48 protein-coding genes, 1 pseudogene and 1 riboswitch (1 of these 50 running past the window's edge) are annotated in these 57,671 nt (G+C 51.1%); of the genes and pseudogenes, 9 read left to right on the top strand and 40 right to left on the bottom strand.

Going from position 1 to position 57,671, the window contains the following annotated elements; all coding sequences use genetic code 11:
• The 6 genes from HPY52_00245 to HPY52_00220 form a co-directional block, all read right to left on the bottom strand.
• A protein-coding gene (locus tag HPY52_00245) for an ABC transporter substrate-binding protein (GenBank protein NPV78695.1) crosses the window boundary here: on the bottom strand, window positions 1–1,760 show its 5' portion. Its footprint begins 178 nt before the window's first position; only the first 1,760 of its 1,938 coding nucleotides appear in the window; it begins with the start codon at window positions 1,758–1,760; the stop codon falls past the left edge of the window.
• A 92-nt stretch (window positions 1,761–1,852) separates the two neighbouring features.
• Window positions 1,853–2,887, bottom strand: a complete 1,035-nt coding sequence (locus HPY52_00240; GenBank protein NPV78694.1) for a dipeptide ABC transporter ATP-binding protein — start codon at window positions 2,885–2,887, stop codon at window positions 1,853–1,855.
• Window positions 2,877–3,911: an ABC transporter ATP-binding protein gene (locus HPY52_00235; GenBank protein NPV78693.1), complete on the bottom strand. Its 1,035-nt coding sequence runs from the start codon at window positions 3,909–3,911 to the stop codon at window positions 2,877–2,879. Before HPY52_00235 ends, HPY52_00240 begins: the two co-directional genes overlap by 11 nt.
• 39 nt (window positions 3,912–3,950) lie before the next feature.
• Window positions 3,951–5,102 carry an ABC transporter permease gene (locus HPY52_00230; protein ID NPV78692.1) on the bottom strand — a complete coding sequence of 384 codons (1,152 nt, stop codon included), beginning with the start codon at window positions 5,100–5,102 and terminating at the stop codon, window positions 3,951–3,953.
• A 14-nt stretch (window positions 5,103–5,116) separates the two neighbouring features.
• Window positions 5,117–6,100, bottom strand: coding sequence for an ABC transporter permease (locus HPY52_00225; GenBank protein ID NPV78691.1), 984 nt, complete (start codon window positions 6,098–6,100; stop codon window positions 5,117–5,119).
• Between the two features lie 68 nt (window positions 6,101–6,168).
• Window positions 6,169–8,088: an ABC transporter substrate-binding protein gene (locus HPY52_00220; GenBank protein ID NPV78690.1), complete on the bottom strand. Its 1,920-nt coding sequence runs from the start codon at window positions 8,086–8,088 to the stop codon at window positions 6,169–6,171.
• 767 nt (window positions 8,089–8,855) lie between these two features.
• Here HPY52_00220 and HPY52_00215 point away from each other — a divergent pair.
• The 7 genes from HPY52_00215 (at window position 8,856) to HPY52_00185 (ending at window position 16,374) form a co-directional block, all read left to right on the top strand.
• Window positions 8,856–9,281 carry a helix-turn-helix transcriptional regulator gene (locus HPY52_00215; protein ID NPV78689.1) on the top strand — a complete coding sequence of 142 codons (426 nt, stop codon included), beginning with the start codon at window positions 8,856–8,858 and terminating at the stop codon, window positions 9,279–9,281.
• A 220-nt stretch (window positions 9,282–9,501) separates the two neighbouring features.
• Window positions 9,502–9,658: riboswitch (TPP riboswitch) on the top strand.
• A 191-nt stretch (window positions 9,659–9,849) separates the two neighbouring features.
• On the top strand, window positions 9,850–10,509 hold the full coding sequence (thiT, locus tag HPY52_00210; GenBank protein ID NPV78688.1) for an energy-coupled thiamine transporter ThiT: 660 nt from the start codon (window positions 9,850–9,852) through the stop codon (window positions 10,507–10,509).
• Window positions 10,475–11,176, top strand: coding sequence for a thiamine diphosphokinase (locus HPY52_00205; protein ID NPV78687.1), 702 nt, complete (start codon window positions 10,475–10,477; stop codon window positions 11,174–11,176). The genes thiT and HPY52_00205 overlap by 35 nt, the downstream gene beginning before the upstream one ends.
• Before the next feature lie 393 nt (window positions 11,177–11,569).
• Window positions 11,570–12,664 carry a methyltransferase domain-containing protein gene (locus HPY52_00200; protein ID NPV78686.1) on the top strand — a complete coding sequence of 365 codons (1,095 nt, stop codon included), beginning with the start codon at window positions 11,570–11,572 and terminating at the stop codon, window positions 12,662–12,664.
• Between the two features lie 7 nt (window positions 12,665–12,671).
• A complete protein-coding gene (locus tag HPY52_00195; protein NPV78685.1) occupies window positions 12,672–13,097 on the top strand; it encodes an EamA family transporter in 426 nt (141 codons plus the stop codon).
• A 114-nt stretch (window positions 13,098–13,211) separates the two neighbouring features.
• Window positions 13,212–15,146 (top strand): glycoside hydrolase family 127 protein, encoded by a 1,935-nt coding sequence (locus tag HPY52_00190; protein ID NPV78684.1) that lies wholly within the window; start codon window positions 13,212–13,214, stop codon window positions 15,144–15,146.
• Between the two features lie 25 nt (window positions 15,147–15,171).
• Window positions 15,172–16,374, top strand: a complete 1,203-nt coding sequence (locus HPY52_00185; protein NPV78683.1) for a hypothetical protein — start codon at window positions 15,172–15,174, stop codon at window positions 16,372–16,374.
• 83 nt (window positions 16,375–16,457) lie between these two features.
• On the opposite strand, the gene HPY52_00180 is transcribed toward HPY52_00185, so the two are convergent.
• Window positions 16,458–17,141, bottom strand: coding sequence for a Uma2 family endonuclease (locus HPY52_00180; protein NPV78682.1), 684 nt, complete (start codon window positions 17,139–17,141; stop codon window positions 16,458–16,460).
• A 172-nt stretch (window positions 17,142–17,313) separates the two neighbouring features.
• Here HPY52_00180 and HPY52_00175 point away from each other — a divergent pair, with 172 nt between their 5' ends.
• On the top strand, window positions 17,314–19,023 hold the full coding sequence (locus HPY52_00175) for a glutamine--tRNA ligase/YqeY domain fusion protein (protein ID NPV78681.1): 1,710 nt from the start codon (window positions 17,314–17,316) through the stop codon (window positions 19,021–19,023).
• A gap of 49 nt (window positions 19,024–19,072) precedes the next feature.
• On the opposite strand, the gene HPY52_00170 is transcribed toward HPY52_00175, so the two are convergent.
• From HPY52_00170 to ltrA, 22 genes and pseudogenes are all read right to left on the bottom strand, one after another.
• The gene (locus HPY52_00170; protein ID NPV78680.1) at window positions 19,073–19,639 is read right to left on the bottom strand and encodes a glycerol-3-phosphate responsive antiterminator; all 567 of its coding nucleotides are present in this window, start codon (window positions 19,637–19,639) and stop codon (window positions 19,073–19,075) included.
• Between the two features lie 83 nt (window positions 19,640–19,722).
• Window positions 19,723–20,160: a DUF1667 domain-containing protein gene (locus HPY52_00165; GenBank protein NPV78679.1), complete on the bottom strand. Its 438-nt coding sequence runs from the start codon at window positions 20,158–20,160 to the stop codon at window positions 19,723–19,725.
• A gap of 5 nt (window positions 20,161–20,165) precedes the next feature.
• On the bottom strand, window positions 20,166–21,464 hold the full coding sequence (locus HPY52_00160; GenBank protein NPV78678.1) for an FAD-dependent oxidoreductase: 1,299 nt from the start codon (window positions 21,462–21,464) through the stop codon (window positions 20,166–20,168).
• 53 nt (window positions 21,465–21,517) lie between these two features.
• Window positions 21,518–22,984, bottom strand: a complete 1,467-nt coding sequence (locus HPY52_00155) for an NAD(P)/FAD-dependent oxidoreductase (protein ID NPV78677.1) — start codon at window positions 22,982–22,984, stop codon at window positions 21,518–21,520.
• Between the two features lie 108 nt (window positions 22,985–23,092).
• Window positions 23,093–24,571: a glycerol kinase GlpK gene (gene glpK, locus HPY52_00150; GenBank protein NPV78676.1), complete on the bottom strand. Its 1,479-nt coding sequence runs from the start codon at window positions 24,569–24,571 to the stop codon at window positions 23,093–23,095.
• Between the two features lie 235 nt (window positions 24,572–24,806).
• A complete protein-coding gene (locus HPY52_00145; GenBank protein NPV78675.1) occupies window positions 24,807–25,430 on the bottom strand; it encodes a YigZ family protein in 624 nt (207 codons plus the stop codon).
• A 166-nt stretch (window positions 25,431–25,596) separates the two neighbouring features.
• The gene (locus HPY52_00140) at window positions 25,597–26,961 is read right to left on the bottom strand and encodes a carbohydrate ABC transporter permease (protein NPV78674.1); all 1,365 of its coding nucleotides are present in this window, start codon (window positions 26,959–26,961) and stop codon (window positions 25,597–25,599) included.
• Window positions 26,962–26,974: 13 nt separating this feature from the next.
• Window positions 26,975–27,892: a sugar ABC transporter permease gene (locus tag HPY52_00135; protein ID NPV78673.1), complete on the bottom strand. Its 918-nt coding sequence runs from the start codon at window positions 27,890–27,892 to the stop codon at window positions 26,975–26,977.
• 84 nt (window positions 27,893–27,976) lie between these two features.
• On the bottom strand, window positions 27,977–29,290 hold the full coding sequence (locus HPY52_00130) for a sugar ABC transporter substrate-binding protein (GenBank protein NPV78672.1): 1,314 nt from the start codon (window positions 29,288–29,290) through the stop codon (window positions 27,977–27,979).
• Window positions 29,291–29,525: 235 nt separating this feature from the next.
• The gene (locus HPY52_00125) at window positions 29,526–30,605 is read right to left on the bottom strand and encodes a LacI family DNA-binding transcriptional regulator (protein ID NPV78671.1); all 1,080 of its coding nucleotides are present in this window, start codon (window positions 30,603–30,605) and stop codon (window positions 29,526–29,528) included.
• A 381-nt stretch (window positions 30,606–30,986) separates the two neighbouring features.
• Window positions 30,987–31,238 (bottom strand): annotated as a pseudogene (locus tag HPY52_00120) (HNH endonuclease).
• 297 nt (window positions 31,239–31,535) lie between these two features.
• Window positions 31,536–32,414, bottom strand: coding sequence for a lipoate--protein ligase family protein (locus tag HPY52_00115; GenBank protein ID NPV78670.1), 879 nt, complete (start codon window positions 32,412–32,414; stop codon window positions 31,536–31,538).
• A gap of 274 nt (window positions 32,415–32,688) precedes the next feature.
• A complete protein-coding gene (locus tag HPY52_00110; protein NPV78669.1) occupies window positions 32,689–33,591 on the bottom strand; it encodes an IS1634 family transposase in 903 nt (300 codons plus the stop codon).
• A 762-nt stretch (window positions 33,592–34,353) separates the two neighbouring features.
• Complete coding sequence (locus tag HPY52_00105; GenBank protein NPV78668.1) at window positions 34,354–35,277, bottom strand: IS1634 family transposase; 924 nt, start codon at window positions 35,275–35,277, stop codon at window positions 34,354–34,356.
• A 112-nt stretch (window positions 35,278–35,389) separates the two neighbouring features.
• Window positions 35,390–35,668 carry a hypothetical protein gene (locus tag HPY52_00100; protein ID NPV78667.1) on the bottom strand — a complete coding sequence of 93 codons (279 nt, stop codon included), beginning with the start codon at window positions 35,666–35,668 and terminating at the stop codon, window positions 35,390–35,392.
• Window positions 35,669–35,682: 14 nt separating this feature from the next.
• Window positions 35,683–36,036: a hypothetical protein gene (locus HPY52_00095; GenBank protein NPV78666.1), complete on the bottom strand. Its 354-nt coding sequence runs from the start codon at window positions 36,034–36,036 to the stop codon at window positions 35,683–35,685.
• A gap of 131 nt (window positions 36,037–36,167) precedes the next feature.
• Window positions 36,168–37,160 carry a tyrosine-type recombinase/integrase gene (locus HPY52_00090; GenBank protein NPV78665.1) on the bottom strand — a complete coding sequence of 331 codons (993 nt, stop codon included), beginning with the start codon at window positions 37,158–37,160 and terminating at the stop codon, window positions 36,168–36,170.
• Window positions 37,160–38,083, bottom strand: a complete 924-nt coding sequence (locus HPY52_00085; GenBank protein NPV78664.1) for a tyrosine-type recombinase/integrase — start codon at window positions 38,081–38,083, stop codon at window positions 37,160–37,162. Before HPY52_00085 ends, HPY52_00090 begins: the two co-directional genes overlap by 1 nt.
• Window positions 38,080–39,294: a tyrosine-type recombinase/integrase gene (locus tag HPY52_00080; GenBank protein NPV78663.1), complete on the bottom strand. Its 1,215-nt coding sequence runs from the start codon at window positions 39,292–39,294 to the stop codon at window positions 38,080–38,082. The genes HPY52_00085 and HPY52_00080 overlap by 4 nt, the downstream gene beginning before the upstream one ends.
• A 61-nt stretch (window positions 39,295–39,355) precedes the next feature.
• Window positions 39,356–39,886 carry an ATP-binding protein gene (locus HPY52_00075; GenBank protein NPV78662.1) on the bottom strand — a complete coding sequence of 177 codons (531 nt, stop codon included), beginning with the start codon at window positions 39,884–39,886 and terminating at the stop codon, window positions 39,356–39,358.
• Between the two features lie 7 nt (window positions 39,887–39,893).
• Window positions 39,894–41,006: a DDE-type integrase/transposase/recombinase gene (locus tag HPY52_00070; protein NPV78661.1), complete on the bottom strand. Its 1,113-nt coding sequence runs from the start codon at window positions 41,004–41,006 to the stop codon at window positions 39,894–39,896.
• A 162-nt stretch (window positions 41,007–41,168) separates the two neighbouring features.
• The gene (ltrA, locus tag HPY52_00065) at window positions 41,169–42,659 is read right to left on the bottom strand and encodes a group II intron reverse transcriptase/maturase (GenBank protein NPV78660.1); all 1,491 of its coding nucleotides are present in this window, start codon (window positions 42,657–42,659) and stop codon (window positions 41,169–41,171) included.
• A gap of 759 nt (window positions 42,660–43,418) precedes the next feature.
• Here ltrA and HPY52_00060 point away from each other — a divergent pair.
• Window positions 43,419–44,972, top strand: coding sequence for an IS1182 family transposase (locus HPY52_00060; GenBank protein ID NPV78659.1), 1,554 nt, complete (start codon window positions 43,419–43,421; stop codon window positions 44,970–44,972).
• Window positions 44,973–45,148: 176 nt separating this feature from the next.
• Here HPY52_00060 and HPY52_00055 read toward each other — a convergent pair whose 3' ends face one another.
• The 11 genes from HPY52_00055 to HPY52_00005 form a co-directional block, all read right to left on the bottom strand.
• Window positions 45,149–45,424 (bottom strand): hypothetical protein, encoded by a 276-nt coding sequence (locus HPY52_00055; protein ID NPV78658.1) that lies wholly within the window; start codon window positions 45,422–45,424, stop codon window positions 45,149–45,151.
• 274 nt (window positions 45,425–45,698) lie between these two features.
• Window positions 45,699–46,262, bottom strand: coding sequence for a helix-turn-helix domain-containing protein (locus HPY52_00050; GenBank protein NPV78657.1), 564 nt, complete (start codon window positions 46,260–46,262; stop codon window positions 45,699–45,701).
• Between the two features lie 398 nt (window positions 46,263–46,660).
• Window positions 46,661–47,674 carry an amidohydrolase family protein gene (locus HPY52_00045; GenBank protein NPV78656.1) on the bottom strand — a complete coding sequence of 338 codons (1,014 nt, stop codon included), beginning with the start codon at window positions 47,672–47,674 and terminating at the stop codon, window positions 46,661–46,663.
• 13 nt (window positions 47,675–47,687) lie between these two features.
• Window positions 47,688–49,184 (bottom strand): hypothetical protein, encoded by a 1,497-nt coding sequence (locus HPY52_00040; GenBank protein ID NPV78655.1) that lies wholly within the window; start codon window positions 49,182–49,184, stop codon window positions 47,688–47,690.
• 50 nt (window positions 49,185–49,234) lie between these two features.
• Entirely contained in the window at window positions 49,235–50,629 is a 1,395-nt protein-coding gene (locus HPY52_00035) for an L-fucose/L-arabinose isomerase family protein (protein NPV78654.1), read from the bottom strand.
• Window positions 50,630–50,637: 8 nt separating this feature from the next.
• Entirely contained in the window at window positions 50,638–51,834 is a 1,197-nt protein-coding gene (locus tag HPY52_00030; GenBank protein NPV78653.1) for a Gfo/Idh/MocA family oxidoreductase, read from the bottom strand.
• 25 nt (window positions 51,835–51,859) lie between these two features.
• The gene (locus HPY52_00025) at window positions 51,860–52,786 is read right to left on the bottom strand and encodes a carbohydrate ABC transporter permease (GenBank protein NPV78652.1); all 927 of its coding nucleotides are present in this window, start codon (window positions 52,784–52,786) and stop codon (window positions 51,860–51,862) included.
• Window positions 52,759–53,655 carry a sugar ABC transporter permease gene (locus HPY52_00020; protein NPV78651.1) on the bottom strand — a complete coding sequence of 299 codons (897 nt, stop codon included), beginning with the start codon at window positions 53,653–53,655 and terminating at the stop codon, window positions 52,759–52,761. The genes HPY52_00025 and HPY52_00020 overlap by 28 nt, the downstream gene beginning before the upstream one ends.
• An 80-nt stretch (window positions 53,656–53,735) precedes the next feature.
• Window positions 53,736–55,049, bottom strand: a complete 1,314-nt coding sequence (locus HPY52_00015) for an extracellular solute-binding protein (GenBank protein NPV78650.1) — start codon at window positions 55,047–55,049, stop codon at window positions 53,736–53,738.
• A 136-nt stretch (window positions 55,050–55,185) separates the two neighbouring features.
• The gene (locus HPY52_00010; protein ID NPV78649.1) at window positions 55,186–56,010 is read right to left on the bottom strand and encodes a fructose-bisphosphate aldolase; all 825 of its coding nucleotides are present in this window, start codon (window positions 56,008–56,010) and stop codon (window positions 55,186–55,188) included.
• A 112-nt stretch (window positions 56,011–56,122) separates the two neighbouring features.
• Window positions 56,123–56,890 (bottom strand): DeoR/GlpR transcriptional regulator, encoded by a 768-nt coding sequence (locus HPY52_00005; protein ID NPV78648.1) that lies wholly within the window; start codon window positions 56,888–56,890, stop codon window positions 56,123–56,125.
• Window positions 56,891–57,671: the final 781 nt, after the last annotated feature.

Here is a 57,671-nt window from a genome sequence, read left to right as displayed (position 1 = left end):
AACGGCCCTTCCTCGATGTGGATCTTTATGGCTTCCAACACCAGGCCGTTCCGTTCGATCTCATCCTTGGTCCCTATTGCCTTTTCGTAAAGATCCAGGAGCTTCCTCATGACCCCGGTCGGCTCCTCGCCCTCTTTACCTCCCGTCTGCTGCCAGAGTCCTGTAAGCGGGTGGAATCTGGTGTTACCGACGGGGAATACATTATCAGGGTATGTGGTGAGGTCCACCTCAGAGCCGTAGCCGAACACCTGGAGATGGAATTTACCCGTCATGCTCCGGGAGGCCCAGAGTTCTCCCGATACTGCGTTCACAGATGCCTTGATGCCGACGGCCTTCCAGTCCTCAGCTATAAGCTGACAGGCGTCTATGGACTGGAGGTCTGTAGCGCCCACATCGAATAGCAGGTGCAGGGGCTCACCGTTGGGAAGCTCCCGGTAGCCGTCGTTATTTACATCTTTAAGGCCTGCCTCGTCCAGAAGCTTCTTCGCCCTCTCCGGGTCATAATCCGCATACGCTTTCATCCACTCCTGATGGAGCTTTGGGCCGTCGGGGTGGTTGTAGTGTATTAGGTACTTGGACATGGTGGCGTTCTGGATGTTACCAAATCCCTGGAAAACGATCTGGTTTATGCGCTTGCGGTTGATGGCCAGCGACAGGGCGATCCGGAACTTCTGGTTGCGGAATACGGGCCTGAGGTTCTTGTCCGTAACATCCCAGTTTATAAAGATCATGGGGGCTCCGCCATCCCCATACTCCCACCGGATGACCCTGTAATCGCCCTTAGTCTGGTTTTGAGTTAAGAGGGAGATATCCCTGAATTCGAATCCCCTCACCTGGCAATCAAGCTCCCCGGATATAGCCTTCAGGGGTATCAACTTGGGGTCCTGGACTATGGTCACCGTGACCTTATCGATGTAAGGAAGCTGGTTCCCCTTCGTATCCACCTTCCAGTAATAAGGGTTCCGCTCGGCTACCAGTATCCCCTTTGCTGCGTCCCAGGAAACGGTCCTCCAGGGATAAAGGCAGGGGTAGGCAGGATTCAGGTGGGGGTTGGTCCTTATCTCCCGAAGCTTCTGGTAATCTTTAACCTTGGAATTGTATTTGGGGTGGAACTGCTTCAGATAGTGCTTTGGGGCAAGGTAGCCTACGTTTTCCCAATAACCCTGAGCCAGGGCGGCATGGAAGGTGTAGTACGGTTGGGCGAATTTGAACCGGACAGTATAGTCATCCACCTTCTCAACCGTCATCAGCTTCCCGCCCTTCCAGGCCCACCTCGGGGGGTCCTCGGGATAATCCTTGTTCAGTATAAGGTCCTCCCACCAGAACATTATATCATCCGCTGTAAACGGCTGGCCGTCGGACCATTTGACTCCCTTGCGGAGGTGGATGGTGCAGGTCTTACCATCGTCGCTATATTCCCAGGACTTGGCCAAACCTGCCTGGTAACCCTTGAGGTCCGGCCTCCAGCGGATCAGCGGTTCCACGGCGTTGGCCATCAACCACTGGCCCATTCCCGGCCCCGTATCCACCATCCTCCAGGTGCCGCCATACTGGCCGATCTCCTCCACCGGCTTCACGACGTATATGTCTGAAGGAACGGGGAGGCGCTTCTCCACTGATGGGAGTTTTCCTGCCTTAACCAATTCATCAAACATGGGCGCCTGCCTATAAGTGGCAGCGGCGGCCACGCCGACTCCAAGCGAGATGGTTACAATAAGCACTAATACGATCGTTAGAACCGGTCTGATAAATACTCTCATTTTCTAGTTCCCTCCTTTTAACCTAACATGAGGTGTGAATTCGGATCCTAATTTACTTTATGGGAACAGGGTTCAGATCCCTTTCTTGGATCTCACCCCCTATGCAAGAGAATCCCCTTGAGCTCAAGCTCGGCTGCCCTGTGGCAGGCGACCCAGTGGCCAGCCTCAAGCTCCTTGAATTCCGGCTCTTCCCTGGCGCATACCTCCCTGCTATACATGCACCGGGTATGGAAATTACAACCCGAAGGAGGGTTTAGAGGGGAAGGGACGTTCCCCGCAAGGAGAATCCTCTCCCTCTTATAGTCCGGCTCGGGTATTGGAATGGCGGAAAGCAGCGCTTCTGTATAAGGGTGAAGCGGGTTCTTATACAGGCTCTCGGGGACGGTTAACTCCACTATCTTACCCAGGTACATCACGGCTATCCTGTCGCTTATGTGCTCCACAACCGCTAGGTTGTGAGAGATAAAGAGATAAGTAAGCCCAAACTTCACCTGCAGGTCCTCAAGGAGATTCAGTATCTGCGCCTGGATGGATACATCAAGCGCTGATACGGGTTCATCTGCTATCACGAACCTGGGGTTCAGGGCGAGGGCCCTTGCGATGCTTATCCTCTGCCTCTGTCCTCCGCTGAATTCGTGGGGGTAGCGGTTCATATGAACCGCCCGCAACCCAACGGTCTCGAGGAGTTCGGCTATCCTCTCCCGCCTTTCCGATTTCCTCACCCCGTGAATCTTGAGCGGCTCACCTATGATGTCGGCCACGGTCATCCTGGGGTTTAGGGAGGAGTAGGGATCCTGGAATATAATAGAGATCTCCCTCCTGATCCCCTTAAGCTCCCTGGCGTCAAGCTTCAGAATATCTACCAGCCTTTCACAACCTATCGGGGCTTCCGTCGAGTATAGTATCTCGCTATCCAGCGGTTCTACCAGTCTCAGGATGGACCGGCCGAGCGTGGACTTACCGCACCCACTTTCCCCTACAAGCCCCAATGTCTCCCCCCGGTGTATGACCAGGTTTACCCCGTCCACCGCCTTTATGTAACCCATAACCCTTTTAAAAATGCCCCTTGTAACAGGGAAATAGACCTTCAAGCCCTTAAGCTCCAGTATGACGTCATTACCCCGCATTCTCCGCCCCTCCATACAGATGGCATCGGACCAGGTGGCCCTTTTCACATTCGACCAGAGCCGGCAATTCAAGGCACATCCTATCCCGATGACGGCACCGGGGCCTGAATCTGCACCCCTTTGGCAGAGAATAGGGGTCTGGCACAGAGCCTTCAATGGGTACCAGCCTCTCCCTTCCTCCCCTGCCCAGGACCGGCACGGACTTGAGGAGCCCCTGGGTGTAGGGGTGAAGTGGGTTATGGAAGACCTCTCTTACGCCTGCATACTCAACTATCTGGCCCATATACATTACAGCCACTTCATGGGCCATCTCAGCCACTACACCCAGGTCGTGGGTGATGATCAGGATCGAGGACTCGAATTCTTCCTGTAACTCCTTCATGAGCTCCAGTATCTGGGCCTGTATGGTAACATCCAGGGCTGTCGTGGGTTCATCTGCTATCAAAAGGGCCGGGTTACAGGAAAGCGCCATGGCGATCATAACCCTCTGCCGCATACCGCCGCTAAGTTGATGCGGATAATCGTCTATTCTCCGCTCCGGGGATGGAATCCCCACCCTTTCCAGCATCTCTATAGCTTTCCTCCGTGCTTCCCTCTTATCTATTTTCTGGTGAAGGACTATGGCCTCTGTGATCTGCTCCCCTATGGTATATACCGGATTAAGGGAGGTCATAGGTTCCTGAAATATCATGGAGATCTCTTTTCCCCTTATACCCCGGATCGTGTCCCCCTTCGGATAGAGGTTAATGAGGTCCAAGGGTTCACCGGGCGTGCCGAAAAACAGAATCCTGCCCTTCGCTTTGGCAGGGGGACGCGGGATCAGGTTCAGGATGGACAGGGCCGTGACGCTCTTCCCGCAGCCGCTCTCCCCGACCAGGCCCAGGACACGCCTCCTTGATATTGTAAGGTCTATCCCGTCAACAGCCCTTACTACCCCTTCTTCATAATAGAAATGCACGCTCAGGTCCTGGATTTCGATGAGCCTGTCGGCCAAAGATGGATTTCCCTCACACACTTCGCTCATACTCTCCCATCCGTTTCCTTTTTCATCGCCTTTTCGTAGCTAGATACGTACAAAGGGGTCGGCGGCATCCCGCAACCCGTCCCCAAGGAAATTGAAGCAGAGGACCGTCAGGATCACAAACCCGACAGGGATCAAGAGCCAGGGGGTCTGCACAACGGTCCTTACATTCTGGGCCTCCTGCAGGAGAACCCCCCAGCTAGTCATAGGGGGCTTGATCCCGAGCCCCAGAAAGCTCAGGGAGGTCTCACCCAGTATCATGCCGGGTATGGAAAGGGTTGCTATCACGATTATGTGACTAAAGCAGTTGGGGAGAAGATGGGTGAAGATTATGCTCCCCTCCCCGGCCCCCATGGCCTTTGCAGCCAGTATGTACTCCTCCTCCCTGAGCGAAAGCACCTTGCCACGGATCTGCCTTGCGAGGCTTCCCCAACCTATTACCGAGAGGATGATGGTAATACCAAAGTAAACCTTTATCGAAGACCAGTCAGGCGGGAGAGCAGCCGCAAGCCCCATCCATAGAGGTATAGCAGGGAATGACATAAGGAACTCTATGGACCTCTGGACTATGTTATCTACGGTCCCCCCATAATACCCGGATGCTATCCCGATAACCGTCCCGAAGAATATGCTCAGGAAAACCCCCACCAGGCCCACCGTAAGGGAGATCCTGCCTCCGTAGAATATGCGCGAGAACAGGTCCCTGCCCTGTCTATCCGTACCGAACAGAAAGATAGTGCCCTGGCCCTCAACCCCGAACAGATGTATGTTCCCAGGGAATAACCCCATAAGCCGGTAGGAATCACCCCGCACGAAGAACCTTACCGGGTAGACCCTGCTTCTATCCTCCTTGAACACCTTGGTGAAACTCTCGAAATCCACCTCCTGTTTGAGGCCGTAAACAAAGGGGCGAAGGTGAAACCTCCCATTGGTATCGATGAAATGAAACCGCTGTGGCGGCGCGTTTATATGCTCTATAAACCTGGTTTCCAGGTGGTAAGGCGCAAAGAACTCCGCAAAGAACACCATTGTAATATAGAACAGGATAAGTATACCCCCACCCAAAAGCGCAGCCTTATCGCGCCGGAACTTCCTCCAAACAAGCTGCCAGTAAGAGAGCCCGTAATCCTTATCCTCTTCTTCCTCCAAAAGCCGTTCTTCAAGATCTTTGAATTCCTCAACCTGTTTTCCCATCTTCTTTCCCCTCATCATTCGTATCTGATTCTTGGATCCGCCCACGCAAGGGCCAGGTCCGCTAGGAAGTTTCCGATCACCAGGAACACCACAAGGAACATAAGGAAACTCCCCGCCAGGAACATATCCTGTACTTGAAGCGCCCTATAAAACAGCGGACCGGTAGTGGGGAGGTTTAGGACTATTGATGTAAGCATCTCCCCGCCTATAATTCCCGGGAGGCTCATGCCAGCGATGCTGATAAGGGGATTTATTGCTATCCTCATAGCATGCTTGTATATCACCATAGCCTCCTTGAGACCCTTAGCCCTAGCTGTGAGGATATACTGTTGTCCCAGCACATCCAATAGGTTCCCTCGAGTGATTCTTATGAGCCCCGCAGTCCCAGAGAAACCAATGAGAACTACCGGCAACCAGAGATGTTTCAGCATATCTATGAATTTGGCAAGGTCCCAGGGGGCATTCACATATTGGGGGGAGAATAACCCTATAAGGGATTGGTTGAACCTCATCAGGACCAGAACCATTATCACCAGAGCTAAAAGGAAACCCGGGGTGGCCATGCCCGCAAAGCTTACAAATGTGAAGAACCTATCCAGGAATGAGTGCTGGTGGGTGGCTGAGTAGATCCCTATGGGCACTGCAACCACCCAGGTGAAGACCATGGTCGAAAGCGAAAGAAGGATGGTTAAGGCTAACCTCTCCTTGATCAGGTCTTTGACCGGCTTGTTATACTCAAACGATATGCCAAAATCCCCCCTGACGAACCGGGTAACCCATTTTATGTATTGAACATACACAGGCCTATCCAGGCCATAGTAGGTCTTCAACTGCTCCAGGTACTGGCGGGATGTGGTATCACCCGCCATCTCAAGCTCCGCAATGCGAGCTGTGAGATAGTCACCCGGAGGCAGGTTTATGATGATGAAGCTGACGATGCTGATTAGAATTAATGTGGGTATCAGGTAAAGGAACCTTCGAATCATAAATTCCCGCATCTTGAAGTCTCCTCATAGAGGAGCAAGTGGCAGAGAAAAGGGCCACTTGCTCCAATAACTTAACACTTTTACCTCTTGAAGAAGAACTGGCTTGGTTCGGAAGTTCCTGGCTCACCTATAGCCCAAGGTCCCGTGATCCCAAACTCGGGGATGTTCCTAAAATTATTCTTCACGACCACTATAGCCGGAAGATCATAGCATGCCCCGATCGCAAAGGGACCCTCAGTAATATGTATCTTGCAGGCCTCCAATACTACCTTATTCCGCTCCACTTCATCTCGTGTTCCCAGTGCCTTTTCATAGAGATCCAGTAACCTCTTCATCGGACCTTCTGGAGGTTCGCCCTGTTTCCCTCCTGTTTGATGCCATAGGCCGGTCAATGGGTGGAAACGTGAATTTCCTATAGGGAAGATGTTATCCGGATAGTTTATCAAATCTATATCTCCAGCAGTACCCCATCCCTGGAAGTGGAACTCACCATTCTGGGCACGAACTCCCCAAAGCTCAGGGCTTATCGTATTCAACGAGACATTGAGACCTATAGCTTTCAGATCTTTGGCAACTAGCTCAAGGCCATCTATAGCTGTGAGGTCGGAAGCACCGACATCAATTAACAGCTTTAGCGGGGATCCATCGGGGAGTTCTCGCCACCCATCTTTGTTTACATCTTTGAGTCCTACTCTATCCAGAAGACCTTTAGCCTTCTCAGGGTTATATTCGGAATATGTTGTGGTCCATTCCTTATGGAAATCCTGCGCCCAGGTGACCCCTTGATAATGGATCAGATATTTCCCCATAGTAGCCTGAGCCGGGGTAGCAAGACCGTTCCAGACAATCTGGTTGATACGGTTTCGATCTATGGCTAGGGAGAGTGCTATACGGAAGTCCTGATTGCGGAAGATCGGACGCAGCTTAGGGTCCTTGACGTCCCAGTTCACGTAAAACACCGTAGCTCCTCCATCGCCTACGGCCCACCTGAGGACTCTATAGTTTCCCTTCGAACGGTTTTCCATCAAGAGCGAGGCGTCCTTGAGTTCAAAAGGCCGAAATTGGGCATCAAGTTCACCTGCTATAGCCTTCAAAGGTATTAATTTGGGATCCTGCACGATAGTAACTTCCACTCTATCGATGTATGGGAGCTGATTCCCTTTAGTATCTATCTTCCAGTAATACGGATTGCGTTCTGCAACTAAGACCCCTTTTGAAGCATCCCAGGAAACCGTCTTCCAGGCGTATAGTACAGGGTATTCGGGGTTCAAATGAGGATTAGTTCTTTTCTCTCTCAATGCTTGATAGTCCTTAAGTTTAGGGTTATATGCTGGATGAAACTGCTTTAGGTAATGCTTGGGCGTAAGATAGCCGACGTTTTCCCAAAAACCTTGGGCAATTGCGGTATGGAAAGTATAGTAGGGGGCGGCGAATTTGAACTTTATTGTGTAATCATCAACCTTTTCCACCTCCATCAGTTTGCCCGCTCTCCAGGCCCACCGTGGGGGCATCTCAAAACCATAATCCTTATTTGTAATCAGATCCTTCCACCAGAACATAATATCATCGGTGGTAAAAGGCTGCCCATCCGACCACCTTACGCCTCGGCGCAGATAGATGGTACATGCTTTGCCATCGTTACTGTAGGTCCATGCCTTTGCAAGACCCGGTTTAAACCCTTCATACCCATCTTTCACCCTATTCCAGCGGACTAAAGGCTCTACCTCATTCACCATGTTCCAGAAGCCCATTCCTGGACTGGTATCCACCATTCTCCATGTTCCGCCGTAGACTCCAACCTCCTCTACCGGCTTTACCACATAAATATCCTCCGATACAGGAAGACGCTTTTCTACCGGCGGGAGCTTCCCTGCTTTCACCAGTGCACTAAGCATCGGGGCTTCGTTATACTTCTGGGCACAAAAGCCGCTCGTTGCTAGCAAAGTAATCATGATGCACGCAAATGCTACTACCAAAGATGGCTTGGAGAACCTGCTCATCGGTATCTCTCCCTTACATAGGATGAACTCCTCCGCAAAATCACAATTGCTCCATATACCTTAACCCTGTCATTCCCTTTCCTGGCTTATCTATACTATTTCATCCATAAATTTCCTTTGAATTTACTCTGAAAACATCCCGACGGCATTCCCATCCTTTCGACGGTGCCGGCCGAAAGCCGGCATGGAGGACTGTCATGAAACGGGCAAGTTACTGGACATTTCCCATGCGAGACCGGTAAGCCCCTTGTTGCCTTCTCACAGGATTCGTAGCTTCCTAATCTCCTTTATTTCGTCACTGTCGCAGCCAATATTCAATGTGGCGTGACGCATAAGATGGTCTTGATTCTATTCAGGTCATCAGAACTCCCCCCTTCAGACCCGAGTTAGCATATGGAAAAGAACTCTCCTGAGCCGCTATAGTCCCTGCTCCCTGTAACTGTTGGAACGGTCGCTCCCAACGATATTTGAGCAGGAGTAATACCAGCGGAGGTTTCCCCAGATGATAACCTCCGAGAGAGGAAAGACCCGAAAGATCGCATCTAGGCTGATATAGGCCCGCCTATCCTTTCATTCGCCGGGGGAAAAGTGGACATTTTCCCTTCAGTCTACCATACTTTATGCTTATGCAGTTTCTTTGAAATTATATTACTGGTCAGCTTTAGATAGATTTTCTGATATCCATATTAATTCACAATCTGAGAATTGTCAACCTTTGCTTTATCGATTTGTGAACATTTCTATCTATTTTCCATTTCCCTTGTATTATGGAAATGGTGATCATTGTGGAATTTGAACGCAGGCTAAGAGGCTTGCTTGAGGAGAAGAACATGTCGCAACAGGAGTTCGCACGCCATCTCCATGTAGCGGAATCTACACTATCTCAATACCTATCAGGCAGGCGCAAACCGAGCATAGAGATCATGATGCAGATCGCCGATTTCTTTGATGTATCGGTAGATTATCTTGTCGGCAGGACAAATCTTAGAAACTATGCAATGTGGAGGGCGCAACAGGGATTGGGGAAGTCCCTGGCCAAAGCTATAGATGAAGCAAGCCCTGAATACCGCGAGAAGGTTCCTGATTATTTCCCTATTATTGAAAGGGCTCTGAGCAACAAGATAACCCCTGACATATTGCAGATTCTCCTCAAGGCCTACATTGACGCTAGAAATCTTGATGCCCGAGCCTGACCGAATGCTAAGTCAGGCATTATAAATTGCTGCTCCCCTGTCCAGCTCACTGTACCCAGCACGAGGGCCAGGGGGCAAGGGCTTTTGGGTTCCGATATATGGAGTGGCAACTATATCGCAGGACTTTGACGTACCCTTGGTCGCTGGGTAGCTGGGCAAGCTGGGCAGATACTATTGCACTTTGAGAAAGAATGTGATATGAATTTTATAAAAGAATAGAGGATACCGCTAGGGGTGCTCGCGAGGCTGAGAAGGCGGGGCTATTTCAAGAGAGGTAGCTGCGCCAACCCTTAGAACCTGATGCTTGCCGATTCGAAGGGCCTGAAGGGCGATCGGCACTGGGTAATACCAGCGTAGGGAAGCGGGAGAATTGATTTTCGGATCCTTCCGCCTACTCTTTCTGGTAGGCGCTTTTTATTGCCGATTCAGACTCATTAAAAACTACATACACCAGGTTCACCCGCCTGCGCCTCTCTGCGTTATCTTCTATGAAGGTAGCCGGATGCCATTTGACGTTGTCCCGGCAACACGGGTATCCTTCAAGGGATGTGGAGAGGAGATAGAGAGCATGATAGAAAAAGCGGGGAAGGTTAACGAAAAGGGAAATAGGTCCACAACAACAGAAAAGGCGGGAAAGGGCAACGAAAAGGGAAACGGACTCTCAACAGATGTAAGGAGGGCGTCCGGAGCCGGCGCTGTGGCTATAAGGGCCAGTGACATAGCGGAAATCGGGGTCGCGGTAGCTCTTGCGATAGTCCTGCAATTTATAAAAGTGCTCAGGATGCCGCAAGGTGGCTCAGTATCTCTAGAGATGGTGCCTATATTTTACCTGGCCTTCAGGAAGGGGCCGAAGGCAGGGGTACTCGGCGGAGCGCTCTTTGGGTTTGGGAAGCTCTTTGTTGAACCATATATCATTCACCCCATTCAACTGATAATGGACTATCCATTGCCCTTTGCAGCCATTGGTCTGGCGGGATTCTTCAGGGAGCGCCCGTTAGCGGGCGTTTCACTGGGATGTATAGCCCGTTTCTTTGTGCACTTTCTATCTGGAATAATATTCTTTGCCTCATACGCTCCAAAGGGGCAAAGCCCGGTGGTTTACTCCGCGATATACAATGCCAGTTACATCATTCCGGAATTGATCATATCAGCCATAATCATAGAAGCATTATTGCGTTCCGGGAGGGTTTTCGGTGGAAGAAAAGGTAGAGCAGGCCGAAATCAATAGAGAATTCGGCCGTGCCGTCATTTTCGCAAATGGAACCTATGAGAATGAGGATCGAGATGGGTTTTACCGGGGCCTTCTGGCCCCGGATGATTTCATCATCTGCGCGGACGGAGGAAGCGAGATCGCAGAAGTGCTTGGTTTAGTCCCCCAAATTATAATAGGAGATTTCGATTCTACAGGGCCGGAGATCCTTGAATCCTGGCGGCAGAAGGGAGTCAAGATCCTTACATATCCGGCAGAAAAGGACAAAACAGATACCGAACTCGCAGCGGATTATGCGCTCGACCTTGGATTCAAAAGAATTATATTCCTTGGCGCCCTTGGGGGCAGAATTGATCACGCCCTGGCTAATATTACCCTTCTCATGTCACTTGCCATAAGGCAGATTGATGTCACTATCATCGATAAGCATAGTCGGATCCGGGCCATCGCCCCTGACTACGGCGGACCGGATACGCTCGTCCTGGAAGGAAAACCAGGCGATCTTTTATCCCTTATCCCGATGACTCCCCAGGTGAAAGGCGTGACCACAGACGGGCTGGCCTATCCCCTTCACGATGCTGTACTTTCATTTGGAAGCTCTCTTGGTGTAAGCAATGTATTCACTTCACAGTCTGCTACAATAAGGGTCACATCGGGTTTGATGCTCGCAATCGCCTCTTTTTAGAGATCCGTGTTTTACATAAGCATACAACAAAAGCCCTCCCGGGCAAGTCAGCGTCATGGCGCATGTCCCGCCTTCGCCCTCCCCTTCCCTCGCCTCCAGCATCATCAAGGCTCTCAGTCAGCCAAGTACGAAAACACATTTTCTTCTTGCAGGGTGCATTTCTGAAGCAAATCATACCACCGGCTCGAGCGCCAATTCACCAGCCCAGGAGCTAATCCACATGATTCAAGGTATTTTCACAGAAAATATGTGGAATTCCTTTCGTCTTGCCTGTATAATGAAGAGGCTAAATCGGGCATGTGGCAGAGAACGCCGCCCGCTTTGCGTGAAACCAGCATATGCCGCCCGAGCCGTTGGCCGGACTAGTCATATGGTAGAGAGAGGCGATCTAAGGTGCACGAATTCCTGCTTGAATTGCTCCAATGTCCCTCTTGCCGGGGGGACCTGTCGTGGACTATTATCATGAGAGATAGCTACAGAATTCTTGAAGGCCTGGCGTGCTGCGATAGTTGCGGAGCCACATATCCGGTGAGAGATGGCATAGCCGTATTTCTCACGCCGGACCTTCCGAGAGAAGACCTCTGGGAATCACAGGGGAGCTACATATCGCGTTATTTGGCAGACCATCCCGAAGTCGAGGAGAGATTATTGGATTCTCCACTTGAATCTCTCGCTCCTGCAGATAAATTCTTTAGAGCCATGATTCTCGAAGAAAGAGGCAAATTCCACGAGGCAGAGGAAGCCTATTGCGTGGCTGACCTGGAGATATACACCGCGGAATATCGGGAAGGCCGCGAATTAGAATTCCAATTTGTTCTGGATAGGGTATCCCGGCTTGATGGTATCATCCTGGACCTGGCATCAGGCAGGGGCGCTCTCGCCCAGGCAATGTTGCAGGAGCTGGCCGGACGGGATGTCGTCGTGACGGACTTCAGCCCGCAGGTACTGCGTCGAGACCAGCGTCGTTTCAAATGGCTCGGCCTGGATGATCATGCCAATTTCATTGCTTTTGACGCAAGAAAGATGCCTTTCAAAGGGAATTCGCTACCAATAGTAACGACCAATGTCGGATTGCAGAATATCCGCGATGGAATCGCTGCCTTGCAGGAGCTTGCCCGGGTCATCTCCGGCAGACTTATGGCGATATCCCTGTTTGACCAGGAGGATGACCTTGCAACTATAGAATTTCTCTACAAGAATGGCCTTTCCGATTTTGGGACCCGGAGCAAAGCTCTAAATAGTTTCAAGAAACTGGGATGGAATTTCTCAGTGCAGAATGCTATCAGGGTTAGGGCCTTACCGACGCCGAAGAGCGCCCTCATAGAAGGCACCGGGATAGATGCCATACCTCTAACGGAGACAGTGCTTGAATGGTGCACAATGGTGGCAGAGCCGGCCGCAAAAGGCCAGAATGATTCTGGAAGGCGGACCGTTGTGGCGCCGCCCGCGGTAAGGCAACTGGATCTGAAAATGGTATCAGGGGGATGAGGGTCAATTGGCTGGTTGGGTTTACTTCGCGATAGGTTCGGCGTTTTTCGCCGGCCTGACCGCGCTATTCGGGAAAATCGGGGTAACAGGGATCAATTCGAATCTTGCCACCTTTCTCAGGACTATCGTCGTGCTGATATTCTCCGGGGGAATCGTCATTGGGACGAGGCAATGGGAAAACCCTTTGCGCCTTCCGCAAAAGACACTTTTCTTTCTCTTTCTATCCGCCCTGGCCACAGGAGCTTCCTGGCTATGCTATTATCGGGCGCTACAATTAGGGCCTGCCTCCCGCGTCGCTCCCATAGACAAGCTCGGAGTAGTATTTGCGATGGCTTTTGCGTTCATATTCCTGAAGGAGAAGGTAAATGCCGGGGCGCTGATCGGCGGTCTTCTGATCGTCGCCGGAGCGCTTATTATTGCCATAAAGAGCTGACGAATTAAATATCTTGCGGGCACCCTGCCGCCGAGGCGGTATTTCCCCGTCATTGATGTCATTGATAATGCTTGAGCGGCCGGGGAGGATGTTCAAAAGGAGAGTGAGTGAGGAATGTTTGATGTCTACAAGGAGCGCAAGAAGACAGGAATCTTAGCCAATCATGACAGTCCGTTTGCCAGATTACACTCTGTTCCGGTTGCTGCCGTGAAGATGCAAGACGGATTCTGGAAAAAGAGGATGCTGAAGAACCAGAAGGTGGCTATACCCGCGGTTCTGCAGCGTTTGGAAGAGCATGGCGTCGTCGATAATTTTCTCCGCCTTGCAGGTAAGAAAAATGTCCCGCGAAGGGGTCCACTGTTTACTGATTCCGACCTCTATAAATGGGTCGAAGCAGCCGCCTTTGCCCTTCAATCCGAAATGGACCGCGAGCTACAGAGCGCCCTCAACCGGGTCATCGAAGCTATTGCGGGCGCCCAGGGTGAGGATGGTTATTTGAATACATGGCATGTGGATGAAAGGAAAGGCGAACGGTTTCAGAACCTCGAGAAGGGATCGCATGAGCTCTATTGCGCAGGTCATCTTTTCCAGGCGGCCTTAGCCCTCTACAGAGGCATCGGGGACACTAGACTCCTGGATGTATCAACTAGATTCGCCGACTACTTGTGCAATGTATTCGGACCAGACAAGCGAAAAGGCTTTGATGGACACCCGGAGGTTGAAATGGCACTGGTGGAGCTCTACCGGGAAACCGGAAAGGAGCGATATTTGAGGCTTTCGGAGTTCTTCCTGGAACAACAGGGCTACCAGGATATGGAGGAGTTCCAAGGCCACGCAGTCCGCGCAGCCTATTTCGCGTCAGGGCTAGCGGATTATTATGCCGAAACGGGAAATCCCATCGCTCTCTCGGTCCTCGAGAAGCTGTGGAACAGCATGACGAAGACCAGGATGTATATAACCGGCGGCCTTGGTGGCAGGCACGTTGGCGAATCAGTCGGCAGGCCCTATGAACTGCCGAATGAAAGGGCTTATGCCGAAACCTGTGCGGCAATCGCCAATTCCATGTGGAATTACCGGATGCTTTCTTTGAAGGGTGAGGCGAGATTCGCAGATATCATGGAACTCGCCCTATACAACGGCTTCTTGGCGGGAGTATCTCTGGAAGGAGACTCTTTCTTCTACGTGAACCCATTGCGATACAATGGAAAAGGGGAAGGCGACCCATGGTACGAATGGGCGCGGGTTGGGCCATACCGCAGGCAAGAGTGGTTTGATTGCACCTGCTGTCCAACCAACGTAATTAGACAAATCGCCTCTATCCCAGGCTACCTCTTTAGCACCAGCAAGGAAGGAGTCTGGGTGCACCTCTACGATAATGCTATGCTGGATTGGTGCCTGGAAGACGGGACCCCATTTACATTGATGCAATCCACGAAGTATCCATGGGATGGCGGGATTGAACTCGAGGTCTCGCCTGAGCATCCTGCAGAATTCTCGGTTTTCCTGCGAGTTCCCGGATGGTGTAAAAAATATACAATAGCGATCAACGGAGACATAGTCGGCGGAAAGTTAGCTAACGCGGGTGAGTCTCGTAGTCACGCCAGCGCTATTGAATCCAATGGTTACCTAGAGCTAAGGCGATGCTGGAATAAGGGAGATAGAATCTCATTGCAGATGACAATGGAACCTGTTTTTATGGTTAGCCACCCCAGGGTAGTGGAAAATCGAAATAGCGTCGCGCTATTGCGGGGGCCCATTGTCTATTGCTTTGAGGGGGTCGACAATCCAGAGGTGCCGGTGCTAGATGCCAGGGTCACTATAGATCATCCGGACGATATCAAAGTCCAATATGAAGAAGATCTCCTGGGCGGGGTGGCCACAATTAAATGCCCAGGAGAAGTGCCCTTGGAATTACCCGCCGCTCTATACATGCCCATTGAAGATGTTGTTGAGAGTGACACCAAGAAAGTCGCGCTTAAAGCGATACCCTACTTCGCCTGGGCAAACAGGGAGGTCGCGCCGATGACCGTATGGATCGAGCGAGCGTAGCTGATAATGAAGGTGGTGAGGCCCTTTGATCTCGGATAATGAGTGCCATGCGCCCATGTTCATCATTGCCCGCAATCCTAAGCCCAACGCCAGACTACCATATCTGGCATGCTTACCTGTGGCCGGGGAAGCGCCGCTCGTTTTAGCTACATCGGACACCTGGCCTACTGGCCGGGATCTCTTCTGCTATCAATTGGAGAGCTGGCCAGAGAAATTGGAAGTCCTTGAGGCAGTGCCCGTTCAATCATGCCGGCGGGCCGGCAAAGCCGTGCATTTGGTGCTGAAACGACGCCAGCGACGCCGCTCCATGTTTATCTGGACAGAAAGCAAGGGACGCACATTGATCTTTTGGCGGACCCAACAGACCATGCAGGCAGCCAGACCCGGCATCCGGGTGCCGACGGCCAGGGGCCTCGAGCGACGCACAGTCTCGATTGCCATAGATCATAGAGAACGTTATCCATGGAAATTCCCGCACCAGCATGCATATACGGAGCGCAGGGAACTCCCCACAGGCGACTATGGTATCTTTTTCGGGAACAGGCTCATAGCGGCAGTAGAGCGCAAAACAGTAGCGGATTTGGCCGGCGCTCTCTCATCGGGCACCCTGCGAATGCAGCTAGTAGAGTTGAGCAGCCTGCCTCGAGGATGCCTTGTAATAGAGGGACGACTCAGCGACCTTGTAAAGGCTGAAAAGAAGGGTGGCGTCTCTACGGGATGGTTGCTGAACCTGGTGGCCGCGTTGCAAGCAGAGTACCCAAACGTCCAGTGGATTTTTGCTGAAACCCGAGGTATGGCCCAGGATATGGCCTATCGCTGGTTGTCGGCTGCAGCGGTTGTCTTGCGGGGGCAGATTGAAACCCAAAAGGAAACCCAGGAAGGTCTGGATCCCGACAGTTGGCGGCAGACTGACCCCGAGGAGACGGCCCACGCGTCCTACTCCCCGTCCGGCATTGTTCCGACGACTTCCCAAACAAGCATTGTGGCTGAAGATCCTGTAGAAGGGAATGCCGCCGCTCCTGTCTATGTCAAAGATCGTCTGGGCCGTCACCGCGAGGCGCTTCTCCTTGCCCAGCAGGGATGTATTTGGACCATCAGTAGCTACCAGGAGCATTTTCAGGTAAGCGCGGCGACCGCCTACAATGACATCAAAGACCTTATAGAACAGGGACACCTCACTTCGACGGGCTCTAAGCATCCTAAGCAATATGTTTACAGAAAAGAATAAATCTTTGGCCGCGCGATAGCATCAGACGCCCGAATATGATGTATATCGGCCAGGGGATGGCTGGATATGCAGGCATCTCCTTCCTATGGGCGGAAGACATCATCTATCTCTAACGCGAAACCGCATAGCAGAGGGCTCGACAATGTCATCCCCGAGGAGTAAATCTGCACTGTAGCGAGCTCTTTGCTGTTATGCGCGGTAACCTCGATGCTGCGACCCTCGGGATCTACGATCCAGTATTCACGCACACCATAACGACCATAGATTTGACGCTTGATAATCCGGTCCCATTCCTCCGTGGAAGGCGAGAGGATCTCGATTACCAGATCGGGGGCGCCTCGGATACATGCCTCCTTGATTATCCCGAGTCTTTCACGCGAGATGAACAATATATCAGGCTGGACAACATTATGCCTGCTCAAGACCACATCAATGGGGGAGTAATATACCTTACCTAATTTACGGTCCCCGACCCATTGCCTCAACGCCATCTCGATCCTGCCGGAGATTTCCTGATGAAACACTGATGGAGCTGGTGTCATCTTCCTCAGGTCCCCTTCCACGAGCTCATATCTTTCTCCGAACGGTATCTTGCAATAGTCTTCATATGTGAGGCGTAATTCCAGAGAGGTATATTGGGGGACTGTCTCTTCAAGCATCTCAGGGTTTTCCGGCACATCTAAGTTATCCGGCGCTCCACGGCTGTCTTGTGTGCCCATGCACTTCCCCATGTAATGGTCTTTCATCATGACCACCTCGCTCGTCAATATACATTGAATTGCCATGCTGCCATCCTTATTATACCAGTAGAGGCGAGCCCTGTCAATTTTTCATACCCCATCTCGGCGCATATTTGCCTCCGCGCTCTATAGACCAATGAAAGGGGGTATGCTAAGATAAAGGTGTTCACGCTTTTTCAAATAGAAGGAGAGAAATTGTATGTCTACCCGACCGGCCAATTTCACTACTTCCACGAATTTCATCGATGACATCATCCAGGAGGATCTGAGGCAGAATAGGAACGACGGCCGGGTTCATACGCGTTTTCCGCCTGAGCCCAATGGCTATCTGCATATAGGCCATGCCAAGTCCATCTGCCTGAATTTCGGTCTTGCCGCCAAGTATGGGGGCCTATGCAACCTGCGGTTCGACGACACCAACCCGAGTAAAGAAGATGTTGAATATGTCGAATCCATCAAAGAGGACATCCGCTGGCTCGGTTTTGACTGGGACGACCGACTTTTCTATGCGTCTGATTATTTTGAGCAGCTCTATGAATACGCGGTCCAGCTCATCAAGGCAGGCAAGGCTTATGTTTGTGACCTAAGTCCGGATGAGATAAAGGAATATCGTGGCACACTGACCGAGCCGGGCAAGGATAGCCCGTATCGTAATCGCTCGGTAGAGGAAAACCTTGACCTTTTCGCACGTATGCGGGCAGGGGAGTTTCCGGATGGATCCCGCGTCCTCCGAGCGAAGATCGATATGGCATCACCGAATCTCAATATGCGAGACCCGGTCATTTACCGCATCCTCAGGGCAACGCACCACCGGACCGGCGACAAGTGGTGCATCTATCCAATGTATGACTTTGCCCATCCGATCTCAGACGCATTGGAAGGTATAACCCATTCCATCTGCACACTTGAATTCGAGGATCATCGTCCCCTCTATGATTGGTTCATTGAAAACCTCGACGTCCCGAGCCGGCCGAAGCAGATCGAGTTTGCTCGCCTCAATCTCAATTTCACGGTGATGAGCAAACGGAAGCTATTGGAACTTGTAAAGAAAGGCATCGTCTCGGGCTGGGACGATCCGCGGATGCCGACCCTCTCGGGCTTGCGACGGCGCGGTTATACACCTGAGTCTATCAGGGCCTTCTGTGACCGCATTGGCGTTGCCAAGGCAAACAGCGTTGTCGACATCTCCCTTCTGGAACACTGCGTCCGGGAGGATCTGAACCGCCGGGCACAACGGGTCATGGCTGTTCTTCATCCTCTCCGGGTGGTCATCGACAACTATCCTGAAGGCCAAGTGGAATGGCTTGACGCGGTGAACAATCCTGAGGACCCGTCCATGGGAACGCGGAAAGTGCCTTTCTCCCGGGTGCTCTATATCGAACAGGATGATTTCAGAGAGGATCCTCCCCCGAAGTTTTACCGTCTTGCTCCAGGACGCGAGGTGCGGCTGCGGTATGCATATATCATCAAGTGCAATGAAGTGGTTAAAGACGAAAAGACCGGCGAGGTAGTTGAGGTTCATTGCACCTATGACCCGGAAACTCGGGGGGGCACAACTCTGAATAAACGGAAAGTCAAGGCGACTCTCCACTGGGTTTCGTCCGCTCATGCTCTTGAGGCTGAGGTACGCTTGTATGATAGGCTTTTCACTAAAGAAGATCCAGGCGCAGAAGAGGATTTCCTGGCCTGCATAAACCCGAATTCATTGAAAATCCTGCCGGCATGCAAGATTGAGCCTTCCCTGTCCGGCGCGAAACCGGGCGACAGATACCAATTCGAAAGGCTCGGATATTTCTGTGTTGACCCAGATTCTTCTGCAGGCAGATTGGTATTCAACCGGACTGTGGACCTTAAAGATGAGTGGGCCAGGATTGAGAAGGCGCAAAACGAGAAAGCCGCGGCAAAATGAGCTGGTCCCATTATCACAATCGCCGGGCCGTAGCCTGGATATTCCTGCGCTACGGCCCGAAATTCCAGAGCTCCTTTCTGCTTAAAGACACTGCCACTGCCCCCGCATTCAACGCGTCCAATATATCCTCCCCTGACTCGATCAAACCACCCGCTATGAGTGGCTGTTTGAATTCATCGGCCAGTCGCCTTATCATCCTGGGCAAGATTCCCGGCAAAACCTCCACTGCATCTGGCTTCGTATTGAGCGCCGTTGTGATTCCGGTCCTGACAGCCAGGGAATCAAGGATGAAAAGGCGCTGAATCGTTAGAAGGCCGGCCTTTTTGGCGAAAGATATGAGATGGCTGCGGGTAGTTATTATGCCAGCCGGCTGCGCCTTTTGTGCCACGAATTTCACGGCAGCCATATCTTGTGAAAGCCCGCCTATGAGTTCCATATGCAGGAATATGGGCTTTCCCTTGAGCCTCGCGGCCTTCACCATCTCGATAAGGTCCGAGAGTTCTCCTGAAAGCATGAAAATAGCCCCTGCCCTGCTGTTCAATGCATCTTCAAGATCCTCCCGGCGTCTCACTGCGGCAATAATGGGATTACCACCCAAGATCTCGCTCAGGTTCATCCCGGTCACGACCTTCCAGGTTTCAGATTTGCTGTCGGACTACCGGTCTGCAATCAACCGCGAGCCCGCCATCAGTTCTACCATCAAGCGTGTGGCATACCCTGAAGGGGGTCTGCCGTCACTTTCATCGAGATTCTGCCGTTGGTTGCATCGAGATTTCGAGTCACGATTACATCAGCGCCCGTTCCAAGCAGGTCCCGGATGACCACTTCACCGCGGCGAAGTGGCGCTGCGAGCACCACTTTCGCGATCTCTCTCATGGCCAGCGGGATATATTCTTTCGGGATGGGGGTGGATGTTCTTACCGGGGCAACGGGGAGCGTTCCGCCAGATACCCTCACCGTGGTAGTCAATATCCTCCTGGGCGCCGTCACTTCTGTTGAGGCATATTCTACCCCCCTCTTACACTTAGCTCCCTCAATGGAATCAACCCTACCCCCGCGTATAGACACCTTTATGGAACAACCCTCAGGGCAAACAATGCATGTGATCTTACGTTCTGTAGTCTCGTATTCGCCCATGAGCATCAAACACCTTCTTCTGCCGTCAGGAAGACTGATTTCTCAGTTGCGATCTCCCGTAATAAATCGGGCCGGAGCGGGAGATCAATCATCTCTGAAGGACGGGCTCGCCTTTTCCTTGCTACGGGAATCGACCGGCCCTGCGACACCAAATTGATCCGCGCCGAAATCATGGATCTTGCGACCCTCAGGCTCAACCTCGCAGCCCCGCTATCGCCGGTCATTGCCGCATCGCCATCATGGATCAAAGTTATCCTTTGAGGCACAACATATCTCACACCCTCGCCGGGGACTATCTGTAATAGCCTGCGACCCGCTGAAGCGCCCTTGCGCGCGTAGATAGCAGCGGAAGAGCCAGCGACAATACCTTCACGGGTCACATTATCAACAAGGTCGTTCACATGAACTGCATTTCCGCATGCGAAGATACCTTCTATGGAAGTCTCCATTTCATTCGTGACCACCGGTCCGCCAGTGCGCGGGTCAATCTCGATCCCCAGTTCCCTTGAGAGCTCATTCTCGGGTATGAGGCCCACAGACAATAACAGAGTATCGCACTCTATGACCTCTTCCGTGCCGGGGACCGGCTTGAGATCATCATCAACTCTAGAGATAGTGATAGAAGAAACTCGCTCTCTCCCTTCTATTTTCGTCACTGTATGAGAAAGTAGAAGGGGTATCCCAAAATCCTCGAGGCACTGGACCACATTTCGCGTAAGCCCACCCGGGTAAGGGTATATCTCAATGACAGCCTTGACCTCCGCTCCCTCCAGGGTAAGCCGCCTGGCCATGATCATGCCTACATCTCCAGAGCCCAGGATCACAATCTTTCGCCCGGGCATATAACCTTCCATGTTAACGTATCTTTGAACCGTTCCTGCGGTGAAGATGCCTGCAGGTCGTGTACCTGGGATTGCCAGGGCCCCGCGCGTCCTCTCCCGGCAGCCCATGGCAAGGACTACAGCCCCGGCTATATATCTCACAAGTCCATCACCAGGGTTGACCGCCAGGACCGTCCGGTCCTTTCGAACCCCAAGCACCATGGTATTGGTTCTCGACTGCACACCAATATTCATGGCCCTCTCTATAAACCTAGAGGCATATTCAGGTCCTGTAAGCTCCTCCTTGAATATCTGCAAACCAAAGCCGGTATGAATGCATTGTTGAAGAATGCCCCCCAGTTCCCTATCTCTCTCCAAGATCATGACCCGGTCAGCGCCATTTTCTTTAGCAGCGATAGCAGCGGCTAGACCCGCAGGTCCTCCGCCTATCACCACTACATCTGAATGAATAGTTGGTATCATCTCGTCTTCGCCATCGATCATGTGTACCATCCTCATCGCATACAGATTTTCCATTATTTGATATACAACAAAGGTTCTTTGGTTTTGCAGTTCAAGATATAGGATGAACCTCCGTTTTTCGTTACCTTTTCGGGGGGAATCCTCAATTCTTGTGAGAGAATGGCTAGAACCCTCGGCCCACAGAATCCCCCCTGACACCTTCCCATTCCCGCCCTTGTTCGCATCTTGATTCCATCTATGGTGGTAGCCCCCGGAGATCTCCGTATCGCTTCAACGATCTCAGCCTTGGTTACGAGTTCGCAGCGGCAGATGATCTGACCATAATCCGGATTGCGCCACACGGCCTTTGCCCGCTCAGACATCGAGAGCTGGGAAAACCTCCTTATCCCTTTACGGACAGGGTTGAAATCGGGCCTCGGCACTAGCCTCAAGCCTGTATCTCTAAGCATGTCTATTATGACCTCGGCAATCGCTGGCGCGGAAGACAGCCCGGGAGACTGGATTCCTGCAGCATTAAAGAAGCCTCTAACCCTTTCGGAAGGACCTATTATGAAATCATCTCCAGTGGCAACCGCCCTTAGGCCTGCATACTGGGTTATGGCTTCTCTGACAGGGATATCGGGTATGAGTCTCCTGGCCTCTCTCATGACGCCAGCAAGGCCTTCCGGCGTTGTCGAAACATCTTCCTTATCATCCACATCTCTAGCATCAGGCCCTACAAGGATATTCCCATCGACTGTGGGGGTGACGACCACTCCTTTACTAATCTTGGTTGGCACCGGAAATAGAACAGTTCTCACTAGATTTCCCACACGTTTATCCAGTACGTGATACTCACCCTTACGCGGGATGATCCTGAATGAGTCATCCCCAGCCATTTTCGCTATTTCATCTGCATAGAGGCCGGCCGCGTTCACTACAAAGCCTGTCCTAATGAAGCCGCGATTCGTCATAACCCCTCTCACTTGTCCATCTTCAACCACAATCCCTGCTGCAGGGGTTTCCCGGAGGAATCGAACCCCATTGGCCACGGCATTCTCCGCAAGAGCTATGACCATCTCATAAGGGCATATGATGCCTGCTGTCGGAGCCCATAATGCCGCTAGCGCCTTTGGGTTGAGATTTGGCTCCCTCCTGAGGAGCCATTCTCGATTTACAATCTCGAGACCCTTCACTCCGTTTTCTCTACCTCGTTTCATTAGGTCCTCGAGGATTGGTATTTCAGACTCTTCCAAGGCAACGACCAGAGATCCTATCTGCGAGAAATGGACATCTAATTCCTCAGCCAGCTGGCGATACATTGCATTTCCTTTGGCATTGAGCTTTCCCTTCCATGTCCTGGGATCAGCGTCATAGCCCGCATGGATTATTGCCGTATTCGCCCTGGAAGATCCCTGAGCGACATCAGAGCCCTTCTCAAGGAGGATTATGCTGACCCTGTAACGGGATAACTCACGGGCAATCATGCAGCCGGTTATTCCTGAACCAATTACTACTACGTCAGCCTCGAGTATACTCATTTGGATACAAAAGCGGTAAACCCCCCGCCGGTATCGTGATCCCGATGGGCCAATCTCCTCTCATTCGCAAGGGGGGATGAACCGCCATTGCCCCTCCTTCCATTCCCATCAATCCGTGTCCCAGCTAAGAGCCCTTTCAACAGCTCGTTTCCATCCCCGGTAAAGTTTTTCCCGGGAAATATCCTTCATCTGCGGTGTAAATACCCTGTCTATTCTTCGTTTACTGGCGATCTCATCTTGAGAACTCCAGTAACCAGTGGCAAGACCCGCCAGATAGGCCGCCCCTAAAGCGGTGGTTTCTATAACAGAAGGCCTTTCAACATCTACGCCAAGGATATCGGACTGGAATTGCATGAGGAAATTGTTTCTGACCGCTCCCCCATCAACCCTTAGCACCCTAGGATTTATACCAGAGTCGGCTGACATGCATTCAACAACATCCCGGGTCTGATAGGCTATGGATTCCAGCGCAGCCCTAACGAGGTGTTCACGGGCAGTGCCCCGTGTGATTCCCACTATCGTTCCCCTAGCATACATATCCCAATACGGAGCTCCAAGGCCTACAAAAGCAGGAACTAGATATACGCCTCCTGTATCTGCAATCTTGTTTGCCATTTCTTCAGATTCAGCGGCACTTTCTATTACCTTCAAGCCATCTCTGAGCCATTGAATTGCAGCCCCGGCAATGAAGATGCTGCCCTCCAGAGCATATTCCACTTTATCGCCGATCCCCCAGGCTATGGTCGTCAAGAGACCATGAGTTGATGAGAAAGCTGTCGGACCAGTATTCATCAGCATAAAACAGCCAGTTCCGTAGGTGTTCTTTACCATGCCGGGCGAAAAACACGCCTGCCCGAACAACGCCGCCTGCTGGTCACCAGCATCACCTGCTATGGGGATCTCAGCCCCGAATATCTCCCGGCTTGTAAGGCCATAGACTTCGCTGGAGGGCCGTGGAGAAGGCAACATGGATTTCGGAATCCCCAACTCAGCCAAGATCTCATCATCCCAGTCCAGGCTATGAATATTGAACATCATAGTCCTTGAGGCGTTGGAATAGTCAGTCACATGCACTCTGCCGCCCGTGAGTTTCCAGATGAGCCAGGTATCCACATTCCCGAAGAGAACCTCACCTTTTTCAGCCCGTTTCCGCAGCCCCGGCATAGTGTCAAGGAGCCACTTGAGCTTGGTGGCGGAGAAATATGCGTCGATAACAAGCCCTGTCTTCTGCTGTATTCTCTCCGACCATCCCTTCTGCTTCAATTCATCGCAGATGGAGGCTGTGCGGCGACACTGCCATACTATAGCGTTGTGGAGAGGTTCACCCGTTTCTCTTTCCCACACGATGGCAGTCTCTCTCTGATTGGCGATGCCAATGGCTGCGATATCGCTTGGAGCTATGTGAGCCTGGTCAATGGCCTTCCTGGCCACGCTTACCTGCGAGTTCCAAATATCCAGAGGACGATGCTCCACCCAGCTAGGTCTGGGATAAATCTGCTCAAATTCATCATTTGCCATGCCGATTATATTCCCATCCCTGTCGAAGATGATAGCCCGGGAACTTGTTGTTCCCTGGTCAAGAGCCATTACATATTTGGCTTCCACGAAGAGCGCACCCCCCACGTTGAGAAAGATAAAACCGCTAGCGATCTATTTGCCCAATAACCCCATATAAAAACAAACTCCCACCCGAGAGGCATAAAACATACCTATCGAGTGGGACTTCTCCATCTACTCCAGTCCCAATCACAGATCCTGCGCCATATAGGATGTGTCAGTACCCGGCATTAAAGTATTCGAGATGACGCCAATAATTCCTCCTTTAAAGAAATGCGACTCCTTTAAAATGGATCTCTGCCCTGCCACCTGTGAGATCCCTCAAACCCGAGACAATACGCTCTGTATCGCCTTTGGGAGACTCCGCCACCAGCTCAACTGCATCAGTATAGTGGGCATCACGGATAACCCCCCCAGACGTCTCAATCAAATGACGGGCTTTCCCAAGCCATTCATAATCAACACGGATCGCCAAAATATCATGAAGAGACCTTCTCCTAATTCCCGCGGCCTCTATGCCCATACGAGCGCACTGGCTATATGCCCTGACGAGCCCCGGCGCGCCAAGAGGTATCCCCCCGAAATACCTTGTAACTACAATGACCGCATTCGTAATATTGTTACGCTTGAGCACATCGAGAACAGGCCGGCCAGCCGTGCCCGCTGGTTCACCATCATCGCTGCATCTTTCAATTTCAGCTCCAGGTCCTATCCTATAGGCAAAGACATTATGGTTGGCACCCTTGTGCTGGGACCTTATATCTTCAATGAAATCACAGGCCTCTCCTTCTCCAGAGACAGGGGCGACCTGGCCGATGAACCTTGACTTCTTTACGATTAGCTCAGCCTGGGCCTTCTGCGCCACTGATATGATCTCACCGATCTCCAAAGATTGCCATAACCCCTTCCCTTTTGAAGGTTGTCGCGGTTGTCGCGCCGGATTTTTTATAGTTTCTATCGATAATAGGATAGCTTATTTGAGAGAGATAGACAACGGGCGCATAAAACCAAGATGAAAAGGGCAAGGCATAGGCCTTGCGACCTTCCCCCGCCATTCAACTCTTAAGCCCTGTAAGCACCACTCCTCTTTCAATAGATCTCTGCAACAAGATGAACATCAAGAGGGTTGGCACTGAGGCAATGAAAGAGCTGGCCATGCTTTGGTTCGGATAGCTTAGCTGCACCTGTGCCTGAAACAGGGCGACGGTAAATGTCCACATGCTTCTTTCGGTATTCACCAGGAAAGGCCAGAGGAAGTCATTCCAGACGGCAAGGAATGTGAAAAGGGCCAGCGCGCCATAGACTGATTTCGAAAGCGGTATAACTATCCTGGAGAATACCGTCCACTCAGAAGCCCCATCGATCCGCGCAGCCTCTAGCAGATCTTTCGGTATCTGATCAAAAAATCCCTTGAACAGGTAGATCGCAAATCCCCACGCAGTGTGAGGAAGAATCACGCCAAGATATGTGTTCGTAAGATTTGCATGGGGAAAAGGAATCCCAAAGAACTGGCTAAAAGGAAATTCTTTCATGATTAAGAATAGCGGGAGAAAGAGCACCAGAGGAGGTATCATAAGAGTCGCCAGGAAGAACATGAGCAATGCGCTAGCCCAGCTAGCTGGAAGGAGCCTTGACAAAGCATAACCGGCAAGTGAACTTATGGTAAGCTGGCTCACTATGACTCCACCTGTGATTATAGCGCTGTTTAATATATACCGTCCAAATGGGTACTGCCCAAATCCATACTTCCATGCCGCCACGTAAGTATCAAAGAGGCGGAAGACAGACCTGGCCGGAATAATGGCCTTCATCTTCCCTTTCATCGGGTAGCCGGCCAGGAGATCCCAAATCTTGTCCGCTGACTTCTCGCGTTGTCCCTCAGCGAGCTCGCCTCCTAATGGGAGAGTGGAGGGAAGTGAGATCTTGTAGCCGACTTCGGGAATTATCTGAGGCGCAGCTCGCAGGATGCGCTCAGGAGTCAGCCGCACTGCGATAATCTCCGTGTCCCGTATCCTTTTGGCCACATAGCCCGGCACTGCAGCATAGAAAACTCTCTTACCGCCCAAATATCCCTCAAACCTTATCTCGCCTATGGCCTGGTCCCTGAATTCATCTACCGGCCCCCAAATGGACATCGCGGCATCACCAATCATGATCTCTTCAAGATCCTTTTGCCAATTTGAGATCGGAAGACTTCTTGCAACATCCGTATAGTCGACCTTCACTGTATAGATCCTAGCAAGGGAGGGTACAAGCTTTGGCGGAAGCTGAAATACCTCAAGATCGGATTTCATTGAGCTTGAAAGCATCCAAAAGATCGGAAAGAGCAGCAACAAAATCCACATGATCATGAGGGTATGCAGTACATAATAAAGAATCCTCTCGCTCCCCCTGCGGGAAGTCTTAGGTATTAATGGCATGTGTTGTCCCCCCTCAGGCTACGTCTGACCTAGAATAATGAATCCGTATTGCAGTGACAATGAAGACCGCCACAAACATCAGCATAGCAAGCGCAGCAGCGAAGCCCAGCTCATAGTTTTCAAACCCATATCTATATACCAACAGGGTGATGACTCTGGTTGAATCGAGGGGCCCGCCTCCGGTCATTACAAATACCTGGTCGAATATCTGAAAAGCCCCCGTCAGCGCTAGTGTGAGCTGGATGGCGACAATAGGCCTGATCTCCGGCAATGCTATGTAACGAAGCTTCTGCCAAACAGTCGCGCCATCCACGGAAGCAGCCTCTATATGTTCACTTGGGATGTTCTGTATTGCCGAAAGATATATCAGGATTCCAAGGCCTCCCCCAAGAAGCCCCGGCATAGTCAGGGCAATCTTGGCAATGCGAGGATCATTGAGCCATCCAAAGGGCCCCAGGCCCACGGTTCCCAAGATGCTATTGAGAAGTCCATAGTCAGGGTGATAAATCCATTTCCAAAGAATGTAGCCCGACATGCCGGGCACTGCAGATGGGATGAGGAAAAGAAGGCGCCAAAAAGCCTGAAACCTCTTGACCTCATCAAGGAGAAATGCCTGTATAATAGGGGGCCAGAAGCCAAAGAGGATACCCAGTACAAAGAAGACTATATTGTTTTTCCAGGCGACCCAAAACATGTTCATATTCAGCGCCCGTGCATAGTTCCCCAGGCCCAGGAATTTCCCCGGGGGATTCATTATGCTATATTCATAGAGACTCATCCTGAGCGCCTTGAACATTGGATAATATTTAAAGAGCAGGAAGACTATGATGGCTGGCAAGACGAAGAGAATCCCCATGCCCAATGTTCTGGTCCTGGTGGGGGTCCTGGTCCAAGCAGGATTCTTCCGGAAAAGGAGCTTTTCCTCCGCCATAGAAATAACACCCCTTCCCTTGCTGCTAGTTTTGGCTGGCGAGGGGAATGAACCCCTCGCCGGATAAGTCGGTAAATTCAGGCGTTACCGTACGGTATTGGGAATGTCCTGAAGAACCCTCTTGGCACATTCCTCAAGCACTGCCTTGGGATCGGCCTTTTGGTCGAGGAGCACGGCCTGTATCGGCTTGGCAAGATAAGGTTCGATCCTGTCCTTGAAGTAGTATTCCATCTTGCCATGCGCTAACGAATCATTTACCTCTTCGGCTATATCCTCAGGTACTTCCTTGAAATATTTAGAGATATTGACTCCGCTAAAGTACGGCATCTTGGGCGGGAAGAGCACCCCTGCGTCGGCTTGAAGCTCATAAGTTTTGAGGAAAGTATCCTTTGACGACATGTATGTCACGTACTTCCAAACGGCATCCAACTTGGCTTTATTCTTGGCGAGAGCGGGGTTCACAATCCAATATGCCCCACCAACCTGGGCAGCCTTGATGCCCGTTGGACCCGCCGGCAGCGTGGCAAATCCGATCTGCTCGGGCTTCAGGCCCTGGCTAAGAAGCCCTGGGTACTGGTCTATCGCCAGCATGTACATTGCAGCAGTGCCCTGGACCAGATCCCTCACATTCGCGTCATATGCCTGGAGCACGTCAGACTGGACGACTTTATATTTCCACTTCAAATCCTTATAGAACTGGAGCGCTTTTATTGCAGGCTCTTCGGTAAAGCGGATCTTGCATTTCCCATCAGGCAACTTCTCTGTTACCTCGCCCCCAGCCTGCCAGACGAAATTCTCCCAGTACCAGCTCGCCCAATCCATGCCCAGGATGGCATAACCATATTTATTCTTTCTTGGGTCAGTGAGCTTCTGCGCGAATGTAGCCAGCTCGTTCCAATTACGCGGTGGTCCGGCAAGTCCAGCATTCTTAAAAAGATCCCTACGGTAGGCCAGCATCATCACATAATAGCTATTTGGCACCCCATAGATCTTGCCGTTTTTCATAGCCGCCTGGAGAGCGGCAGGCAGCACGCTCTTGGAATCAGGCCATGCCTTGTACATTTCAGTTATATCCATCGCAAATCCCTGATCAATCCATACAGGTATCGTCGGGAAATGTGCCGCATGATAGGCATCCGGCCCCGAGCCGCCCGCCATGGCTGAGGTGAAGGCCAACCTGTCCTCGCCCGGCTTGCCTGGTATGCCAGTGCGCTCCACCTTAATATCCGGATAGAGCTTCTCAAAACCTTTTTGGATTATTTCGGTGATTTTGCTAAGTGGATCGGTGCCCGGCTGGTCCCAGGTCTTTATAGTCACAGCGGCCAGAGCCGTAGTGCCTATGAGAAGGCACAGAATAACCGCAGGGATCAGGAAACCTAAAAACCTTCTGATAAACATACTGTTACTCTCCTTTCTAGTGTTTCAGGTGTTCACCGATTACTCTGCCAATAGCCTTCCATTGCAAAACCATCCATCTTTCATTGAAATACCAGAAGCTCTCTCCGGACATCACCATCCTTTTGCGATAGAAAGGCCCATATCTTTGGGTGTAGGATCTATGGCCCTCCCTGTTTTTGAATGATAACGCAACCCTGCAGGCAATTTAGTGGGTACCCGATCCCGATAATGCGACCTACCCTTCACCTCCCCCCAGCCTTCTCACTGAAGATCTTTCTACTATTTCTGTTGGCAGGATTACCTGTCTTTGTTTCGGTCCATCTCTTTCAATTATTTCAATCAACATCTCCGTAGCAAGCTTCCCGAGCCGGTAAATGGGCTGACGGACAGTAGTGAGAGGCGGTTCAGAATATGATACTTCAGGATCATCGTTGAACCCAACGATGGAGATGTCATCAGGAATCGCCATTCCTTTTTCACGTATGGCTCTCATGGCCCCTATGGCCATTGAATCATTGTAGGCGAAGATGGCGGTGGGAAGCTTCTTTGGATTTTCAAGAAGCCTCGACGCCGCAAGATAACCGCTTTCCTGCGTGAATTTCCCCTCAACCACATAAGACTCATCGTAAGGCAGACCGTTGTCCACCAATGCGCGCTTATAGCCCTCCAGTCGCTCAATACCTGCCGTAGTTTCCAGGATTCCCGCTATGTGAGCTATTCTCCTATGTCCCATGTCAATGAGGTATTTTACAGCGTTATAGGAGCTCTGGATGTTATCGATATCCACAAAGGCTATATCAATCGGGCCGAAGGCCCTGCCTATGGAAACGAAAGGGAAATTCATGGCCTTAAGCTCCGGGAGATATATATCATTTACCTTGTTACACAGGACAATTATGCCATCGACACTTCCATCTCTGGCCATTTTTATATATTCTAGATCCTCCTCGATTTCAGCGGACGCAGTGGCAAGAACCATCCGGTAGCCTCGCGCATTTATCGCGTCCTGGACGCCGCGCAGCACTTCCGCAAAGAATGGATCCTTCATTATGAAATGAGATGTATGCGGTATAACCAGCCCTATGTTTCTGGTAGAATTGGATGCCAACATTCTTCCCTTAATATCAGGGTAATAGTTGAGCTCATGTATTACATCCAGCACGCGCGCCCTTGTGCTTTCACCCACCCCGGGACTATTGGTCATCACCCGCGAGACTGTTGCAATAGAAACGCCAGCCCTAAGCGCTACATCACGTATTGTGACCTTATTCTCTGATAAATGCCGCCTATCGATATGAACATCATTACTTCCCATGGTCAAGGCTGTTCCCTTCCATCTAATCTCCTACAGTTTTATCTAATACGTTTACGCAGCAAATTCGCACCTCATCGCCAATAAGTGAAATTCTTTGCGCAATAGATCCTGCGTGTCATTGTTTACTAAAACGTTTACTATGACATGCATAATCCCACCTTAATTGCCTCGCAAATAGCAGGCTAGATCTAAAATCATCCCGGGGGCAACACCTCACCAGTGATTATAAACGTAACCGCTTTCAATCATATTATCTACTTCGCCGCGATTTGAGAATCTCCTTCTAGCCTGAAAGGGAAATCTGAGAATTATCATGAATGCAAATGAAGGCATAAGACTTTGCCTGATGAGATGCTGCAGATGGCCAAGTCCCGCGTTGACCGGAAACCCATGAGCATCTGTATTGCACATTCTCCTCGTCCCACGGCCAACCGCTGACCAAACATGCACATACCTCTGATTAATTACTATATCCATCGGCGTGCTCGCACCAACACAGCAGGCATCGTAATAATGAGTCTTGGGAAAGCTATGCTCCAGCCGCTGTTTCTTTGTCCTAGCGCCAGTGCCGCATTCCACGGGCAAGCCAATCTCCTTGAGTCTTTCATACAATCGCCACCTGGTGGCATTCATCTACCATGAACGAACACACCTCCTTGCGGAGGCCCCTTACGGGGCTGGTGACGGGACAGGCGGACTCTCCTGCCATCTCTCCTGGCCAATATTATCCAAGCTTGTCATGCCAGCAGCACTGCTCGCTGACACCCCTGCTTGCTGTTTAACTGCTGGCGATGCTTTACGGAGACTGGAGAAGCATCCCTGCATCATGACCTGGATAATGTAGCATCCTCGTCGCCTTGTCCTTCGGCTCAGATGCTGAGGCGGGTTAACCGTGAGGTTGCGCCTAGATTTCACCGCAAGCCTCGAACTTCAGTCCGGGGTGGTTGACCTGAGCATATTCCAGGAATCCGTGGAATACTTTTGCTGTTCCAGCTCGACGGCCAACTGGGTCTCATCGGGGGTGAGAGCCCCATCCTCCAGGGTGATGTTGAAGGTTTCTCGAAGGAAATCTATGAATCCCTGACGAACCGCCGCAGAAACCTCGCCAAATTCGACTTTGCGTCCCAGTATCGATGAAATACTAGTGGCGCCTAATTGGAGTTCTCTCTCGACTCGCATTCTGACGGCCTCGCTGGGCAATTTGAATAGAGCGGACACCACATCTGGCTCCAATTCCATCAGGATCGAACCATGCTGCAAGAGTGTGCCTTTGATTCTCGCCTGGGCGCTCCCCACAAGCTTTTTGCCATGCACAACTATCTCATACCATGAAGGTGAATCGAAACATGCAGGTGAAGATAATCCGTTTCCCTTTTGCATGTCCCGGCGCTGCCTCGAATCTCTGCCTTGAATATTTGCCTCGATTCCAAGGAGAGAAAGCCCCTTTAGAATGCCCATCGCCGCAAGGCTGAAGGCCTCGCTGATCTGTTTCGGGCATAAAGGATGCGATTCAGTTAAAACGAAACTATAGGTCACTTCTTTATCGTGAAGCACGGCCCGGCCCCCGGTAGGCCTGCGGACTACATCGAAACCGAACTTGCGACACGCGCCAGCGTCTACATCGCGGTGGAATGACTGAATGCGTCCAAGGGAAAGGGCAGGAGGTTCCCAGCCGTACAGTCGAATAGTAGGCGGAACCTTCCCTTCGGAGTGACAGATCAGAATCGCCTCATCAACAGCCATGTTCCAGGAACCGCGCGCAAAACCCGTGTTCAAAAAGCGCCATTTATTTGATGCTTCAGAGGACATCGAAATAGGAACCTGCCTTCACATCTGCCATCAACAAGATCGCTCAACTCCACGGCATTATACCTATGGCATTATACCTTCGGATGTGACCGGAGGCAAGCGACATAACAGCTCCCATTTGATTTGGTGCAACTTCAAAAGTTATTCCACATACCTTTATGAGTTCCTTCCTGATTCCATCTTTCCGCTAATATAGCCGATGTTCCCCCTCCCCATAAATAACGGGCTCTAAAAAGAGCCCGCGAATAAAGGGTTTTTACCTAATATCATAGTTTCATTGTAGACTATGGCGATACCTATCCACTGATTTCCATAGCTCAAGTTGCTCCATCTCTTTTTTGATCTTCAGCCCCAATTCCCCTAACTGCCAATCCCATTCCCTAGATTCATAACCCTCTGCCTGTAGCACATGTTGGCTCAGGCGAAGCTTGTCCCAGTAGCGGAGTATCTCCTCTACTTCTCTCGTTTCACCTTTGGCGCGGAACTTAATCTCGCACTCGATCACCGTATCCTTATCAGCCGTGTCGCCGGGCCAAACCTCTACGGCCAGCGGTAACCCCTCGCCGTCGCATACTAGACCAACTACTACCTGATAGCGATCCCAGCGCTTATCCCGGCTGTAGCCATAATCGGCGTCATCGGCATGGGTCCCTTCAAGGTATGTGCTCGTGATGTCATAAAGAAGCAGCATGGGTGATGCCTTGCGAGTTCTAGCTAATGCCTTCTGAACTTCATAGAAACACTCATACAACTGATCCATGGCTTCATAGAGTGAATCCTCATCAAACCGGTTCTGGCTGAATATCTGAGTAAAGAGCGTACCCTCAAGGCTTCGCTTAAGCGCCAGTTTGCTTCCAGGGTCGAGGATGCGTTGGGCAACCATGAGGAATATGGACTGGCGCGTAGCATCTGAAATGAAGCTAAGGATCTCATCCATCCTGTATTTCTTCCAGAGGTGGTATACGGCAAGGATGCCTCCTCCACGGTAAGGGTCATCGGTGGTGAAGGAGACGCCTTCGATGTCAATGAGTTTTTTGTGTTTGAGGGCGAGTTCGAGGGCATTAACAACGTGGTCAGGCCAATCCGTGATGTTTACGATAGGGCGATGCCTACAGTTTTTGGTTTCGGGATCCCAGTATGCTTCCACCAATTGCTTATGTATTTTGGGATTTTTCACCTTCGGATTCCATGAGCGTTTAATGAACATGTCAACTCCCCATTTATAGACTATCATACTATGAATTATCTTCAAAATTAATAGTAAATATTCAAATTACTATAGACTAGGTTTTGTGTAAAAAATCCCCCTAACGCCTGTCATTGCTGGATTTTCACTCAAAGAGAAGGGGGAACGTCGGATAGATCATGCGTTTGGGCGAAAGGCTGATGTATATCAGGATTCCGTGCCAACCCGTTCCCTACATCAGTAAATCGCTCATGACAGATGCCATCCGACCTATATGATCGCCTCCCACCCACATCACCTGCTCATCAGTGAGTCAGCGGACAGGGACTTTGATGGGGTCCTGGGTCTATTCCTCTATTCCTATGAAACATGCATTATACTCGTTTTCCATCCTAAAATGGCATTAGAACTGCAAATGACAAGGCAATCAATATGTTCATTCAGACTTGAGATTGGTTGTTGACATTTTATGGAGGACGGAAGTCAGTATCCTCAAAACATGGAGAAAACACGAGAAGTTTTAGTAAAGTGTGGTTTATATTCCATCGAGGAAGTCGCAAGGGCGACAAAAACGGCAATTGACCTTCTCGGAGGAGTGCAGGCCTTTGTCTCGGAAGATCGGCGGCGGGCATAGGACGCGGCATGTGCCGGATGATAGATGGCATAAATGTATCTGCGGAAATTCTGGCACCTACATTTCGCACCCCTGCCCCTGATGTTACTTATTTTTCTTCGGAATCATTTTCTATCTCTTCATTCACGCTGGTACGGGCTCGGTCGGACGACCACATATATATCCGACCTGAAACCTGCAAGCCTTAGTATCCTTTCCAGCGGCTCTTCGTTAGGGATCTCTTGAATTACCCGGTACTCCCGATCTCCCTCCTTGGCACATAATACCTGATACGGAGCCAGAAGCTCCAGTATCCGATTCCCGGTGGGTGCCGTAGTCTTCACTCCCCCAGCTACCACTATGTGACTACCCTCTGTTTCTAACGCCTTCCGTACCCTTCGTTGCAATATCCGGTGTATCAAGAGCGCAATGAGTAGAACATATGCCAGCGCCTCTATCCTGCTCTCCTTCTTCAGATAAATCGCATCAAGATATGTCGGGTCCTTCAGGAACTTAAACGACGTCTCTACCCCTATCTGCTCCTTATACTCCCGTAACACATCGGGAGGCTCCATCAGCAAATCATTCGTTATCAGCAAAAAGCAGTTATTGCGTTCCCTTGCCCGCTTTACCGCGGACTCGCTGAGTGCCCCCATGACTGGCCGAATCCTATAGACCGTTTCCAGTTCCACAACCTCGTCTTTCCTTGGCCGTCCCTTTCTGTCACGCTTCTTCGCACGGGTCTCCTCTATGACTTCAGCTGACATCGGGTAGAATTCATTAGCATGCTTGGCCAGAAACTCTTTTGCAGCCGCATTGGCATCCGGTTTACACGCAAACTCCTTTGCCTGCATCTCTTTGGCTGCTGTGGTCAGATCCTTATGGAGATTCTCAATGCGTCTATCCAGAGCTTTGACCTTTCTCTTGTCCAACGCTGTTGAGTGGACTACCACAAAGTTGTAAAGGCGCCCATACAATTCCCTTGTGAAAGCTTGAACCTTGTATGATGCCGCCTTCCTGTAAGCCGCTCCTTCCCTTGCGCTACTCAGCTTCCCAACTGTCAATTCTGGCCTCCGTTGGCGCCGCTAACACTGGAGAAAATGGCAGTTGGGTGAATGAAATCACCCCGGCCGGAGCCGGGGCAATAACAGCATGAATCTAATTGGCCTTGTAATCTCACTTATCCATGAAAACACGGGCCCGCCCATCCCTCATTCGATTCCCATGAAATCTAGCTCCTTCCTCCTCAAGCGAAGTCTCATATACAAACAAGGATTCATAGTATAGAGCGCGCATCGCTGACTCTACCCTTTCTATCGCATCCAGTGAGGTGAATCTCAAGGTTACCTTGCCTCCATCATAGATTAATGTCAGTATTGCTCGTACATCCATGGGACCCGACGTGACAACATCCGATTCAAGCTCCGTCTTCTCAGAGATGACTATGCCATCCATGACTTTCTCCCTCCTTAGAGCGTAAGCTCTTCTGTCACCCGTTTCAGGTTATCGCCATCCACAAGCTGTTGCCTGTGAATATACGCATCCATGAGACATCCCTTACACAGGCGTGCCACAAGCCAGACCGCGCCCTTGGAGTATTCATAGATGCGATCTATGACGTCATCAGGAAATAGTGGCCTATCACAACCTGCCATCTTGAGTTCATGGACAATATATGGCTTGATCTCAGATTTCTCCATGCCGCTGAGATGGTATTGCACCTCCACTCTCCGAAAGACCGCCTGAAGTGATCTAAGGCGTAATGTTGCCCGCATCTGCGGCTCCCCAACCAGGATGATGGTGAAAGGGGTGGATGAATCCATCCTAAAGTTACATAGTTATGCCGATATCGGCATAACTATGTTTATGCCGAGCCCACGATTATGCCGAGCGGAGTACTGTAAAAAGCCGGGGCCGAGCGCCCGGAAAGATTTGGCGCTCGGCATAATAATAATCACAGAGCTTCAAGAAACGCGAGCAACTTATCGGGAGGGCGATAGCGACCAGGTTTTGTGTTAGATGGAGCTGTGAGAGAGATTGCCTTTTCTTTTATGGCCATATCGGCATGAATGTAGATCTGAGTAGTCTGGACGCTTTCGTGTCCCAGCCAGAGGGCGATTACGCTGGAGTCTACGCCGCTATGCAGCAGGTTCATGGCGCAGCTGTGGCGGAGTATGTGGGGTGACACTTTCTTGTGACATAATGAAGGGCAGCTTCGTGCGGCTAAGGACACATATTTAGCGAGTAGCCGCTGCACAGCATCGGAACTGAGGGGCCCGCCACGAATGGTCGGGAAAGCCGGATCGGTGTGGCAACCACCCCGTTCTCGCAGCCAGACGCATAGCACAGCAACCGTCTGAGCAGTCAAGGGGGTCGCACGTTGTTTGCGCCCCTTTCCGTGACACCGTACATGGGCCCCGGGCCTCGCTAGCTTGAGGTCTCCGACGACGAGCCCAGTCAATTCGCCAATCCTCAACCCTGTCTGGATAGCGAGGACTAACAGGGCATAGTCACGCCGCCCAATCCATTTGCTACGGTCGACTGCCGCGAGCAAAGCGTCAATCTCGTTCTGGTTAAGGAAGTCGACTGTCGTGCGCTCATAGCGCTTGGCTGGAATGGCAAGCACGCGCCGGATCACATCCGCGTGCTCTGGATGGAGAAGGGATGCATAGCGGAACAGCGAGTGAATCGCTGCCAAACGAGCATTGCGCGTGCGGACGCCATTCTGCCGGTCATGCTCAAGCCAGTTAAGGAAGGCACCAATAACGGGGGCATCCAGGTCGGCAATGTCGAGCTGGGAAGGCGCCTTTCCAATCCGCTCGTGGACAAAGTTCAACAGGAGGCGGAAAGAGTCTCGATAGGCGGCCACGGTACGTGGGCTAGCCCGCCGCTGGGCGAGGAGCCGTTCGGTGAAAAAGGCTTCCAAGGTGGGAGCGAGAGTACTCATCACCACACCCCCTTTGGCTGCCCGATTCGCTCTGCCGCCAGCGCCAATAGCTCAGGGTCCTCCTGGAGGTACCAGTAGGTGGATACTGGATCAGCGTGTCCGAGATAGGCCGACAGGAGGGGAAGCTTGCCCGCAACATCCGTTCCGGAGCGATACCAATCACGTAGGGTGTTCACTGCGAAGGTGTGCCGCAGGTCGTGGATGCGCGGCCGGCCTGAACCGGCGCGGGGCTGGAGACCGAGGCGGCCAAGGATCTGTCTAAAGACGTGACGCACGCAGGCATCGATCAGACGAGTTCCGCGGGTGGACACGAAGAAGCTTGGCGCCCTCGGATTGCCGCTCAGCCGGTCCCGCTGTCTCGCATATTCCTTAAGAGCTACAATGGTAGTGGGGTGCAGAGGCAACCGTCGGGACTTATTGAACTTGGTCTGTCGGATCAGAATCAACCCCGTCACGGGATCGACGTCGGCACGGTCCAGGCGGATCGCCTCGCCTAACCGCATCCCGGTAGCGGCTAACAAACCGAATAAAGTCTGATAGGTCACTGCCCTCAACGGCGGGCTCAATGCGCCGGCGGCATCTATGAGACCCGCAATCTCAGTTTCTGAATACAGGTATGGTGTCGGGCGCTGGTACCGATACGCCAGCAGATCCGGCGCTGGCACTTCGACAGATGGATCGATCGTTTGTAGGTAACGGGAGAAGCTGCACACCACGGAGAGTCTTTTCTTCCAGTACAGCGGATGCACGTTCGTCGGCCTAGTGGCCCAGGCCAGCGCTAACTGGCTGGTCACAGTGGATGCTCCCACGTGGTCTAGGTAATCAACGAAGTCGTTCAGAAGCCGACCCTGTTGAAGAAGTTTGAACCCAAGAGAGCGCCGCAGAGTAATGTAGTCGCTTACTTGCTGACGAAGATCGCTCATATTGCACCACCACCTGGCCATTGCCGGGCGATTCCGGCCAAGGCGCCGAGGTCATCCTTGGCGTAATGGGCAGTAGTCCTTGGGTGGTTGTGCCTGAGAACCCGACCAATCTCCAACAACGGTGCACCGGCTCGGCGCATTGCCGTCGCCGCGCTATGTCGCAGCCGGTGTGCACCCGCAGGTGGTAGACCTGCTTGAACGCAGGCCCCCTTTACGATGTCGCAGATAGAGGAACCCGACAGGGCGGCATAGGGCGCCCGAACATGCAGAAACACGGCGCGGCATCTGCTGTCAGGACGAACCTGGTGGCAATAATCGGCTAGAGCCTCGCCGACATCCACTGGCAATGGAAGCCGATCGTGGCGGTTGCCCTTACCGGCCACCAGGATCTCTCCGCTGCGCCAGTCCACATCATCTAACGTCAGTGATGCCACCTCTTTGGACCGCAAGCCGAGCCGGGCCAGCATGGTCATAATCGCGAAATTGCGACGACCCGTATTGGTATGACGGTCGCAACTGGCGAGCAGTTGCGCCACCTGTTCCCCGGATAAGGCGCGCGGCAGTCCGGTGTCACGCCAGCCTGGGCCGGGGAGCACCGCAGCCTCCAGCGATAACGACATGTGACCTTGCAGATAGAGAAAACGCAAGAATGCCCGCAAAGCGACTGCCATATTGTTAAGCGATCCCGCACCACGGCGCTTGGACTCCGCAAGGATAAATGTAGTAACCTTATCGGTCGTCAGACCTTCCAAACCGTTCACGCCGTCGATTCCAAAAGCAGACAGGAACCGATGCACCACATACCGATACCAGTGAATGGTCCCCTGGGCCAAACCGCGTTGGCTAAGCAAATACGTGGTAAAGTCGTCCAAAACCCACGTCAGATGCGCCTCGGGAACATGCGGCATCACCTCGGGTATAGCGCCTATACTACTGAGATAGTTGATGAGTACCCGTACCATCCCGCCAGTTGAGCGTCCCTTCGCGTAACCACGCGCCCGCCGCTCAGCAACAAACTCCTGCACCCGCTGCGGTGTAAGTTCCGCCACCGCCAATTCCTGATCGCCTAGCCAATAACTTAGATGCCTCATCACGACCAGATAAGAGGTCGCCGACCACGGTGAATATCGCTGTCGAGCCAATTCATCCAAGAACCCGGAAACGAACGGCTCTAATGGGCCGGAGACGTGGATCCCGAACTGTTTACACACTAACCATACCTCCTCGGCATTCGGAACTTCGGCCAGGATGTGCACTGCGAAGCTCCGTAAATTATGCCGAATACTTCGACACCCCTACCCTTACACTCCTGTGTATAACACCTCTATCACAACCGACTCGCTCGGCATAATCGTGGGCTCGGCATAAACATAGATACCGGATCTCCTGAAGCATATCATGGGATAGCTCATGGGCTTCGTCTATGGCGATGATGAGATCTATCCCCTTTGCAGCGAGGCTCTCGACCGCCTCCCGGCATTGCCGTTTCATCCTGACAGGGAGGTAATCGGGAATCACGCCAAGCTCGGTAAGGATGAGATCATAAAAGGCACGTTCAGTGAGGTTTCGGTCTGAGATATAGATAAACTTGTACCTGGTATCCGGAAGCGAAGAGACAAGAGCCCGTAATACCGTTGATTTGCCGCAGCCTACTTCCCCAGTCAGGACAGAGATAGTGCGCCTTTCCATAGAATATTTCAGCCGAGCTTTAGCCTCTTCAAATCCTTTGAAGGGGAAAAGCTCGCCTACTGGGATGTCTCGTTCAAATGGATGCCGTTGAAGGTGGAAATACGTTAGATCCATTTTCTAATCACCCCTTGAGCATGTCCTTGTATGAGAGGCCTTCCCTTGGGGTAAGCGTGAGGAGATTGATATTGGTTGGCTTTTGGATGTCTTGGGTCCCCTCTTTAGATTGGGATGTTCTGCCCACATGATGCCTTGGGATATCAATCGGCTTTGCCTCCCCATAGCGCTTGCCTTCAAAGAAGACCTGGATCTTTGTCATGTCGTAGGGATCAAACCGAACTGTTATGGTCCTGCCAGCAAGCTCAGGGGATGTTTCGTAAGTCTGGCCCAGGAGAGAGAAGATCCCTGTCTTGTCCACCTTTCTTGCCTCCTCCATGAGGAACGCCTCATATAGCTCTGTGAGATCCACATGACGAATGGGGTGGTTGTCCAGATCAAACCTTACGGATGGAGCCTGTTTTGTGGCAGAATGAGGCTTGTCATTGTAATATGTCTTGAGCCATGATGAGAAGAGATCATTTGCCTTTGCGATATCGATTGGGGATGTCCTGGATAAAACCTCAAGTTCGGATAGGAAGCTTCTCTGAACTGTCAGAAAAAGCCTCTCAACTTTGCCTCGACCCTGGGGTCTATACGGCCGTGAGTGGGTAAGGTGAATCCCAAGCCTTGCGCATATCTTTGAAAAATGTAAGCTTGAATAGATCGCGCCATTGTCAACATAGACCTGCTCAGGCACGCCATGGGTCACAATCGCTTTCTTCAGGCTGTCCTCCAGGGCTGGCAACCTCTCGGCCTTGTAGATCTGTGCATGCACCACCTTTCGGGAATAATCATCAATCCAAGCGATGAGGTGCGCCTTGTGTTTCTTGTTGGGATTCTCAAGATCAACAAGATAAGTTAGGTGACAAGTGTCCCCGATCCAGCGTTCGTTACGATGTTCGGCCTGATAACGGCGGTAAGTGTCTTTTGGAGTCATCTGTGGCTTTGTGAGCCCAGCCTTTCTGAAATGCTCATATAGCGTGCTCTGTTTAAGATATCCAGGTTCCACCTGACCCGAGGCCTCCAGAAGTTCTATGATCGTGGCGATAGAGCGCTTAGGGTTCTCGCGCCTCAGGGCAATCGCAAGATCTATCAATTCTTCAGGAATCTTGCTGGAATTTCCCCTCGGCACAGGCATAAGCGCCTCAAAGCCTCCTTCCGCCGGGTAGCAAGGAGGCGTTGCCGCCTCCCCGCCCCCTTGGAACCGTACATGATGGTTTCCCATCATACGGCTCGAGCCTCTCATGACGCCTCTTGCGAGACGCGGCTCCAACAGATATACTTAGGCTATGAACTCTGTTTATGGCTCTTCGGGCATATAAAACCACCCGGGTCCCTCTTGGTCGTCTTCTTCTTTCGCTTCTTTGCGTTTCTTGAAGTAGCCCTCCCATTCGGGATCATAGGGGTTGGCTTCTCCTTTCACCTTGACATGCCGCTCAATGGGAGTATCTGCGGCGTAGGGAAGATGTAACTCTTTTCCATATACTTCGCCATAGAAGACCCACGACCGATTGCCAACGGTTTTGAAGTACTTTGCCCGGATCCATTCCTTGGATTTATCTGGGTGTCTTCGCACCGCCCAGTTCCACAGGGCGAGAAAGATCTCACGATCCACTTTGCTAAAGGTCTCCTTGCTGACAGCATGGCGGTGAAAGTTCACCCATCCCCTTATCTTGGAGGCGAGCATCTGTATCAGCTCACCCGCCGTTTGCGTAGGATGTCCCTTTATGACTTTCCGCACCTTCCTGAGAAAAGCTTTCACATTTTTCTTGGACGGCTTTATGAGCAGTTTGCCCTTGTATTTACGGACATTCTGCCCCAGAAAGTCAAACCCATCCTCTATGTGCGTTGTGACCGTCTTCTCCTGCGAGAGCTCCAGTCCACGCTCCTCCAGAAATTGCTCTACAACAGGCTTGACCTTGTTTTCCAGAAGCTCTTTTGAACTACCGGTGATGACAAAGTCATCCGCATACCTTATGAGATGCACCTTTGCTGCCTGGTAGGCAGATTTAGACGGAAATGCATCTCTTAGTCGCTTTTCCAGCCCATTGAGAGCAACATTGGCAAGCGCGGGCGATATGATCCCGCCCTGCGGCGTGCCTTCTTCTGTGGGATAGAGGATGCGTCGCTCTATGAACCCGGCTTTAAGCCATTTCCAGAGTACCTTTCTGTCCAATGGGACATTCGCGAATAACCAGTCATGGCTTATTTTATCGAAGCACGACTTGATATCTCCTTCTAACACCCACCCAGCCGAGTCCTTTCGGGCAAGCGCAATAAAGCATTGCTTTATTGCATCAGCAGTAGATCTTCCTACCCTGAACCCATAGGAGTTAGGATCAGCCATGGTCTCTGCAACTGGGTCTAATGCCAGGAGATATAGCGCCTGGCATGCCCTGTCGAACATGACAGGAATTCCTAACGGGCGCTTCTTTTTGCCATCGCTCTTCGGTATGTACATTCGCCTGAGTGGCTGGGGACGATAACCCCTCCGTCCCAGAGAGTGTATCGCCGCCTCTTTCTTCTTGGGTGTGTCCCAGATCACTCCATCTACTCCAGGTGTTCTTTTGCCTTTGTTCTCCGTCACTCGCTTTACGGCAAGAGCCTTGCCGCTGAACGAGTGGGTCAGCAGCCGTTGCAAGGTTTTCACCTTGCCCCATCTGCCTTCCTTGGTAGCCTTCACGATACGCGCTTGGAGCCGACGCACATTCCGGCGGGCCTTGTCCCAATCAATACCCTCCCAGTCCACCTTCCTGTGGGAGACCGCACCAGCAATTTCACTTGCCGCCATCTGCTTTGCCTCCTTAATCGGTTTATCAAGTTCTCTCGTGACGAGACACCACGTGTGGAAGTCTGCCCGCTTTCGCGTGGGGTGATATTGCATTCCTGCTCAACCCCTATCTGCCCCGCTACAGGGCAGCATTCGCTTCCTCCACGATCCGCTACCCGCATCCCATCGTTATGCCTTACGGCTCCCTACCCCCTGTTAGGGGGGAGGATACGGGCTTACCGCGTTCAGTCTGAGAAACAGGATGGGTTAGGTCCGCCCTGTCCGCCGGTGGCAATTAGTCCACGACAGGGGAGTAAAGAGCCCCTGTGCCTGCCACATACCTTTTGGTTCAAGCCTATCAGCGTCTTTGGCTTGTTAATCCTCACGACGTTTATCGAGCGTTAGCATTTGTTGACCATACCATCCGACCCTAGCCCCTGTCCGCATGACGCTTGCAGGAACATTCGCTCCTTGCGGTTTGGATGCCAGCCAACGGTTGGCTGCGGGATACATTGTCGGCGGGCTCTGGCACAGATCGTTACCTCACCGCACCACCGCCTAGGAATATGCTCGGAAAGTCGCCCCTTAGAGGGGTTTTATGGAATAGTTGACGGTCGACAGATTGCCCAAATGTCAGGTTCAGTAGGATTTGAACATATGTGATGATTACAAGCATCTATTGCCCAGTTTTATGCATATTTCTCCGAAATGCTTGCGATATCGCTCTATATCCTGTATAATTGTTGTGGTAAACAGTCATGCGACCGGGGGTATGGCTACATGTTGGGCAAGCGGGATACTCAAATGACCTTCGACGATGTCCTCTGGAGAGAGCGCATTCCCGAGAATTCTGTCTGGATGAAGCTACATGAGTGGATTAAGAAGAACTTAAGCGAAAAGGACTTCGAGCCGCTATTCAGCAATACAGGCCGTCCATCCATAAGCCCTGTCCACACCATGGCTGCGCTTCTCATCCAACTCGAGAAGGGATATTCGGACCGGGAGATGGAGGAAGAATCCCGCTATGACGACAGGGTCAAGTTTGCCATATTGGCCAACCGTAATTTCGAGGGTATCGATGCCGTAACCCTGTGCGACCACAGGAGGCTTTTCCTCAATAGCGAAATCGGCCGGGAGATCCTCAATAAGACCCTTGGATCAGCAAAGGCAGCTGGGCTTTTCTCCAAGGAGAACCTCCAGGTTGTAGACTCCTTCATGATATGGGGTAAAGGTGCTGTTCAGGATACGTATACCCTGATCCGCAAGGGTGTGCTGCGAGTGCTGCGGATAGCGCGATGTCACGGGATGGAGGAAGAATTAAGGGGTGTTTTGAAGCGGGATGATTATGAGAAGCCTGGTAAGCCCAAGATAGACTGGAGCGATGGGGAAGAAAAGAGAAGGCTTTTGGAGAGTCTGGTTTGGGATGCGCTTAATCTTGTGAAGAAGGCAAGGGAGAATGAGCCCATGCCCGGGGATCTTGCGGACGCGGTGGATCTTCTCGAGCGAGTTGCGAGGCAGGACGTTGAGATTGGGGAAGACGGCCGGATTGAGATGGTAAAAGGGACCTGTAAGGACAGGGTGATATCCGTAACAGATCCGGAGATGAGGCATGGGCGTAAGACGAGTTCCAGGAAGGTGGATGGGTTCAAAGGGCACATAATTACCTGCGGGGAGAATGGTCAGCTTGTGGCCGGAGTAGAGGTAACCGCGGCCAACGTCGCGGACAAAGAACCTGTTCCAGAAATGCTTGAAGAGCAGGAGAAAGAAGGGCGCAGGCCTGAGGAGCTTTTGGGGGACTCGGCCTACTTTGATCCAGAGATGACGGAAGAGGAAAAGGAGAAAGGGACGACAATAGTAGCGAAGGCCCCGCCTGTTCCCGAAAGAGATGGTCTATACACGAAGGATGATTTTGAGATAGATACCGAAACGGGGATAGTGACATGCCCTGCGGGTCAGGAGGCAAGGTTTGATGTAAAGTGCATCGAAGAGCGCAAAGGAGCGACAGTCTTCTTTGGCGCTGGAGTATGCGATAGATGTCCTGAAAAGGATAAGTGCACCACAGGCAAAAGCGGCAGATGTATCAGGATACACCCATACGAGCCGGAGATTCAGCAGGCGAGGGAATACCAGAAGACGGAAGGGTTTAAGGATAGATATGTGAAGCGGGTCAATGTAGAGAGATTGAATAGCCATCTTACCCGGCATGGGGCAAGGGAAGCGAGGTATATAGGGACAAGGAAGGTAAAGTTTCAGCTTCTCTTGTGCGGGATTTTGAACAACATCAAAGCGGTAATGAGGGCAGTGGCAGCTCAGGGAGCAGTATGCCATTCTTAAGGAAAATGGTGGAAAACAGCAGAAAGAGGCAGATGGAACACGTATTTTTCATGACGAAAGAGGGCCTCTGATCGGGCCAAGGTAAGAAACTATAACATCCAGCCAGGGTATTATTGTAAACATAATCCCTTCACCAGGGATAGCACGAGCTGTAATAGGGGTTCTCGAGCATATTCTTAGGGTACTACTGGTGGAACAATAGGCTCAGTCCGGAATAGTCCGTTGAGCAGTTCCTCAGACCGCCTCGCGTTACAGCTATACATGGATAAATAACGCTGGATTGTCCTTTCCCCAACACTTATGCGGACGCTTCCCGGAATCACATAATGCCTCGACGCTGCTTGACGGATCAATGCCGTAGTCTCCCCTGGAGCAAGGTCTTGCCTCGATACTATCGGTGAGATGAGCCCATAGCGAAAAGATGCGATCTCCTGCTTGAGTTTATCGTCCATTGGCTGTCCTCCTTTCAAAAATGCAGTGCCTCTATCTGAATCCAATATATCTTCAGCCATATCCATAGACCATGACAGAGTTTGTTGTATAAAGGAAAAATCATGTCCAAATAGAGGAAAATCTTGTCCCGCAGCTTGTTTTAACCATGGGATTTATACTCACGCCCAGTAGGTTGGCATTAAAATCTGGCTGTTTTCGCGACAGTGCCGGAGGATGTGGCGGATCAGACACATGACAATTCCACCGGCGCCCCTGGCATCGGATATGTTGGCATCAAAGATAGAAGAGATTCGAGCAATTGACCCTGGGGAAGACCCCTGGGGCTCCACGGGTCAAGGTGGCCCCGCAGAGAACATCGCCTAAGTCGAAGAGCAGGAACATACGACCCTTTGTTCCATCCACCTTCACCCTCGGCCATGCCACCATGATGGTAAGCCTTGCAATGAGATTTGAGATGAGCGATACTGCGCTGTCGAGGACGCGCCTTGCGCGCGCCATCCACCGGGAAACAGTGCGGGCATCTACACCCGCCTGTTCAGCAGCCTTTTCTATGGTGACACCCTCCAGGTGAGACCGCACGCAAGATTCTCGCACCTCAATGATATGGTGCAAATATGGCGCTAGGAAATCAGGCAATACCCCGGAGGTCTTTCCACACTTAGGGCATCGCCACCTGTAAACTAGAATGCATATGCGGCCATCACGCGTGCGCGGATGGCGATGATAGCTATCCCATGGGGTCATCACGGTATTGCAATTAGGACAGCGCACTTCGGCGTCCGGCCTTTTGTATCGATATTGGGCATTGTAGCTATTGACATCGACAGCAAGCGGCATTACGATAGGCATGGGGGTAAGGGTAATACCTCCTCTACGGGGTGAGAAGGTTGTGTAGACACGGTGGCCTTCTCACTTCTTTTTTTGCTTTCTCTCCCTATTCCACGCCGCCATATAGCTATCCTGCTTCCTCATAGAATAAATAAAGCCCCCCAAGCTGCCTTCGCCTTGAGGGGCCCCGAAGACACGCCACCTTCAACCGGAAATCTCGCCTATATCGACGTCAGTTTAGACCGGCATTAACAGCTAATGGCCCCGGTCAGTTCGGAGCGGCAACGGGGTCATAAGGGTTAGGCCAACCGCTTCCAGGCGGTATCGGTATGACGAGAGTGTCCGCCGACCCGAGTGAGGCACGAAGCGCCTCTCTGTGGAGTTACGTTCACCGCAATAGCTTCCTATCATTTTGCCACGTCTTCCACAATCCTCTTCGCGTTATCATAAAAGATGGGTTTCAACTGGGTTGGAGACAAATCTTCAAGCTCTGCAGCTTCCTTAATGGCTCGAAGGCTCTCGTAGGCGAAATATGTGCATTCAAGTGCTTTCTCCCCTGGCGCGGACAAGCTCCATGGGTAAGGTTTCGCAGTTACAAATAGATTTCTTTCATTGACGCATACAACCCGCCCCTTCTCCCAGGCGATCGGAAGATCTGTCCCAAAAAGTATCCGTTCAAGGCTTACCTTCCTGAAAAGGAGCTGATATACAACCGGATTTTGGACCATAGCTGTATCAAAATAGACATTTTCCAAATCTTTCAACTGGCCCAATCCTTCCTTCGCCGGCCAAGTGCAATATGACCTCCCCACATGTGCAATTACGAGCCTTGCATTAGGGTATCGCCTGGCCATCCTCTTAATCGAATCCAAATTGTCGGGATCGGCCAGTCTCAATTCCCGTGGAATATGCAACAGAATTATTAGCTTTCTAGCATTTGCAACCTCAAGCTGAGCTTCAGTGACCATATCATCGATTCGGACTTCATTCTGTTCCTTCCAGGTCACGAAAGTCCAGTAGGGTTTGAATCCCACAAAACTCCCGCGGGAGATCATAGCATCAAGCTCATCCGAAGATGCATCGAGCGGGGGTATCATTAAACCGTATCCATTGACCTTCCGACTCGAAGAGGACACATACTCGTTATTTCTGGCAATATCGACTTCCTTTCTCGGAAGGCCGAACATTAACATCGTAACTCTCTTGCCAGGAAATAGGATTGATTCAGCCCCTGTAAGCCTCTCGACCGGAAATTCCGCACAGGTGAACGGAAGCGAAGGGGAGGAAGACTCAATTGACCAACCTCCGCGCATATGGTCGCATAACCAAATGTGGCAGTGAAAGTCAAAAATCGTATCCGGAACGAAATCTTTCAGCTCGCCGTTCCAAATGTCGAGGTCAGTTTTTTTGCAGCAGAACATGGGCACTCCTCCTTTAAGAATTAATGCCTTCGAGCTCCTTGTAGACCTTAGATAACTCCTTGAAGATTGCTTTGTAAAGACCGAACAGCCGCGAATACGTATCTGATACCGGCCTGACAGGCTCAATCCGAAGGACGTGTCGACCTGGATCTGTGAGACACTGCAGCGAAGTCAAGACACCGGAGCCCAGCCCTGCCGCGATTGCGGCACCTAACGCTCCAGCATCTGTCACATCCGGTATCTCTAGCTGAAGCCCAGTTATATCCGCTATTATCCGAGGCCAAACAGAACTCCTGGTACCCCCACCCAGCATCTTCAAAACCGTGGGACTAGCCCCCAAGGCCCTGAAACACTCTAGAGCCCACCGCACCTCATACCCGACTCCCTCCATGAGCGCGCGGCTTACGTGGCCTCGGGCATGCCCTAATCGCAGTCCCATGATGGTTCCAAAATGACTCCCCTCCCAGTGAGGTACTCCGGCGCCGGCAAGATGGGGGAAAAAGAAAAGACCGTTACTCCCCGGAGAGATTGCCTCTGCATCCCTATCTATCGCTTCATAATCCTGCTCTCCTATGAAATTCTTTAACCACCTCATGCTTACTCCGCCTGCTGGAATAGAAGACAGGATCCCCCACAAGCCGGGAACTACATGCTCCTCGATCGCAAGATAGTTCTTATGGTCGAAGGTCAAATTTTCAACTGCACACACCAAAACCCAAGCGGTTCCCGTAGAAAGTAGCACTTCCCCTGGATTTATAACGCCTGCGCCCAACGCCACGCAAAACTGGTCATGGCCTCCGGCATATACCGGGAGTCCGGCCCTAAGTCCGAGTTCCCCGGCCGCCTTACATGAAAGAGGCCCGATCTCTTGCATTGGATTTGTGAGGTCAGAGAGTCTTGACCTGGATATCCCCGCTATGGCCAGGAGCTCCTCGTCCCAATCCCTTTTAAGGAGGTTATAAAGAATTGAAATGCATGCGCTGGATTTATCAATTACATATCTTCCCGTAAGCCGATAAGCAATATAGTCAGCGGTGGTAATGAACCGAGCCGCCCGACGGAAGTTTTCCGGTTCGTTTTCGCGGAGCCATGCTAAGCTGGTCAAGGGCAATCCCGCCCTCAAACTCCAGCCGGAACGGCGGTAAAAGAAATCGATGCCGAATTCTTCTGTCAGTCTTTCTGCTTGGGGCTTGCTGCGGTGATCCAGCCACGAGATGGCCGGTCTGATTGGTTGTCCCAAATCATCCAGGGGGGCAAGGGCTCCCCCCTGGCTTGAAAGGCCGATGGCAACGATCTGGCCTGTAGCCCCGTCACATAACTTGCCCAGGACACCCCTTACCGATGTCCTCAAGGCATTCCACCAGTCCTCTGGATCTTGTTCAACCCATTCACGCTGCGGCGTACTCAGAGGATATTCACTTTCATGTGAAGCCACGACCTCAAGCCTATCGTTGACTATTATGCACTTAACTGCAGTCGTCCCCACGTCAAGGCCCATAAGGAGAGCCACACGCTATCATCTCCCTCCGTTCGAATCCATCTGAAGGCTATGTGCATGAATCACCCTATGTGGAAAGCTTCGATCCCAAGGAATCCAGCTACGGCCTCTATTGCTTCCCCAAGCCTTCCGTATCCAAGAGCCTGATGGTGTGACCCCCCCACCTCCGCAAACCTGTCGAGAAATTCCTCGAGCTTGCAGTTTGGCCTCCATTTGAAATTGGGAGCCCCGATATTCAAATAGCAGGGAATATCCAGGACCTCGCCTTCGGCCACCACTAGGCGGAAGGATCCCTTGGGCCCGGTCGTAAGGGAGCAGATGGTCGCCTCTCCCGGTCTTAGAGCAAACACTGGAGTCGGTATGGGTTGCATCTTCACCAAATGAAACGGTTTTCGAATCACCTTTACCGGCACGTCCCTCCTGGCCATCGCGATATTCAGCTCACCCATATGCCTCATAAAAAGAGCTTGTTCCTCGAAATCCATCGTGAACATCTCAACAAACGTCGATTCCTTAGCCAACTCCCGCATTAAGATACATCCGGCGGCGACTGTGACATCACCTTCGGCACCGTATCCTACTCCCTCAGCCATCAGCTTGGAAGCTGCTAAAAATGGCAGGATGGATATCCTATTACTGCCAGCCAAAGCCATGAAATGCTGCGCCCAGGCATTCAGATGGTAATCGGATATGAGCCTTCGAATAGCCCATTCAAGCCGGGCTGCCCCCTCATGTTCTGCAGAGGTTATCATATCGTCCCAATCGAAATGTTTACGGTCCTCCGCCATTAGTTCCCCAAGGTCACCTTCCGGAGCCTTCTCCACTAAGTTAGCAAGCTCATCTATAGAAATATGTATCACCGCCGGCCCTATCTTGGCCAGGAATGCGGTCTCATCCACGCAGAAATCCCCCATGTCCTGCATCGGATATCCCAATAACGCTATTCTGCTCTTCCTCAGTACAGAGACGGCCCGGGCTGCCCTAAAAAGCATGATAAGCCTATGTATCGCCTTGGCATCCCTCCAATGGCCCGTTATAACCCTGAAATTCCGTCCTGAGCGCCTCAATGCCGAAGTCAAATCCTGGACACCATGGACACCATGGTTTTCCATCATCAGGCCCGGACCCGAATCCGCCAATATCCCGGTGGCCTCTTGGGTGTTCCAAATGATTACAGGAAGTTTAGTGCGGAAAAGTGCCGGAAGAGCGATGAGGCTCGGCGCATACGTAAGAAAGATGACAAGTATGGCATCGCAACCTTCGGATTCAAACCTAGCAACGGCTTTTTCAACGCTTTCCCTTGTATTACAGGCACCAGGAAAACAAAAATTTATGTCATTTTCCATCATTTTGATCAGCCGTCTAGCGAAAACCTCGCGTCCCGACCTCAACTCCGGAAGACTTGAGTCATATAATTCTAGGGTAAGCCCCAACAATCCAATATTGGGTTTAAACACCAGGAGATTCACCTCCCGCCCTTCGTGAAATCTGGGATCTCCACTGGAGCACCCTTCTTCTTTACGGATTCTATAGACAAGGGTATTATCGAGCTCCAGGTTACAGCGTCATAAACATCTATAGGAGGACGGGTACCCTGGAGAATTGCATCCACAAAATCCTGCAGGGCAAAGAAATCCCCGCCTCCGTGGCCTGCTTCCCTCGCTACATCTCCCCACCGCTTCCAGCGAGGATGCTCAAACTCATCCGCATAATCCCAAAGGCACTCCCATCCAGTGGCCGTACCGTCCGGGGCAGTAGGGCTTCGCCCTTCAATCCATATCAAGGGGTCATCCTTCTCATAACGCGGGGAAACATACGAAGCTGTGGTACCCTGGAGCACATAATGTGTCATATTGTGGGGCCTCGCTGAAGTAGAATCGACTCTCAATACAATTACCGCTTCGCTCTGGGTCTCAATCAATGTAGTCGCTGAATCCCCATGGCTCCAAAATTCCCTTTTCGCCCCGGGATGCTCCTTCCCAAAGTTTCTTTCAGCGTACCTTGGCGTGCTTGCTGTCTTGGCCATCCATGTGGAGGTTAATACGAGTCTGTCATTTTGGTTAATCCCCAACCACTGGGCTATGGGACCGAGGGAGTGCGTCGGGTAAGTGTTACCGTTTACGTCCCGCTTTTCCTGGCCCCTCCAAGTAAGCTGGCCATTCTCACAGAAGAAAAGTTGACGACAGTCATGGATATAAGCCCCTTCAGCATATGTGATTTCCCCGAAAATGCCCTTTTGAGCCATGTTAAGGACCATCATATTCGGACGCGTATAACAGTAATTCTCAGCCAACATATAGGTTAGACCTGTTCTTTCCACTGTTTCAACAAGCTCCCAGCATTCATCCAACGTAAGCGCGGCCGGAACTTCGCTTAAAACATGCTTACCGGCTCTCATCGCCTTTATCGCCTGATTTGCATGAAGGCGTCTCGGCGTTGCGATGAAAACCGCATTGCAGTCATCCTCGTAAAGCAGTGTTTCGAATGAAGTATAACCCTTGACCCAGGGGAAGTCCGCCTTCCACCTAGCGACCACTTCCTCAGAAATGTCACAGATCGAGCTCAGGACTACCTTTTCCGAGAAATACTTCAGGGCTGTATTGAATGCAGCCCCCCTCCTCCCCCCTATGACTCCGAGTTTGACCTTAGTTTTGCCTCCCATAGCATCTTCTCCTTTCCATCATCTACTATTCCTTCAAACCTGTAAGCGTTATGCCCTGGATAAACGATTTTTGAGTGAAAAAGAAAAGGATTATTATCGGTACCGTCATCATTGCGGATCCAGCCATAATCCCGGACCAGTTTATCTCGCCGATCTGAGCACTCCTCATGGCATGTAAAGCCAAGCTTAAGGTCCATTTATTCTGGTCGTTAAGGTAGATCAATGGACCGAGGAAATCATTCCAGCCATTTAAAAACGCAAAAATAGCGACAACGGCCACTGTCGATTTAGAAAGAGGCAGAACGATTCTCCAATAGATCCCTAGCTCTGAACACCCATCTATCCTTGCGGCATCTGAGAGGTCTGTCGGTATTGTTAAAAAAAACTGTCGAAGGAGAAAAATATAAAATGCATTCCCAAGGAAGCTAGGAACTATCAAAGGTTTGAAGGTGTTTATCCAGCCTAGTTTGTTGAAAACGATGAAAATCGGGATCATGGTCACAGCATAGGGTATCATCATCGTAGATAGCAGAGCGACAAAAAGAATGTCCCGCCCGGGCCACCGAAGGCGCGCAAAACTATAGGCGACTAGAGAGGATGAAATGACCGTACCCATCACTTCGCCGAAAGCTATAACAAGGCTATTTACTACTGTGACCCTAAATCTCAGTAACGGAAGAACCTTGATGTAGTTCTGCCAAACGATGGGATTCGGGATCAACTTGGGTGGAAACATGAAGATCTGGGTATCAGGTTTGAGGGAGGTCGAAAGAAGCCAAAAAAGGGGAAATGCAAATATAACCGAAAGGGTTATCAAAAGCAGGTAGGCTATACCCCTTCCTAAAGCCTCGCGTTTCTTCTTGCTTCCAAGCAGGCTCGCGTTGAAATTAGCCACCGGGACCACTCCCCTTTCATGTCGAAAACCTAAGACCTTCCGGCATAGTAAACCCATCTTTTTGAAGTAGACACAACTGTGAGGGTAAGTATCATGATTATCACGAGAAGCACCAAAGCCTGACTTGAGGCGTATCCCATTTTAAAATATCTAAAAGCGTTATTGTATAGATACAGAGCGTAGAAAAGCGTTGAATATGCCGGACCGCCTTGTGTCATTATGAAAGCTTGAGTGAAGGTTTGAAAACCGCCGATGATTCCCATAACCAATGAGAAGAATAGGGTCGGGGTCATCATCGGAATCGTTATCCGGAAGAATTTCTGAAACACGCCGGCACCGTCCAGTTCGGCAGCTTCATATAACTGTTGCGGAATGTCCTGAAGCCCTGCCAAAAATATGATCATCGTCCCCCCGATTCCCCATATGCTCATCAAAATCAAGGCGGGCTTAGACCATACAGGGGAACCGAACCAGTTAGGCGCAGGAAGTCCCAATTTCGAGAGAAACGCATTTAAAAGTCCGAAATTGGGATTGAGTATCCAGAGCCAAAGCATGGAAGAGGCTACTATCGGAACTATCGATGGCAGATAGAATATCGTCCTGAACAGGGCCATGCCTTTCACCTTTTGATTTAAAAGCTCCGCGAGCAAAAATGCCACTATTATCCCGAGAGGTATGGAAAAGGCCACATAGTAGAAGGTATTCGAAAGCGATCTATAAAAGAGAGGATCCGACCTAAATAGTTCCTGATAGTTGACTAGACCTATCCATTCGGGAGGCGCGAAAACCTTAAAGTCAGTTAAGCTGTAATAGATTACGGTTATGATGGCATAAACCCTGAAGATACAAAATCCCAAAAGCCAAGGAAGCGCGAAAATGACTCCTGTGAGGGCTTCTCGATTCCGGAGGCTCATATATCTTAGCATCCCAATTCCCTCCCGCCACAGCTTCACATTCCTCCGGCTGGGAGGCCACGAGAGCCGCCCAGCCATTTCTATTCTCGCATCTACCGCTTCTTCAAATTCTTATCGAGTTCTCGCTGGACAACCTCGTCAACATACTTTAGGGCTGACCTCGGCGTCTTTTTGCCTCGATAAGCAAGATCAACCTGGGCACTTAGCTCATCCATGAGTTTAGGAATCACCGGTATCGCCGGATGAGGCCTTGCGATCTCTAGCACCTCCATGTTCTGCTCCCAGAGAGCCATAGGATACCATTTAGGCAGGAGACCCAGCTCAATAAACCTCTTATTGAGACGCCTACTAGGGGATGGATGTGCACTTATCTTACTTCTTTCTAACCACGCCTCCCCCATAACTGCAAATTTTATAAACTTATATCCATATTCAGCATTCTTAGATTTTAGCACAACCATGGCGTCGCAATGTGCCAAGGGCCCTTTCTTCCGGTCGGGAGGACCGGGAAGAAGGGGTCTAGCAAACCCATATTCGAGGTCTGGTTTATATCTGTGGAAGGAGTAGTAATGATAATGAGAGGCTATCATCATTCCAAGTTTACCTAGAATGAATGGATCGTTTTCGCCCCCAGTGAATCCGGCCTGCCAAGCCGTTATCTCTTCTATACCCCCGAACTTATTTAGGAAGTTGACCTGCCACTCTAAAGCCTGAACGTTTACAGGATCACTTGCAGTTATCTTTCCAGTCTTCTCATCATAGAACGAACCACCCCAATGATACGCCCAATTAAGAAAGCCTCCCCAGATATTCTGCGGCAGGAAGCCTATCCTTACCAACTTGCCCCGCGAATCCTCTAAAGTTATCTTGGACGCATATGCCTCTAACTCTTCTAGACTCTTCGGAGGCAACTCGGGATCAAGGCCAGACTCACGGAAAACCTGCTTGTTCCAACAAAGAGAGGTTGGCTGCGCCGCCCATGGGAGTCCCACATATTGACCTTTATAGTGAAACTGCTCTAGAAAAGCGGGAAATACATCTTTTGGATCCCATGTCGGATCCTTCTTCATATAGGGATCAAGGGGAACCGTCAACCCCATATCGGCAACCGCTATCGCTTGCCAGCTTCCCCAGAGATGTGCAGCAGCAGGGGCTGTGCCCGAGGCTACAGCCACAGCCAGCTTTTGAAACATACTATCCCAGGGGACCATTTTGCAAACTATCTCAACATCCGGGTTTGCTTTCATGAAGAGATCCGCCATCATTTGCTGAAGTTCGTCCCAGGGAGGGCCATATGGATGCCAGTATTCGATCACAACCTTTTTGCCCGCATCAACTCCGACAGCTACCAGTAAGACTAATAACATTGAAAGAGTAAGCAGGCTTGCCAGTAACTTTCTTATCATTGTCTATCACCCTTTCTATAATTATCCTCTCAACCGCTCCCATTTCCGCCTAACTGCTCTCGATCGCCCCTAGCAACCCATCCAGCAATTCTCCGTTTAGGAGCCAGTTATCGCACCCCCCTCCTACTTGATTATCTCAAGAGAGTTCCCGAAGAGCGGCTTCCGCGGATACATCATTATGCACGATACTGCATATTGCCTTGATTAAAGCCACGGGGTTCTTCGATTCCCAGATATTACGTCCCATCGAAACCCCAGCAGCCCCGCAGTCTATTGCTTCCCTTATGAATTTCAAGAGGACTTCCGGGTCATCCGAAGCAGGGCCACTCAACACCACATAGGGTACTGGACAATATTTTACAACCTCTCGAAATGTTTCAGGGTCCCCAGTATAGTAGCCTTTAACAATATCAGCCCCCAACTCTGCCGCGACTCTCGCGGAGAACTTCACCACCTCGGGATCTGAGGGCCATTTGCGGGATGCCTTGGTTTCAAACTGGTGAGTTAATATCTCAGGAGGGATCATCTCGGTCATCATAGGCATGCCCCAGAGGTCGCAGAGCTCACCGGCTCGCCCATTCTTCTCGGCAAGTTCCGCCTCACGCGGAACCCCTATGACGCCAAAAGTGGCGACCGCATCTGCCCCGAGCCTTAAAGCCTCCTCCACAGAACATATGAGACGGTCATTGGTCAGGTCCGGCCCTATGGATGTAGCAGTCCCATCTATCCTCAGCATAAAGGGGATCTTGCCAGCCAGTTCCTCATATGTATGCTTCGCTATACCGGGGGTCACCAGAACTGCATCGGCTCCCCCTTCCGCTGCCGCTCTCACGATGGCTTTAGTATCCTCCAGGCCTTTCATCGGCTTGATACATATACCATGATCCAATGTTATTAAAACGAGACGCTTTGTCTTGGATCTAAATAACCTGGCCATCCTGATTGCCTTTCCTATGGACACATTCCCTCATCCTTTCCGAATCTGGCTTCATTAGTTTATATGGATAAATTCAAGGGCCCGTAAGGTACACCAGAAAGGGTACCCTGAATCTATGCCCGTTATAGAAGGTCGCCTAGCATAGGATCACTTTGACACTCTTTGCCTCCAGAGCCTCAACCTCTTCTTGGGCAGCCTCGCGATTCGTGACAAGAATATCGACCTTCTCCGCCGAGGCTATCGGGACCACCCCTCTTATCCCTATTTTCCTGTAGTCCGCTACAACTATAACCTCCTCCGAACACTCAACCATGGCACGCGTGACCCCCGCATTCTCGGGATCATGAGATGTAACGCCATCTGCCGCGGTAAATCCATCCGCACCGATAATGGCCTTCAAGGCCTTGTAACTACGGATGTCCTGTTCAGCCATGGAACCTACAAGACATTGCTCATTATGTTGATAAACCCCGCCGGTCATGACAACTCTAATATATGGGATGGCCCCTAACTCATAAGCTACTGGGAGGGAATTGGTGATAACCATCAACCCCTTATGATTCCTCAGCTCCCTTGCCACATATAAGGCAGTCGAACCCGTATCGAAGAAAAGGGTCTCTCCATCCTTGACCAAAGACGCAACCGCCTTCGCTATTCTCATCTTCTCCCCCGAATGAACGCTTAGCTTCCTCTCTAGATTCGAAGGATGCTGAAGTGAGGAAATAAGCGTAACGCTACCGTAGCTCCTCGATACCAGGCCCCTTGCCTCCAGAATGCGTAGATCTCTGCGCAGTGAAGCAGGTGAGATCCCTTTGAATCTTGATAATAACTCATTTACCGATATCTCATGAGCCTCACGAAGAACCTCCAAAATCTTGTCTCTTCTTTGCTGTAGTTCTAACATTTATGCACACCCCATCTAAGATTATATTCACTTTAAGCCTACAACAGCAGCTAATTATCAATCCTATGACCCTCTAGGTTCCCAATTTGGCATGATAAGTTATACCATATGATCCATCAAAAATCATTATATGCAGTACATAGTATAAGATTATTGCTACAATTTGTCAATATATTTTTATAAAATTTTAAGGTATCGTCAAGGTAGTGATAAATAGAGGCTGTGAGCCATTTTGAAAAATGAACCCATGGCTACCTATTATCGCCTGGGATTCCGTCAATTGGATGGCGAGGTAAGCTCATCCACGGCTCAACATATATGCTCCTAAGACTACAAAGAAAAGGGCAGTAATAAGCTTGACAAAGCTAATCTTTTGAGAGAACGCTTCAGTAACCTTCCTCAGATCGGACAATCATATACCAATAACTAGAACCCCCATTAGAGGTACTATATACGTAACTTACATTTCGCACCCTTTCGGAGTATGAAGGAGCATTTTCTGAGGTCATAGATAAGGGAGAGATATTTTAGTGATAATGTTACATTTATAGGATTATAAGGCAAATATTTACTTATACTTTCCCCTGCTTCCGTGTATACTGGGGGCGGGGGTGTTTCCAATGGTTTCATCCTTAAAGATATTCCATGCAGGACCTGCTCCTCTTATCTCAGCATTATTCGACACCCTTGGGATCGGTAAGATCCTTGATTCTGTCCTCCCCTGGGACGAGACCCAATGCAAGTTGCCCCCTTCTATACGAATCAAGGCTCTTGTGATAAA

This window comes from Bacillota bacterium (assembly GCA_013178415.1).
Classification (GTDB): domain Bacteria; phylum Bacillota; class SHA-98; order Ch115; family Ch115; genus Ch115.
This window is presented reverse-complemented; position numbering and strand designations above follow the sequence as displayed.

Bases quoted from the DNA above. Each gene is read 5' to 3' on its own strand.
- HPY52_00240 (NPV78694.1), bottom strand. From the start codon at position 2,887: ATGCGGGGTAATGACGTCATACTGGAGCTTAAGGGCTTGAAGGTCTAT.
- HPY52_00235 (NPV78693.1), bottom strand. From the start codon at position 3,911: ATGAGCGAAGTGTGTGAGGGAAATCCATCTTTGGCCGACAGGCTCATC.
- HPY52_00230 (NPV78692.1), bottom strand. From the start codon at position 5,102: ATGGGAAAACAGGTTGAGGAATTCAAAGATCTTGAAGAACGGCTTTTG.
- HPY52_00225 (NPV78691.1), bottom strand. From the start codon at position 6,100: ATGCGGGAATTTATGATTCGAAGGTTCCTTTACCTGATACCCACATTA.
- HPY52_00220 (NPV78690.1), bottom strand. From the start codon at position 8,088: ATGAGCAGGTTCTCCAAGCCATCTTTGGTAGTAGCATTTGCGTGCATC.
- HPY52_00215 (NPV78689.1), top strand. From the start codon at position 8,856: ATGGAAATGGTGATCATTGTGGAATTTGAACGCAGGCTAAGAGGCTTG.
- thiT (NPV78688.1), top strand. From the start codon at position 9,850: ATGATAGAAAAAGCGGGGAAGGTTAACGAAAAGGGAAATAGGTCCACA.
- HPY52_00190 (NPV78684.1), top strand. From the start codon at position 13,212: ATGTTTGATGTCTACAAGGAGCGCAAGAAGACAGGAATCTTAGCCAAT.
- HPY52_00175 (NPV78681.1), top strand. From the start codon at position 17,314: ATGTCTACCCGACCGGCCAATTTCACTACTTCCACGAATTTCATCGAT.
- HPY52_00170 (NPV78680.1), bottom strand. From the start codon at position 19,639: ATGAACCTGAGCGAGATCTTGGGTGGTAATCCCATTATTGCCGCAGTG.
- HPY52_00165 (NPV78679.1), bottom strand. From the start codon at position 20,160: ATGGGCGAATACGAGACTACAGAACGTAAGATCACATGCATTGTTTGC.
- HPY52_00160 (NPV78678.1), bottom strand. From the start codon at position 21,464: ATGATACCAACTATTCATTCAGATGTAGTGGTGATAGGCGGAGGACCT.
- HPY52_00155 (NPV78677.1), bottom strand. From the start codon at position 22,984: ATGAGTATACTCGAGGCTGACGTAGTAGTAATTGGTTCAGGAATAACC.
- glpK (NPV78676.1), bottom strand. From the start codon at position 24,571: ATGGCTCTTGACCAGGGAACAACAAGTTCCCGGGCTATCATCTTCGAC.
- HPY52_00140 (NPV78674.1), bottom strand. From the start codon at position 26,961: ATGCCATTAATACCTAAGACTTCCCGCAGGGGGAGCGAGAGGATTCTT.
- HPY52_00135 (NPV78673.1), bottom strand. From the start codon at position 27,892: ATGGCGGAGGAAAAGCTCCTTTTCCGGAAGAATCCTGCTTGGACCAGG.
- HPY52_00130 (NPV78672.1), bottom strand. From the start codon at position 29,290: ATGTTTATCAGAAGGTTTTTAGGTTTCCTGATCCCTGCGGTTATTCTG.
- HPY52_00125 (NPV78671.1), bottom strand. From the start codon at position 30,605: ATGGGAAGTAATGATGTTCATATCGATAGGCGGCATTTATCAGAGAAT.
- HPY52_00115 (NPV78670.1), bottom strand. From the start codon at position 32,414: ATGTCCTCTGAAGCATCAAATAAATGGCGCTTTTTGAACACGGGTTTT.
- HPY52_00100 (NPV78667.1), bottom strand. From the start codon at position 35,668: ATGGATGGCATAGTCATCTCTGAGAAGACGGAGCTTGAATCGGATGTT.
- HPY52_00095 (NPV78666.1), bottom strand. From the start codon at position 36,036: ATGGATTCATCCACCCCTTTCACCATCATCCTGGTTGGGGAGCCGCAG.
- HPY52_00090 (NPV78665.1), bottom strand. From the start codon at position 37,160: ATGAGTACTCTCGCTCCCACCTTGGAAGCCTTTTTCACCGAACGGCTC.
- HPY52_00085 (NPV78664.1), bottom strand. From the start codon at position 38,083: ATGAGCGATCTTCGTCAGCAAGTAAGCGACTACATTACTCTGCGGCGC.
- HPY52_00075 (NPV78662.1), bottom strand. From the start codon at position 39,886: ATGGATCTAACGTATTTCCACCTTCAACGGCATCCATTTGAACGAGAC.
- HPY52_00070 (NPV78661.1), bottom strand. From the start codon at position 41,006: ATGCCTGTGCCGAGGGGAAATTCCAGCAAGATTCCTGAAGAATTGATA.
- ltrA (NPV78660.1), bottom strand. From the start codon at position 42,659: ATGGCGGCAAGTGAAATTGCTGGTGCGGTCTCCCACAGGAAGGTGGAC.
- HPY52_00060 (NPV78659.1), top strand. From the start codon at position 43,419: ATGTTGGGCAAGCGGGATACTCAAATGACCTTCGACGATGTCCTCTGG.
- HPY52_00055 (NPV78658.1), bottom strand. From the start codon at position 45,424: ATGGACGATAAACTCAAGCAGGAGATCGCATCTTTTCGCTATGGGCTC.
- HPY52_00050 (NPV78657.1), bottom strand. From the start codon at position 46,262: ATGCCGCTTGCTGTCGATGTCAATAGCTACAATGCCCAATATCGATAC.
- HPY52_00045 (NPV78656.1), bottom strand. From the start codon at position 47,674: ATGTTCTGCTGCAAAAAAACTGACCTCGACATTTGGAACGGCGAGCTG.
- HPY52_00030 (NPV78653.1), bottom strand. From the start codon at position 51,834: ATGGGAGGCAAAACTAAGGTCAAACTCGGAGTCATAGGGGGGAGGAGG.
- HPY52_00025 (NPV78652.1), bottom strand. From the start codon at position 52,786: ATGGGTTTACTATGCCGGAAGGTCTTAGGTTTTCGACATGAAAGGGGA.
- HPY52_00020 (NPV78651.1), bottom strand. From the start codon at position 53,655: ATGCTAAGATATATGAGCCTCCGGAATCGAGAAGCCCTCACAGGAGTC.
- HPY52_00015 (NPV78650.1), bottom strand. From the start codon at position 55,049: ATGATAAGAAAGTTACTGGCAAGCCTGCTTACTCTTTCAATGTTATTA.
- HPY52_00005 (NPV78648.1), bottom strand. From the start codon at position 56,890: ATGTTAGAACTACAGCAAAGAAGAGACAAGATTTTGGAGGTTCTTCGT.